This is a genomic window from Nitrospira sp. (genome assembly GCA_016788885.1).
Taxonomy (GTDB): Bacteria; Nitrospirota; Nitrospiria; order Nitrospirales; family Nitrospiraceae; genus Nitrospira_A.
This window is the reverse complement of record JAEURX010000070.1, coordinates 1-57,080: the sequence shown is the minus strand read 5'-3', so window position 1 is coordinate 57,080 and position 57,080 is coordinate 1. Positions and strand designations below refer to the sequence as shown.

Below are 57,080 nucleotides of genomic sequence, written 5' to 3'. Positions count from 1 at the left end.
GGCCGCAGCGTCCCAAACCGGGCCAGGCAGGCGGCTTCCACGGCGCGCTCGGCCTCCTTCGCCCGACTCCGCAAGGCGAACTCGTACCCAATCACTTCCCGATCATGACAATCGATCACCGCCGCCAGATGGGCCCAGCCGTCTTGCCGCAGGGAATATGCGTCACATCCATGGCCCACCGTTCGTTACTGCGACTGGCCCGACTGACCCAGCCCTGTACACGAGGACGTGGGGTAGTCACGCGTTGGTGCACGAACCACCTCTTCTGTTTCAGCACACGATAGACCGCTTTACGGTTCACGATCATCCCGCCCTGATATCGTAGCAACACCTGCAGGCGGCGATACCCGAACGTGGGATGCTGCTGGATCAGCTGGTGAAGCCGTTCGGTCCAGGGCGGCTCGGTTCTCCGCCCTCGTCGCTCCGGCCCGGCCGGCCGATGCAGCCCCGCTCGACTGACGCCGAGCACCTGACAACTTCGTCGTTCTGAGACACCCGAGACGGCGGCCGTCACGCGTCGGATGTCTTGCGGTCCAAAGGGTAGGGTTTCAAGGCCTCCCGTAAGATATCATTGTCGAGGACGAGATCCCCGATCTTCTGTTTCAGCTTCTGGATCTGCTCGTCCTTCACGGCCTCTTCGTCGCGTGGCCGACTCCGGAGCGCGTTCTCCGCGCCGAGCAGAAACTTCTCCCGCCAGTCCTCCACCTCGGCCACGGTCAACGCATGCTGGCGGGCGGCCTCGGCCACGGAGGTCTCGCCCTTCAGGATACTGACCACCAACGCCACGCGTCGCTTGGCCGTCCAGCGTTCAATGGGTTCTGAGAATTCGGATGTCATCGCCACCTCCTTGGTCCACTCAGGACCATGTCGTAGAGGTGGTCTCAAGTTCAAGGGGAGCAGGATAACGAGTCCGTGATCGTTACTGGTAGAACCTCAGATCGGTTCGTGCAAGCCTCTTATATTACGAATCCATCGTGTCACACTTTCTATTGCCCTCGGATTACTATAGCTGGCATGAAGAAAGCCGGGAGGTCGGAGCAACTGGATCTCAGCTCTATCGAATTTATGAGCTTTCATTACTTTCTCTTCCATAGAAGTCTTTTTGGAATCCTCTTCGACTTGATAAATATTCCACGATCCAGGGGGTACTGGCTCTGCGGTTACCTCTAGGAACGAATAGTATAAAGCCAGTTTAATCCCGAGAGGAAAAATCGCAAAGATCGAAGTAAAGACAAGAAAAGGGGCCAACATGATTCCTGGGATAAAAGTGATGATTCCTTCGAACACGTCAAAGATTCCTTTGCGTCCACCTATCCCGATAGATATAAGAACAGAAAGGTACGCCCACAAAAGAAGTGTCATAACTATCATCCAATCAACAATCTGAACTTGTTGCAGCGATGGGATGTTCATAGCAACGAAATAAGAGGCGGGTACCAGAGGAAAGAGAGCAATAGTTGCTACACCAGATAAGAAGGGAAGTCTAATCCAATTTATCAAGAAGAAGCCCATTCGCCGCAAGCTAGTGTCAATTCTATCGCCGAATTGAAGTAATGAAAGGTACCACCCAGATAGTAGAGCCAGAGGTCTTGTGCTAAACCAGCTCAAGAAGCTTCCACTCGCAATCAACCCCATCGCTTCATCTGCATGTGTACGTATAATAAATACCTTTTGGGGAGGGAGCTGAGGATAGGACATTAAATTTAATAGCCCTTCGGCATTCTTACTCCACATTTTAAACAGAAATAGGAGTAGGAACATCGGCCCTGTCAAAGCCACAATACACAGAACAAATGACGGCCGGTCTAATTCCCCTATTACATCGATTGGTGTAAAACAATTTAGGTAGTATCCGACGATCAAGCCGAGAGTGCAAAATAAGAGTAAAAGTCCTGTCTTCACTGACCCAGGAGGTAGGAAACCGAGCTCTCTTCGCGTCGCGTGCAAAAATGGTGTGGAGAGACAGATTACCCCACCTATTTTATCTGCCAGCCTCGTGTCCTTGAGGGCATACAACGCTACATTTCCACCATGACTGTGGCCTATGACTATGTGAACGTCCGCAGGACATTCGTCGATTACTGCATGCAGATGTTGGCGAAGCTTCTTTGCTGCTTTTTCACGAGCGTAAGGACTATTCAGCCCTGACCACCTGAAATTCAAACAGAGTCGAACACTCCCAGGAAAGCAAGATTGAAGAGATCGGCAGAGCAAGGAGTCTTTGTCTAACCATCCTGACCATCGCCCAAATGTCCCGTGCACCAGCGTTATGACTAGTCCCATACTGTCCTTACAGTTTGGTCTGTTGAGCGCTTTGAATGGTTGTTCGTTTTTCCCTACCAGCTCTGTCAAAGGAGCCTAGAATAGAATGTTACAAATCGCTTCATTAATTTGTGAAGTGGTTGTCAATCTGCCAGGCAGCGCATTGCTTGGGAGTATGGTTCCATGATTCATTCGACAGGAGAATAACTGGTGAGATAGCGATATGCAATACCACGGCCCCCCGTGCCCTGCTAGTGCCTCACATTCCCAAATGCGGTCAGGTCTCTCAATCGAACACTCCCTCAAAACGCTAGTGAAGCGCATTCCGACGAACCAGCGGACGGCATCAATGGACCAGCTGGCCATGCCATCCCTGCCAGCATGCCTGTTCCTCTTCCGCCATCATCCACGCCCTTTGCCGGCCTCAGCCGCATCATCGCATGGAGCGTCCTTAGCCACCCCAATTCTTCACTCACATCGAGCACGCTATCCCGATCATGAATATTGGTCAAGCCGGCGACAAGATCTCACGCGGGACTGCACTTGCTTCCCCTGCCCTCCCTTCCGCCTCCCCTGCGCTCTTCCTGCCGCTTCTTGATGTGTTTCGCTCCCTGTGATAGCGTCTACGTAGACGGCTATGCTCATGCGTTCCATGCACAACAGACTTCCCCGATTCGACCACATGCTTCGCGCATGGGCAGTCCTGTGGCTATTGGCCTTGCCGCTCTTCCACATCCATCCCGAGACGGATCCCCATCATGGCGAAGCCGGTCATATCCACGCGGCTGCCGTGCACACGGTCTTTTCGGCCGACCTTGAGGGCGAATTCGGGGATCATCTCAATGCCCATCACCATGCACCGGGCCAAGGATCGGGGCTGTCCCTCTCGGCGGAAACTCCACATGCTTGGCATGCTGACCCCGAACTGAGCTTCTCACTGCTCAACGATGCCACCGACCGCAAGCTCGTGAAGCCCCTGCTCACGCATCTGTTGTTCGTCGCCCAACACTTCCTGCCCCTGCCTGAGCGCCGTGACCCGGCGGTGGAACAGGACGATTCGACCGTGGTCGTCCCCCTTCTCGCTGCTGACATTCCTGCGCGCGCGCCGCCTGTGCCGCTCTTCGGCTAACTTTCATCCGTTCCGACACCCATATCCTGCTCGCAGTCGCACACCGGCTTGGGCCTCTCCCATTGACCGGTGTGGCCCGATTGCGACCGGAGGAGGCTCCCGATGATTGCTCGATTCGTCATATCCATGGTCTGCATGAGTTTGGCCATCGTCCCCTTCGCGGGCGGCCACGGCGCCTGGGCTGAAGCGCCTCGCACCGCCGCCTATTCCTTGCCGGATATTCTCGGTCTGGCCGTCCAGCACAATCCCACCTTGGCCGGTGCCGAAGGGTACGTCAAACAAAGCCAGGGGCAACAGATTGCGGCCGGTGCATACCCCAATCCTTCCATCACCGGCATTGCCGGGCGCGGTGCGATTCGAGACCCGAGTACCGGCACGCACGTAACCGAGCGAACATTTACCGTGGAACAACCTCTTGAGTGGACGGGCAAGCGCCAGGCCCGCCAGGAAGCGGCAGATGCCGGTCTGGCCGGGGCAAACGCCGCTCTGGATGACGCGCGCCTGTCGTTACTCGCCGATGTCAAAATCGCCTTCTATCACCTGCTGTTCGGTCAGCGGGATGTCGAACTGGCTGCCCAGAATGTCACCAATGTTGAAGAGGTCTTGCGAACGGTGCAGGCGCGCGTGTCGGCCGGCGAAGCGACTTCCTTCGATAGTGTAAAAGCCGGGGTCGAGGTGCAGAAGGCCAAAAAGGAGGTGGCCCGTGCAAACAATGCGTTGCTGGTCGCCAAAGCCAGGCTGAATACCCTCACCGCCGGTTCACTCGGGAAGGACTTTTCCATTCAAGGCGACTTTGACAAGCCGAGGCAGGGTCTCACCGCCGACGGACTGGTGTCTCAAGCAGTGGAGCGACATCCGGCCGTTCGGCGTGTGAGCAAACTCGCAGAACAGGCCGACCACACGTTGCGCTATGAGCGCGAGGCCCGCGTGCCCAATGTCAGCGTCATCGGAAGTTACCATCGCGAAGCGGGCGATGAATCCCTCACAGCCGGACTGGCCGTACCCTTGCCCCTCTGGTACCGGCGGCAGGGTGAAATTCAATCTGCCCTGGGCGCCAAACACCGCGCCGACGCAGAGCGGCTGCGGGCTCAGCAGGAATTGGAGCAGGCCATCACCCAACATGCCCAGGAAGTGCGCACGGCGCAGGAACAACTGGCTGTCTTCGAAACCGGGTTGCTGAAGCAGGCCGAGCAGACGCTGACAATGGCGCGCACGAGCTTCCGGCATGGCGCAGCCAGTCTCCTGGACGTGCTCGATGCGCAACGGGTGTATCGGCAAACGCAGCTCGAATATGCCCAGGTGCGGGCCGACCTCTCCATTGCGCTGGCCCGACTCGAACGCGCGTTGGGAACCTCATTGTGAACGCCGGCCATATTGCACAGATGATTGGAGCGCAGCGATGACTCGACGACGGACGACGATCGGCCTGCTGACCATACTACTGGGCCTGCTCCCAAGTTGCGGCGACCAGGGAACGCAGCCATCCAAACCTGCTCCGGCCACTGAAGCACCCGCGGCGGCCGGCAGCACCAAAGCGATTCACCCGCCGCAGGCAGTGCAGGCTCGCCTTCGTACCGAACCGGCCGCGCTCCGCGCCGTGCCCGAACTGATCACCGCACCCGGTGAAGTAGCGCTCGACCTCAAGCAGGTGGCGAAGATCACATCTCGCATCGGCGGCCAGGTGGAACAGATCCATGTGCAACTGGGAGATCGAGTCAAGAAGGGCCAAGCACTGGTGGCCATCGGCAGCCTGCAACTCGATCAGTTGATCGAAGAATACCTCGTTGGAAAAGCGCAAGCCGATGTGGCGGAGAACAGCTTTCGCCGAACCGAAAAACTGCGGGCCGACGATATCGTCACGGAGCGCAAACTGATCGAAGACAAGGGGCTCTATCTCGAAACGCAGGCGCGCTACCAGCACATCCGCGAACGACTGGCCAACATGGGGATTTCGACGGACGATTTGAAACAGGGCCCGCACGAGAAAAGCCATGTCTACACCCTGACCGCCCCGATCGCGGGCACCGTCGTCATTCAGAATGCGGTGCGCGGACAAGGAGTCGGTCCCGGTGATGAATTGTTTGAAGTCGTCGATACCAGCCGCGTCTGGGTCTTTGCCAACCTGCCGATCGAACAGGCTCGCCGATTCAAGGAAGGCGATTCCGGCACGATCACACCAAAGGGCGGCGACGCCATCGTGGCGCCACTCACCTACTTATCACCGGTCGCGGACGAAACCACCCGCACCATTCGCATCCGGTTTGAAGTTGCCAACGCCAAGGGCCAGTTGAAACCACGGGAGTATGTCGAGGTGGCTCTCGGCTGGTCGGGCCCGCCGGTGATCACCGTCCCCCTGAGCGCTATCACGACCATCGAGAAAACTCGCGGACTGTTTCTTGAAACCCCGGGCGGTTACGCGTTTGCGCCGATCGATGCAGGCCGCGAAGGCGGCGGGTGGGTGGAAATCCGGCGGGGCGTGAAGGAGGGCGACCGTATCGTCACCGACGGTGTGTTCGATCTGAAAAATGTGCTGCTGAAAGAACACATCGGATCGGGCGAATGAGGAGCGCATGCATCATCTACTGACATTTTCGCTCCGCTACCGGTTTTTTACCGTCGTGGCCATCGCCGTCGTCATTGCCTCCGGCCTCTGGTCGTTCGCGCATCTGACGATCGATGCGGTCCCCGACCTGACACCGGTACAAGTGCAAATTCTTACGCGCGCCCCGGCGCTGGGACCGGTCGAGGTGGAACAATTCGTGACGTTCCCCATCGAAGCTTCTCTGAACGGATTGCCGGCCTTACGCGAGCTGCGGTCCATCTCACGGTATGGCCTCTCTGCCGTCACGGCGATCTTCGACGATCGCACCGACATCTATCGAGCCAGGCAATTCGTCGCGGAACGGTTGGCGCAAGCCATGGAGCGTATCCCTGCTGAATATGGCCGCCCGATGATGGGGCCCCTCACGACCGGCCTGGGCGAGGTCTATCAATTCACGGTGAAAGGCGAGGGCTATAGTCCGATGGCCTTGCGGACACTCCTGCAATGGGACATCGGCATGAAATTACGCGCCGTGCCCGGCGTGGTCGAGGTCAACATCTGGGGAGGTGAGCCACAGCAATTCCACATCATCGTCGACCCCTCGAAGTTGTTATCGTTCAAATTGTCGATGAAGCAGGTGTTCGATGCCCTCCAACGCAACAATGCCATCGCCGGCGGCGGCTATATCGAACACCAGCGCGAACAATTGCTGATCCGCGGCGAGGCGCTGGCGACGCAGATCAGCGATCTGGCTCAAATCGTAGTGGCTCATGGTCCCGGCGGCGTGCCCATTTATATCGCCGACCTGGCTGAGGTGAAAGAAGGATCGGCGCTCAGGATCGGTGCCGCGACAGCCATGGGTGACGGCGAGACCGTGATCGGCATGGTGCAGATGCTCGCAGGAGAAAACGCCCAGGAGGTCGTGACTCGCGTCAAGGCACGAGTCCAGGACATTCAGGCCACGCTCCCCGCCGGGGTCACGATCGAACCTTACTACGACCGCACGATCTTCGTCTCAAAGGTCATGCAGACCGTGCGCAACAACCTGATCGAAGGTGGCCTGCTCGTCATTGCCGTGCTGTTTCTCTTTCTGGGCGACCTGCGCGCCGGCCTCATCGTGGCGTCCGCCATTCCCCTCGCCATGTTGATCGCCTTCATCGGCATGATGCAGGCCGGGCTCTCCGGGAATCTCATGAGTCTCGGGGCGATCGATTTCGGACTTCTGGTCGACGGCTCCGTGGTCATGATCGATAACATCCTCCGGCGAATGGCCGAGAAGCCGACACAGACCAAGGACGCACGCTTAGCCGAGGTGCTGGCCGCCGGTCAAGAAGTGCTGCGCCCCATGACCCTCGCGGTGACGATCATCATTCTGGTGTACGTCCCGATCCTGGCGCTGACCGGTATCGAGGGGAAAATGTTCCGCCCGATGGCCATCACAGTCATCATGGCCTTGACCGGTTCCCTGCTCCTCGCCTTAACGGTCACGCCCCTCTTGTCCTTCTGGTTTTTGCGGTCCCAACCAGGTGCAGACGCGACGGCTGTCATTCGTGGCCTGAGACGCGTCTATACGCCCTGGCTTCAACGGGCCGTGGCCCGCCCGATTTGGCCGGTATCCATAGCAGTTGGTCTGTTTGCCGTCAGCCTGCTGGCGGGAAGCCGATTAGGGATCGAATTCGTTCCACGATTGGAGGAAGGGGACCTGGCGGTGCAGGTGTGGCGCCTCCCGAGCATCTCGTTGAGCGAATCCGTCGCCACCGCATTGGATATCGAACGGGTCCTCAGGCGTTTTCCCGAAGTCACGCGCGTTGTCACACGCACCGGCAGCCCGGAAGTGGCCACCGATGTCATGGGCGTCGAAATGTCCGACGTCTTCGTCATCCTCAAGCCTCAACGCGACTGGGTCACCGCGCAGAGCCGCAACGAACTGATCGACGCGATGAAACGGCAGATCGTTGAACAGGTACCGGGGGTAGGGCTTGGATTCACCCAACCGATTGAAATGCGCTTCAATGAATTGATTGCCGGCGTGCGCTCAGATCTGGCGGTCAAAATCTTCGGCCCGGATCTCGATATCCTGAAACAGCAGGCCGAACGGGCGGCGCGCGCACTGGAACGCGTGCCAGGCGCGGCCGACGTCAAGGTCGAGCAGGTTGCCGGTCTCCCGTTGCTGCGCGTCATCGTCGACCGGGCGGAAATCGCCCGCTACGGGCTCACGGCCGACGAGGTGCTGACGCTGATTCAATCGGCCAGGGCCGGGACGGTCGTGGGAACTGTCGTGCAGGGGCCACGACGGTTCGAATTGGTTGTGCGGCTGGCGGAACGTGTCTCCCGCGATCCTGGCTCTCTGGGCAGCCTATTGATCCCGACCATGCATGGGGAACTCGTCCCGCTCTCACGTGTGACCAGCATCCTCGTCGATTCGGGACCCGCTCAGGTCAGTCGCGAACACGTGCAGCGACGAATTGTGGTCGAGACTAACATCCGCGGGCGTGATCTCGGCGGATTCGTGGCCGAGGCTCAGCGTGCCGTGGCTCAGGCGGTCACTCTGCCGCCCGGATATGAGCTGATCTGGGGCGGGCAATACGAACATCTGCAGGAAGCCGGGAAGCGGCTAGCCATGGTCGTGCCGGTGACACTCATGCTGATCCTGGGCATGTTATCCGTCATCTTCGGGACACTGCGGCCCGCCCTGCTCATTTTCCTCAATGTGCCGCTCGCCCTATCCGGCGGGATTCTGGCTTTGTGGCTGCGGGGATCGCCGCTCAGCATCTCGGCCATCATCGGGTTCATCGCCCTCTTCGGTATCGCCGTCCTGAACGCGGTCGTCCTGGTCAGCCATATCAGACGGTTGGAAGCAGAAGGCTGTTCCACGCAGGAAGCGGTCCTCCAAGGAGCAACGGATCGCTTGAGGCCGGTGTTGATGACCGCCCTGGTCGCGAGTTTGGGCTTTCTTCCCATGGCGTTGGCTACCAGCATGGGCGCGGAGGTCCAACGGCCGCTGGCTACGGTGGTCATTGGGGGACTGCTGACGTCGACAGCCCTGACCCTGCTGGTCATTCCGGCCTTGTATTCACGCCTGGTTTCGCGTGGTGAAGTCCGACCAGTTCGGGAAACGATTCCAGAAGAAGACACCCCCGTCAGGTCGTAACTCCCTGTAGCATCATGACAAATCGGCCCTGTTCCAACCGCAATGCCAGGCCGGTTCCGACTCTTTCCTGGACAGACTTTCATCCCGGCGGTAAGCTTCTTCTACGAGTCGAGGTGTCTGCACGGGAGTCCCTGCCTTGCGCGGCCCCTCCACCGAGACAGTAACCTGACATCTTCCCGAGGAGTAGTTATGGCGACCATCATGGTGATCGACGACGAACCTTCCATCCGCGGCCTGCTGCGGGAGGTCCTGGAACGATCAGGTCATACAGTTGTCGAAGCGAAGGATGGACGCGAAGCGTTGGATCTCTACCAGAAGCAGAAGGCCGATCTGCTCATCATGGACCTGCTGATGCCTGAGGTAGACGGATTGGAAGCGACCCTGCAGTTGACCCGCGAATACATGGATACCAAAATCATCGCCATGACCGGCGCCCAGGGGGATCGAAACTTCCTGGATATCGCCCGGCTCTTCGGCGCCCACCGGACGTTCGAAAAGCCTTTCGATCTGAAAGAAATGCTGAACGCCGTGGAGGCGGAACTGGCGCAGAAATAACCCTTCTCCCCGGTCTCCTCCGACGCTCCGTTCTCGGAACGTGCTCAGCGGGAAAAAATACTGGAAACCCTGTCGCCGATTCTGCCAGAATCGGCCGTGCAGCAGACCCCCACAGTCAGGCTCTCGTGCTGGTAACCCCGTCCCGCGTCAAACGTCTCTGGTATGCCTGGAGCATCTTCATCCTGCTCGTGGGTATCCTTCCCCTGCATAATTTCGTCGGCCATGCGCATTGGCAATATATCCGGTGGGTGCCGACGCCGGACCAGCTGAGTTCCCCGGCGATCCTGCTCGACCTCGGCATCGATGCCATCGCCAACATCCTGCTGTTCCTGCCCTTCGGCCTGCTCTATGCCCTTCGCGGACTGGACGGCAAACCCTTCTCTCCAGGCCACCTGATGCTCATGGCCTTCGCCCTGTCATTCAGTATCGAGTATTACCAGGTCTATTGTCACAATCGCAGCACGTCGCTCCTCGACCTGCTGGACAATGTTCTGGGTGCCTACATCGGAATGAAAGCGGGAGAGGCTTATATCAGGAGAACTATCGCTGCAGTGGCGGAACCCGCGGCCTGAGACTATTGCCAGCCTGTCGGATCGTATCCCCGGTCCCGCAAACACCGATCCACATAGTTCGTAAAGGCCGCGCTGGGAGGAGATCGTTTGAACAGCCCGCGCAGGAATCCCGCCGTTGCGCCACTGGCTGCGCCGACCATCGCGCCGCGTCCCGGGTGCCCAAGGATGGCCCCGCCCACCGCGCCGGCGGCAGAACCGACCGCGCCGCCGGCCACCGTCCCGGTCGCCGCCTGAGCCGTCTTCCCCTCGCTGGAAGAAGCCCCGGCCTCTTTCGCCAGAGCCATGCAATCCTGGATATCGGCCTGAGCCGCATCGGCACCGACCTGTTGGTAGTGTTCGTTGGGATACAGAATCGGTTTGTGCGCGGCGCAGCCGGCAAGCAAGAGACTCATGGCACAGAGACAAGAGATTTGCCTCATGGCACAGCCCTCCGATACACAGCCTACGCGAAACGAGCTGCAGCCCGGTCCGGCGGCTGCTGCGCTCAAAGCTACATCCGGCCGCCCAAGTCCTTGCGCTGCAGAGTTCGCATCATCATGGAATCGTTATAGGCCACCTCACTGAGCGCATCCATGATGTGAAGTCCTTTGGCGCCCACCAGCTCCTTGGCTTTGCTGTAGTTCTTCGCGCTGAATCGAGCGACCGCCGGTTGGCCGTTCACAATCTGGCAGGCCAGGACTTCACCGCCTGCCACATCCATAGTCCCCCCTTCTTCGACAAGCTTCTTCGCCTGCGGCACCGTAATCTGATGCAACTGCGCGAACTCCTCCAGTCCGCCGGTTTCCACCAGGCGCCCGTCGGGCATGATGCACAGCCGTTTGAAATGGGGCGACCAATCTTTCCGGAAATCGATGAACTTGATATCGCCCCCCTTGGCGACCGCGCGATCGAGCGTGCGGTAATCGAGCCCCAGATTTTTCTGCGCGAGTTTCGTTTTCAATTCCTCGGGCAGCGTCCGATAGAAGATTTCGCCGGCTGCATCCGCCAATGAGACGCCTCGCGCCCTGGCCCACTGTTCCGCCTCCGCGAACTGCATGAGATCCAGCACCCACGTCTGCTTCGGCGAGGCACCGGTTGGATCGATACGGCAGGCAAAGAGCCCGCGCGTGAGCAAGCCCCCCACCTGCGGATATACGTAGACGCCACCCTCGCTCAGCAACTGCGTCATCTGGTCCAGCGGCACATCGTAACTTTCCGACAGGATCTTCGCATGCGCCGGTATATTTTCCGGCAAGGTCATGGCGCAGGCGGTCACATTTCCCGGCGCATCGAATTCGGAGTAATCCTCGATCACGTTGTACAGAATCGGCGGCTTCGGCTTCTCGATCTTCTTTTTGATCTTGAACATAGTGAATTCGTTCCTCGTCTCCCGTCGTTCGTCTCTTGTTCAACCTGTGTTTTGTGCCGTCATCCATGCTGGAGATGGTAATAGGCCGGCAAGGTCAACAGCCGCCCGTCGTCTACGGGTCCACCGATCGTAAAATGATACAGCGATTGCAGCGCCAGGTCTTTGATCCCGACGATCTCATGCACCGGATCATCGAAAAAACAGCCGATGCCCGTCCCCCGCACACCTGCTGCTTCAGCCTCCAGGTACAGGACCTGTCCGACTAACCCTGCTTCCCAGAACAGGCGTGGATACCACCAGGATCCGCCCTTCCGCAAGCGCCCTTCGAATTCAGCCAACATGCCGAGTGAAAACGCGCTGTCGCCGGCAATGCCTTGGTGACAACTGACCTGTGCGGCCAGACGCTGCGCGTTGCCTTGCAGCAGCCAATACAAGGGAAGATCGTTCGGGCCGCCGGGCACTGGGGTCCACTCCAATTCAGGATTCATCGCCTGCTGCAGAAACGGCAGTTTTTTCGGATCGCGTGCCAGCACGTAGAGACCCGGCGTCAGACCCTCCACGCGGTGTACGAACAACAGCAGATGAATGGCCGGATCCCAGGGCAAAAGATCCCAGGGCATGGGCCGCTCCAGTTGCTGTTTCTCAGCCTCAGGCATCAACCGATGCAGGATTTGAAAAAAAGTGGCGCTGGAAATTGATGTGCGGCCGTCGAACGCCACGGCGCTGCGGCGTTGTCGGATGATCGTGGCGGCGGCGCTCGTTCGTGTGGCGTGACGCGTCCCAGATTGAACCATGGGGCTGGCGTGAAGCGAGACGATCGGGTGCTCCAGGCTGGTCTTCCAGGAGGCCTCCGCCGCCTCGTCGATGACGTCCCAGTGCACGCCATGCTCGCGGCTCAATTGATTGGCCCGGCCGTGCCATGGTCCCGCCGCCAGTTTTTTCACGGCCGTTTGATCCAAACACAGGGGTAGACTGAGAGCATCGGGCTTCACATCTGAACGAGGCCAGATCACTGCCAGACAATCGGGATGTTCCGGTTCGGCCTCGCCGAAGTCCTCCGCACGATGCGTGCCCAGAACCTGCGCGACCTGGTTTTGATCCACCCCATCCAGCAACACCATCGTCCAACCGAGCGTGGCCGCGGCCAGACGTGCGGAACCGAGGGCGTGGCCCACGTCGTGATTGCAATAACGAAAGGCCCGTTCGCCATACTTCCAGGCTTCCCGCCAATGGACGGAACTGAGGCCGAACAGAAATGCACCGGGCGGAAACGGCGCGAGCAACTGTGTGATGTGTGCGGGAGAAAAGTCTGCCCGTAGCTCCAGGCCATGCTCTTTCGCCGCGTAGTGATAGAGACCAGGGTGGAGATCTGAACCCTCGACCGGCGGCACAAGCACATACCCTTCCGTCGGATGCAGATTGCCGGACGAAGGATTGTTGCGTAGGGCCCACTCCGACTCCCCTGCCCGCTTCCAAGCCGAAAGCCCGAGCGCCAGTTCGAACAATCGTGACAGCGTCCGGGCGGTGAAGGGTTTCGGCGCCACGGCATCTGGCTGATACAGAGCATCATAAGACGGCGACCGTGGCTCGTCCTCTGGCTTGAGCAACGGCAAACGGATCAGCTGCGCCCCCTCGAAGCGCCGAAACGGATTCGGTTGGTTCGCCCAATCCAAGAACCCCAACGACTTCGCATACCGGTCGAAATGATGCTTGGTTCGAAGATGATAGGCGATCACGCGGTCGATCGGATCAGTCGAAGTCGGTTCGGCAGGCAGGCCGGAAGACGAGTGGTCGAACGTCATGCGGGCAGTCTAACGAGGCGGATGAAGGAAAGTAAACGCAGCGTTCCGTCTTAGCCCAGGAGCCGGGCGATCCCGAAGGCGGCAGCCGCGGCCAACCCGCCGACCAGCACAGTTTGGACCCCGCCACGCCAGGGCGGCACGCCGGTCAATCCGCTTTTCACGTAGCCGAAGACGAACAGTGCCACGGGAGTCACGGCCACCGACCACCACAGCGCCGTCACGATATCGTGAATCAGCATGTACGGCAGCAACGGAATCAGCCCCCCGATCACGTAGGAGAGCGCGATCGTCCAGGCACTCCACCGGGCGCGCGACGGATCCGGCTCTTCCAAGCCCAATTCAAACCGCATCATGAAATCGACCCACCGGCCGGGATTGGCTTGAAGGGAGGCGATCAGCGGCGCGATGTGTTCATCGCGCAATCCGTAACTGCGAAAAATCTCAGCCACCTCTTCGGCCTCCTTTTCGGGAATATGCTCGGTCTCCCGCAATTCCCGCGACCGTTCCGCCACATAATGTTCACTGTCGGTCTTGGCCGCAAGATAGCCGCCCAGTCCCATGGCGATCGAACCGGCGGCAATTTCCGCCAATCCCGCCGTGACGACCAGGGCGGACGAGGCCACCGCTCCGGACAATCCGGCAGCCAGGGCAAAGGGAACGGTCAACCCGTCGGCCATGCCGATCACGATATCACGCACCGTCGCCGTGGCCGTGAAATGTTTTTCCGCATGAAGCGCGTGAGGCATACCAGCTCTCCTTTTGAGTCAGGCTGCTGGTGTACGCGTCTTGCTCGCTCCGGTCAAGGAGGGACGAGTCCGCGCGTCATGAACTGCACAGGGATCCGTCGAGCTGGCTACGAACGACCGTCTGCGCTGGATGGTGAGGGATTCATAGAAACAGATACGTGGAGGGGTTCTGAAGAGACGTCTGATGGCCGGCGACGCATGCCGGAACCTGAAACGCGCCGCCGGCGGAATGCGCCGTGAGTTACGCGGCCATGGCCACGGGGCTGAACAATTTCACCGTATCCTGCAATTGGTCCAGCGCTTCCTGCAGCAACATCGGTCGATCATCGGCATTGAAACGGGTCGTCTGCAGCGCGGACGCATGAAACGAGACCTCTTGCGGAGCAACGGCCGGATGCAATTCGTTATGGTCGGCCACCACCCCGGCAAGGTGCACGATCGAGGCGTGGAGGGCATAGTCGCCCGCATCGTCGGGGCACAACTGATGACGGATGGCCTGCTCGATTTGCATCGGCATCCCCCAGGAGTGGATGAGCTCGGCGCCGACTTCCGTATAGTCGCACCCGAAATTCGACTGCTCGACTTCCGCCAACGGTTCCCCAAGGTTCCCGGCTTCGATCAAGGCCGATTGTGCCCGCTCGGGAATCGTCTGGTAGAGCACCAGGTGCCCGATGTCGCGGAGAAGGCCTTCGATGAAAAATCGTTCGCTCTCTTCAATGCCGCAGGCTTTGGCGATCTTCCCGGCCATCAAGGCGCACAGGACGCTTTTCCGCCAATAGGCGGAGAGATCCATGATCTGGACGGTCATGCCGCTGAAACTGCGGCCGACGGTCGTCGCCGTGACGAGATCGCGCACCGCCTGCATGCCGAGCAGATTCACCGCACGCGTCACCGTATCGACCTGCTTGGGAAAGCCGTAGAGGGGACTATTGACGATCTTGAGCATACGGGCCGAAATTCCCGGGTCCATTTTGAGGACTTTCGCCAGATCCTCCATGGTGGATTCAGGATTGTCGACGACATCGCGGACGCGAACATAGATCTCCGGCAGGGTAAAGACGTTGGAGCAGGATTGAACAAGTTCTTGCGCCGATGCCATGATGGACGATCCTCCTTGCGACGCGATGTGCGTGCGACCGTTGCAAAGCCCTCGGATATCTGTATCGGTTCCGGCCCATTATTTCTAAAGCCGGAGCGGAAGGATTGTAGGACGCTGACGGACGACAGGCTCCCGCAGTGGGGACATCGGGGATGGATGCGAGACGCGCAAGCAAGTGCGGATGCCGGACGGAGCCCATCAACGGATAATTCATCCGATATTCTAAGAGCTTGCGATGAGGAGCCAGAATGGGAGTGCAGGCCTGCGGAGCTGGGTCATGGCGCGTTGCCGGGCTTCCATTTGATACTACAGCCGATGCTCGGCTGTTGATCGCCTGGAACGATGGTTCCCTCCAGCACCGCATCGATTGCAGCGCGAAGGTCTCGACCGGTCACCGGCCTATTGCTGCCGGGACGGCTGTCATCCAGTCGGCCTCGATAGACGAGTCGGCGTTGCCCGTCAAACAGGTAGAAATCCGGCGTGCAGGCCGCGCGATAAGCCTTCGCGATCTCTTGCGTGGCATCGAAGCAGAACGGAAAGTGGAAGTCCACGCGCTGTGCCAGTTCTTTCAATCGATCCGGGGCGTCCTCAGGGTAGCCGGCGGGATCATTGCTGCTGATCGCGATGATGCCCAGACCGCTGCCCTCGTAATCCCGCCCCAACTGAGCCAACTGCTGTTCAATATGTTGCACGTAGGGACAATGGCGACAGATGAACATCACCAGCAAGGCAGCCTTCCCGGCGAAGGACTCCAGGCGATAGCACTGCCCGCTCGTCACATCGGGAAGCTCGAACGAAGGAGCCGTGCTCCCCAGCGGAAGCATGCACGATTCAACAGCCATCATGACCTCCCGAAGAATGAACCGGCAACACCCGGCACTACTCTACAGTCGACGTTCCCGTGACTCAAGCTTCGCCCGGCATTGACCTCCCTTCCGCGCACCCAGTATTCTGCAGCCACACGAAACAATCGACCTTCGAGAGGGATGAGGACTGCATGCGATTCGATGCCGCGCTGGCCGCTCAAGACACGTTACGGGAAGCCGAAGCTGAACTCGGTGCCGACTGGGACGAGGCCGTTGAACTGGAAGCGACATTTTCCTCCAATGCCGGCGCCACGGCGAGAGAGGCCTACGAGCAACTCCTTGCGCTGGCCGCCCGCCACCCCACCGCGCATCGCTTCCAGGCCTTCTGCATCTATATCACCTGGCAACAGGTCACGGAAGAAACCATTGCACGGCATTTTCAGACCGGCATGACACTCGCCGAAGCCTACCTTGCCTCGCCGGAGGGAAAAGACCCCCGGCACGTGAATCACGTCACGGAACTGCTGGAGTCATTTCGTACCGGATTAGGCTTAGACGAGGAAGACGACATCGTGGTGGAATTCCGAAAGGATACCCCCAAAGGCGGCGACTGACGTATGGCGTGAGACGTGAAACGTTCACCGCCTCGGATCGAAAATAACCGCATGGCTACTGTCCATACTTTCTGTCTCTTTTCACGATTCACCTTTCACGTCTAACGTTTCACGCACTCTATGGCTGAAAACGATAAACATCGCGCGCGCATTTTTCTCCACCGGGGCGATCTCGTCCAGGCACGGGCCGCCTGGGAATCCGCAGTCAAGGACGACCGCCTCACGGGCACACCACGCGAACTCTCCAACAGTCTCGGCAATCTCGGGAATACGCTGGCGCTGTCTGGTCAGTTCGACCAAGCCGACGCCTGCTATAAAGAGGTGCTGACCATTCAACGCGATGAGCGAGATCCGCACGCCATCGCGCACACCCTCGTGAATCTCGGCAACCTCTATATCGGCGCCGATCAGCCGGACAAGGCGCGTCCCTATTACCTCGAAGCACTCGACCTGTTGAAACCGTTGGACGACCATCGCGCGTTGGGCATTCTCTACCACAACCTGGCGATGGACGAAGCGCGGCAGCAGCACTGGGAGGAATCCGTTCGACTGTTCACCCAAGCCTTGGATGCCCATCGCATCGTCGGGAACGAGGAAGGGCTGGCCGGCACCTACAGCCAGATGGGAAAAATGTTCCTGGACAGTCGGCACTCAGTGGAAGCGGAACGGTGCTTCAACAATGCCACCGAACATTTCATCAAACTCGGTAATCCGGCCGGCGAGGCGGCGGTATTGCGGGAACTAGCCGACTTGTATGAGCAGCGACAGGACACCGTCGCGGCCATCCGTTGCGTGGAGCGCCTTCATCACCTGGCGCTGGGCACCGGCCGGGCACCCTCGGCTGCCGACCGCGATCGCCTCGCAAGACTGCGAGCAGCCCGTAGCTGAGCGAACAGGGGGGATGCTAGAATTCCGACCTTGTTTCTCCAGTCATCCCGACATCACAAGGAGCCTCATGGATATCAGTGCATTTCGTCAAATGGTGGAAAAGAACCCGAAGGGATTTCTCGGCCGTTATGGTTTGGGAAACAAGATCCTGCAGGAAGGCGGCAGCCTCGAAGAGGCGGCAGAGCACCTCACGGTCGCCACGCAGTTGGACCCCACGCACGTCGCCTCGCACCTCGCGCTGGGGCGCGCACTCGTGAAGCTGGGGAAAACAGAGGACGCCAAACCGGTCTTGAAGGCCGGGATCGATGCCGCGGTGTCCGGTCGATCGAATGGCGGTGTAGACCTCGTGCCGGAACTGCAACAACTCCTGCGAACGCTCGGGTAACCCGGAGTGGAGGACCTATGGATCTCGACACAGCCAGACAACGAATCGAATCCGCCATCACCCAGTACGGCCAGCACGCCGCCATGGCGATCGAATTGGTGATCAACGAAGTGCGTTCCGACATGGGGCGGGCTGCCGTAAACGAACTGATCGACGAGTTCGATTTGGAGCTCATGTACAACATCGCCCCGATGGAATCCGACTACTCAAACAGCTGATCGGCGGATGATGCTCTCGCGTACCACTCCCACGAGTAACTCCGACACGGCACCGAATAGGGTCACGGACGGTGCAGGTCCGCAGATATCTCGTCGATTGTCCAGCGAGCAGGATGCCAGATTGAGCATCACCACGGTGGCGCATGTCCATCCCCTGCCATGCCGCTGATTTGGTGTTCTATTTCAGGGCATGGCTACGGCCATGCGGCGCAGGTGGTGCCGGTCCTGAACGCCCTGGCGAAGCGAGTCCCGCACCTGAAGGCCCTCCTTCGAACATCCGTGCCTGCCACGTTCTTTGAACCCCGCCTGTCGCTGCCCTGGGAATTGAGTTCCGCCCAACAGGATGTCGGTTGTATCCAGAACGGGCCACTCACAATCGATGTTCCGGGAACGTGGGAGGCTCACCGGACACTCCACGCGGATTGGGAGCGGAAGATCGCCGCCGAGGCTGCTCTGATACGTGACGCCCGGCCAGCCGTGGTCCTCTCGGATATCTCCCATCTTGGAGTTGCCGCCGGGGCCGCGGCGAACGTCCCGACGATCGGGCTCTGTTCCCTCTCGTGGGACCTCGTGCTCGAACCATTCCTCGATCACGCACTATCTGATCAAGTCGCCATCCTGCGCCAGATCCGAGCCGCCTATGGCCAGGCTGACGCCTTCCTGCGGGTGGCTCCGGGCCTGGCCATCACGGCCTTTCGAAACCTGTATGACATCGGCCCCATCGCGGAGCCGAGCAGTCCTCAGCGCGCGCAACTGCGACGGTCCGTAGGCGCCGACGATGAAGACCGTCTGATCCTGGTCGGATTCGGCGGTATTCCACTCACCAATCCGCCGTTCGAACAGATGGACGCCATGCAATCCTGTCGCTTCCTCTTCGATGGCCCTGTTCCGAACGACTGCTCGCGAGTCGTGTCGCTCGCCGCCCTTGGCCTCCCGTTCAAACAGATCCTGGCTTCCGTGGACCTCGTGGTCACCAAGCCGGGGTACGGCACTATTGTCGAATCCGTCGCGCTCGGCATTCCCGTCGTCTACGTCCGCCGTTACAATTTCGCCGATGAGCAGTCGCTGGTGGATTATCTTCATCGATATGGACGTGGAGCGGAACTGTCGCGGGAGGATTTTCATCGTGGAGCATGGGAGCCCGCCCTCCGTCAGGCACTGGCGCAACCACCTGCGGCGCAACCACCGCCGCTGTCCGGAGCACAGGACGCCGCACAGTTTCTGGCCGGATACGTATAAGCGTCACCCCGGCGAGTCTCGACCTCTGCGCAAACTGACATCCGATTAGTCGTTTTTCCCGTACAGTGTTATAGTGGGCCCTATTCGGAATCACGGAGAGCTGCACGCATCTAGGCCCTGCATGGACGCTGCCCCGCGACACGCTGCATCATCGATCGATCCCAAGCTCCTGGCCCGCGTGGCCAAGGGCGATCAACAGGCATTCGGCCAACTCTACGACCAATCCAGCACATTGCTGTTTACGCTGGCGTATCGCATTCTCAGCAATCGCGACGAGGCGGCGGAGTTGCTCCAGGACGTGTACCTCGAAGTCTGGAGAAAAATTGCCAAGTACGATGTGGGGCGAGGCAGTCCCATCGCCTGGCTGGTCACCCTGACCCGTAGTCGCGCCATCGATCGGCTACGCGCACGCACCTCGCGTGGACAGCAGGTCGTGGCCGATTCGTTCGACCACCCCCTGGTGTCCGTCACGCCTGATGTCAGCCCGAACCCGTATGAAGCCCGTGAGGACACGGAAATCCGGCAGCTCATGGCGAAAGCGATTCTCGACCTACCGCTTCCGCAACAGCAGGCCATCGAAATGGCCTTTTACCAGGGCTTGACGCATACGGAGATCGCCGCCAAATTGAATCAACCATTGGGCACGGTGAAGACTCGAATCAAGCTGGCCATGACGAAACTCCGCGCGTCCTTGCAGGAGACGCTGCCGCAAGGTCACCACGCATGACCCACGAAGAATTGGAAGAAGCGGTTCCCCTTTACGCCATCGGCGCGTTGGAGCGTTCGGAGCGGCAGGCCATCGAAGCCCATCTGCTGTCCGGGTGCGCCGCCTGCCATGCGACCCTGAAAGACTATCAAACCGTCGCATCGCTCTTGCCGTTCGGGCTCACTCCCGCGACGCCCCCCAACACGCTCAAAGCCAAGATCATGATGGCGCCCGCGTCGACGTCGGGCCAGCCCGAAACGGAACAGCCAAGCCCACGATCCAGTCTGGAGCCGGGCGAATGGATGAACCACCTGTTTCCGCCTATCACGCCTGCCCGCTCGCTGCCCTTCCGGTTTGCCATGGGATTCGCCGCCGTAGCTTTGGTGGTGGGAGGCGGGTATGTCGCCTGGCTGTCATACACGCAAACCGCACAACGTTCGGGTGAAATCCAACAGCTGCAAGCGGCAGTACAACAGGGGTCCGCGCGAGTGGCCGCGTTACAAACGGAACTCCAACAACGCGACCAAACGCTCGGCTCCCTCAAGTCCGAACTGGGTCAACGCACTACCGAAGTGGCTGAACTGCGCGATCAGTTATTACAACGGGAAGCGGAGTTGGACGACGCGCATGCACAGTTGACGCAACACGACAGCGCGTTACAACGGCTTGCCCGCCAGAGCGAGGAGTTTGCCGGGCTGTTCAAGAATCCCGCTTCCAGAGTCGTCTCCCTGTCAGGATCCGAGATGGCGAAGTCGGCAGGCGCGTTCCTGCTGTTCGACCCGACCACTAAGAAGGCCTGGCTCTATGCGTTCAATCTGCCTGCGCTCCCGAGCGGAAAGGTTTATCAGCTCTGGGCCATCGACGACAAACCGGTGAGCGCGGGTGTGTTCGGATTGGATGCAGGCCAAAAAGCCCGCATGTTCATCAAAAACATGGGTGAGTTTCCACGCATGAAGAAATTCGCCGTCACCGTGGAGCCGGACGGCGGGCGTCCGGAGCCGACCGGGGCCATCTACTTGATCGGTCAAATCTAGCCGTCAGCCCATCCTTCCCGACAAACGTTCCACTGCGGTTTCCTGCCCCAAACATGCTAGCATGCGTTCTTGCCCCCGATGACGGGGGTTTGTACCGCCGACCAACACGTACCACGACACCATGTCCCTGCCCCAGGATCTCGATAGCCAGTTTATGCAGCAGGCCCTGGCCCTCGCTCGAGAGGCGCCGCTGATCGGCGAAGTACCGATCGCCGCCCTGCTCGTCCGCGATGGCATCGTCATCGCCCGGGCCCATAATCTCCGTGAAACTGATCAGGACCCCACCGCGCATGCGGAAATGCTTGCCATCCGGGACGCTGCCAAGCAGACGAAGAGCTGGCGCCTCATCGACTGCACGCTGTACGTCACCCTCGAACCCTGCACGATGTGCATCGGCGCGATCGTCCTGGCTCGTATTCCGCGTCTGGTCTTCGGAGCGCCGGACCCGAAAGCGGGCGCCTGCGGATCCATCATGAACATTCCCCCGGAACCCAGACTGAACCATCGTGTGGACGTCATCGGCGGGGTGTGTGCGGAAGAGAGCCAGAGTCTGCTGCAGGATTTTTTTCGCGAGCTGAGAAGAGAGGCGGTACAGAGGAAGTTGGGTCAGTAGAACGAATAGGCCGTCGACTCGTAGTGATGCAGCTCCCACGCATCGCCTTCGACGGCGACCGCGCCCGCCAGATGATCAGGAAGCGAAAGCGAACGAATCGTCCAGGGTTGGTCGATTGTTCCTGAATCCGTCCACCGCACCGTGGCGACCGGTGACATCCCGTCGAACACGACGTCAAAGCGATCCAGTCCCAACGAAAGCCCCACGCCTTTCCCTTTCAGATAGGCCTCCTTGGCCGCCCACAGTCGATAAAACATCCGCGCGCGGTCATCGCCCTCGGCGGCCGTGATCAGCTGTGATTCGCGTGGAGCAAAAAACCGCTGGGCCAGTTTGAGTGAGTCGACATCGGCCTTCCGCACCTCCACGTCTACCCCAACCGCCAGACCGCGTGCCACCGCCACCAGCGCAATGGGCCCGGAATGGGACAGACTGAATTGGATCGGCTGAGACGCCGCGCCTGCACCACTGATCGCCGGCTTCCCATGCGGGCCGGTGGCAAAGTGGATCTGCCTTGCATGCATGTGGGTGTAGCGGGATAGCAGCAGGCGCAGCAACGCATGCGAGAGGACGAATCGCTGCCGGTCCCGATCGAACGCGAACCGAGCCGCGCGCACCCGCTCATCGCCGGACAGCAGTGCGGCGAGAACCTCTTGATCAGCGGCATAGTGCAGGAGGTCGCAGAACCAGACGTGTACGTCGGAAGATCCCAGGACGGGAAAGGCTGTGGATGCGGAGGAGAAATTGGACGGATGCGACATCATTCTATCGACAAGACACACATCGCGCGCATTACCCCGATGATCGCGCGACTGGTTTGAGCACAGGAGTGGCGCGCGGCGGGACATGAACATGGCCTGGTGACGCTTCGACGATCTTTCCCTCGTCCAGTTTTAACACGCGGTCGCCCACATGAAAATAGCGGTCGTCATGCGTCACGACGATCACGCCCTTTCCTCGCGCCCGCAACTCCGGCAGCAACTCCCCGTAAAAGACTTCCTTGTATTGAGGATCCTGATCGGCAGCCCATTCATCGAAAACATAAAACGGCCGGTCTTCCAGCATGGCGGTCACCAGCGCGAGACGCTTCCGTTGCCCCTGCGAGAGGTTGATCGTGGAATATTCCCCGTCCTGAATGCTGACCTTGTGATTGATACGCAGGGTCTTCAACCATCCATCCGCCTGTGTCGCCACAAGGGAGGGATCGAGCCCAAGCAACTTTTTGAAGAGATAAAAATCCGAGAAGACCGCTGCAAAATGTTGCCGATACCAGTCTTGCGTCGCCGGCACAATGGCATCGCCGTCCAGCTTCACCTGGCCCTGTTGCGGCAGATACAACCCCGTGAGCACCTTCACCAACGTCGATTTGCCGCTGCCGTTGCCCCCGATGATGAAGACCAGTTCCCCCGAACGAATCGACACGTCCAGCGGCCCTAGATTGAAGGGACGTTCATCCTCCCCTTTGGATTCGTAGGCGAACACCGCCTGAGAAAACTCCACGCAGTGGCTGCCATGTACCACCGGCCGCTCGGCGCCACCTTCCTGACGCCCCTCATCAAGCGCCAGCCCCAAGGATTCAATTTTTTCCAAGGCGACCTGACCGCGACTCAACGTCGGGATCATCCCCAGCAAGCCCCACATCGGACCGATCATATACAGCATCGCAAAGGCATACCCCGTCAACGATTCGCCGGAAAGAGACAACATCCGCGGAAACAGAAGGAGGATGACCCCGATCAACCCGTAAAAGAGCACCTGCGTCCAGGAATCCGTCGTCAGGTATTGTTTGGTCGTGACCAGATTGTGGTGCCGGAGGGCCTCGGCCGCGTGCCGGATATCTTGCTCGACGAAGCTTTCGCGGCGACCGCGATGCAACATCAGCTCCTTCATCCCCTCCGTCAGACTACGGAAATGTTCGAACAACGCGCCCTTCGCATCACGGACCGCCAACGACGACTGCAGGACCCGGTTATAGAGCTGGCGATACCCTACCAATCCTAAAACGGCAAGGATCACGACCCCGAGAAAGGCCTGCCAGGAGAGCCACGCCAGATAGAGAGAGCACCCGGCAAGAATAGCCACATTGATGGCCAGGCCCGGCAGCCCATTGACGGCCCACGCCATCGCATTCGTATCATCCGTCAGCGTCGCGAGAATTTCATGGGAGCCCCGGCGCTCCAACGTGCGGTAGGGCGCGCGCACCACTTTCCAGCACAGATCCATGCCCAGCTTTAAAATCGTTTTCTGCGCGAAGGTCACAAGGAGCAGTTGAGACAGATAGTTCGAACTGACTTTCAAGAGCGCCAGCCCGATAAACGCGAGCGCCAACCCATCCGCGGTCGCTCCGGCTCCATTGATCAGTTTGTTGATCACCGCCAGCAGGCCCACGCTGGAGAGGCCGGCCAGGAGCCCGGTCAACACCATGAGGACCATCATGGTCCTGGCATCACGCAGCAGAAAGAGAAGGAATCGATACAGCTTGATCATGATCAACCCGAAATCGGCTAGGCGGCTTTCGACGCAGGCCCATTGCCCTGCCCGTCCGGATGTTGGCGCATCACCGCTCCGGCTTCCTCCCAAAATGCTGCGAGATGCTGCGCCAGTTCTTGCACCTGGGGAGCAATAAACAACCGCCCGGAGTCTTCAGTGGGGAGATAGATCGTCCGGCTGGTCCCCATGGCCCACTCTCCAAAGACCAATCGCGTGTCGTCACTGGAGTTCGTCAGGGGATGTTTGGATGCGATGACGTTCAAGACCTGCCCTCGGAACGGTTTCAGCTCGTACCGAGCCACGGCATGGAAGGTCGCGTACGTCACTTGGTCTTTGTACAGAAATTCGTCTTGATGCTCGACGGACTCGGTGTGATGCATCATATTCCACAGCCGGTGCAATTTTCCCTTCCAGAATGTTCCCCATTCACGAACAGGCAGCTGCCGCATGAGGCGCAGGTAGGTCGTGATTTTCATCCCCACGAAGAGCAAGGGCCAGAGGAGATACGGCGGTCGGCTCCAGTGCGTCAGATAAGATCGCGGATGCCACGACTCCATCACGGCCAGGATCACCTCTTCCCCCTGCGCCGTCAGCTGTTGTGCGATTTCATAGGCCGCCAGGCCACCGGTGCACGTCCCGCCGATCAGGTATGGCCCTTTCGGCTGAACGGAACGGATCTCCTCGATGTAATGGGCCGCCATGTCCTCGACCCGCATGAACGGTTTTTCTCTACCGTCCAGCCCGCGTGCCTGCAGGCCGTAAAACGGTTGATCGCCCCCCAACAGTTTCGCGAGGCGCGCAAACACCAGCACATTGCCTCCGACTCCCGGCACCGCAAAAAACGGCGTCTTCTTCCCTTCCGGCTGAATCGCCACCAGGGATCGCCAGCGCACGGAGCAGCCCTCGTCGGCCAACACATCTGCCAACTGCTCGATCGTCGGAGCCTGGAAGAGGACCGCCATCGGCAGGCGCTTGCCGAAGGTGTGTTCGATGGCACTGAACATCCGCAGCGCCAGCAGGGAATACCCGCCGAGCGAAAAGAAGTTGTCTCGCACGCCGATGGGCGTAATGCCCAGAACCTGCTCCCAAATGGCCACCAACTGCAATTCGAGCCGATTCCGGGGCTCGATCGCCTGGCCGCCGTCATGCTCCGGTTCAACGGAGGGCGCAGGCAAGGCGCGCCGATCGACTTTTCCATTCGGCGTCAGCGGAAACTCTACGAGAGGGACGATCGCCGTTGGAACCATGTAATCCGGCACCGCCTCCCGCAGCGCGCGACGGAGGGCTTGGGGATCGCAGACCGCGCCATCGCGTGGGAGCACATAGGCGACCAACCGTTTATCTCCCGGAACGTCTTCCCGCACGATCACGACGGCCTGTTTCACGGTCGAATCATCGGCCAACACCGATTCGATTTCCCCGAGCTCGATCCGGAACCCGCGCAATTTCACCTGATAGTCGATCCGGCCGATGTACTCCACCCGCCCGTCCGGCAACCACTTCACCTGGTCACCCGTGCGATACATCCGTTCGCCCGAACGGAACGGGTTCGAGACGAAACGCTCCGCCGTCAATTGAGGCTGCCCTCTGTAGCCCCTCGCCAACCCCATTCCACCGATATACAATTCACCCGGTATGCCGACCGGCACCGGTTCCCGGTTGGCATCCAAGACATAGACCTGGGTATTGGCAATCGGCTTGCCGAGCGCGATCAGACGGTCGGCGGTGCGAACGCGCTCGAGCGTCGACCAGATCGTGGTCTCCGTAGGACCATACACATTCCATACTGAACCAGCCCGGCTAAGCAGCTCCTGCGCCAATTCGCGAGGGAGTGCCTCTCCACCGCACAACACCTTGACGCTTCTCCCCCCATTCCACCCGAACTGCAGCACCATGCGCCAGGTCGCCGGCGTCGCCTGCATGACGGTGACCGAGCCCTGGTCCAACTCGCGTTGGAGCCACGCTCCATCCATGGCTTGCTGCCGATTGGCGAGAATGATCCGGGCGCCCGTGAGGAGGGGAAGGTACAATTCCAAACCGGCGATATCGAAGGACAACGGCGTCAGGGCCATCACCACATCACGAGCGGTCATCCCCGGCTCCTGCTGCATGGAGCGTAGGAAATTCACGAGTGCGCGATGCTCGATCTCCACGCCCTTCGGTTGGCCGGTCGAGCCTGACGTAAACAAGACGTAGACCAGATGTTCAGGACCCGCCAATGGCCGAGGGTTCCTGTCGTCGCAACGCGCGATCTGTTCCGCATCCCGATCCAGACAGACCACCGGCAGCTGATGCTGCGGGAGGCTCGAGACCAGCGTGGAATCCGTCACCAACAGGGCCGCGTGGCTGGCTTCGATCATGGCGGCCAGTCGCCGGATGGGCAGGCCTGGAACCAGCGGCAAATAGGCGCCCCCGGCCTTCATGACGGCCAGGAGCGTGATCAGGAGCTCCGGGGAACGCTCGAGAAACACCGGGACGACGAGATCCGGTCCCACGCCGCAGTTGCGCAAATGATGCGCCAGCTGGTTGGCACGCCGATTCAGCGCGCCGTACGACCATTCAACCCCTTCGAACACCAGCGCAAGGGCGTCGGGGGTTCGTGCGACCTGCAACTCGAATAGTTGTGGAACGCAGACGGCCTGATCGAACACTCTTTCCGTTGCGTTCCACTCTCGCAATATCCGATGTTGCTCTTCTGCGGTCAGCATCGCGACCCGTCCCAGCGTGTCTTCTGCATGATTCGCGACCGCTTCCATGAGCTGACGGTATTGCGAGAGCCACCGCTCGGCCGAGCTCCGGTCGAACAAGTCGGTATTAAATTCCAGATAGGCTTTGCGCGACGCGAGCGGATCGATGGACAGCCCGAGATCCAATTGGGCCGCCCCACGACTGACCTCATAGGGCGTCCAGGACAGATGCTGGAATTCCGTTCGCGCGAACGGGGTGTTGGCGAAATTGAATAACACCTGTACCAGTGGAAGCCCGCCCTGACTTCGGTCCGGCCGCAGTTCCTCCACGAGCTTCTCGAACGGCACGTCCTGATGGGCATAGGCGTCGAGCGTCAGATCGCGCACTCGCCGCAACAACTCACGGAAGGTCAGCTCGCCTGTGACCTCGGTTCGTAGGACCAACGTATTCACAAACGTCCCGATGAGGTCTTCGATTTCGAGGCGGTTGCGGTTGGCGATCGGCGTCCCGATGACGAGATCGCGTTGTTGTGTGAGCCGGTGCAGCAGGCCGAAGAAACCGGCCAGGAAGACCATGTAGAGGGTCGCGCCCTCGCGGACGCTCAACTGCTTGAGGCGATTGATCAGTGACCAGGACAGGTCGATCGACACATGATCGCCTTTGAAGGAATGCACCGGAGGCCGCGGCCGATCGGCCGGCAAGGCCAATACCGGCAGATCCGTCAACTTGGTCTTCCAATGTGCAAGCTGTTCGGCTAACACCGATCCGGTGAGCCAGCGGCGCTGCCACTGCGCGAAATCGGCGTATTGAATTACCAGGTCAGGCGCCATCCCAAACGGCTTTCTCCCGCAACACGCGTTGTAGGAGCCCACCAATTCACGGGCGATCACGCCGTACGACCATTGATCCGAAATGATGTGATGGGTGCTCACGACCAGCACGTGATCCTCATCACCGACCTGAATCAGGAGAATCCGCAACAGAGGCCCCCGCTCCAAATCGAAGGGCCGCCGGGCTTCTATCGTCGCAAGCTCCAAGGTTCGTGGTTCACGCATTTCAGCCGGCAAACGACGCACATCTTCCTCCGCCCAGAGCGGTTCCAACGAGTCATGGATGATCTGGCGCGGTTGTCCGTCGACCTGTGCAAACGTGGTCCGAAGCGCGTCATGGCGACGAACCAGTTCGCCCACCGCCCAGCGCAACGACGGTTTATTCAGCGGACCATGAAGGCGCACGCTGGCGGGAATGTTGTAGGCTGCGGCCTCAGGTGACAGTTGGTAGAGAAACCACATCCGTTCCTGCGCGAACGACAACGGGAGCGGACCACCGCGGGCGGCCCTTGTTATCTCGTATGCCTTGTTGTCCTGGATCCCTGACTGGCCTTGCTGCGCTTCCTTGACCACCTCGGCCAACGTCGCGATGGTGGGGCGTTCAAACACGCGTCGCAACGGCACCGTAATACGGAACAGCGCCTGCACTCGGGACACCAACTGCGTCGCCAACAGGGAATGTCCGCCTAGCTCGAAGAAGTTGTCGTGCACGCCGACATCTTTGAGCTGAAGAATCTCCCCCCAGATGTCGGCCAACACCTGCTCGAGCGGAGTCCGCGGAGCCAGATAGGCCGAGGTCAGGTCTACCTTGCTGGCCCGGCTATCCGCGGCGACCTGCAAGGCACGTCGATCAACCTTCCCATTGACGGTCAACGGCAGCGCTTCAAGCTCAATGAACGTTGAGGGAATCATGTGCGCGGGTAATTGTGTGCGAAGTTGTTCTCGCAACTGCAGCAGACCGAGACGATTGTTCGGCCTCGGGACCATGAATGCCACAATCCGCTTGTCACCGGGTTGATCCTCCCGCACCTCCACCACCGCCCGCTCCAAATCGGGATGGCGATTCAGCACGGCTTCGATTTCCTCCAACTCAACGCGGAATCCACGAATCTTGACCTGACGGTCGACACGCCCGCAAAAATCCAACTGTCCATCCGAACGCCACCGCACCAGATCGCCCGTGCGATACAGACGCGCGTCCGGACGGTTGGAAAAGGGGTCGGAATCGAACTTGGCCGCGGTCAGATCGGGCCGACCACGATATCCCCGCGCCACACCCACACCACCGATGTACAACTCGCCGGCCACCCCAACGGGAACCGATTGCTGCTGACGATCCAAGACATAGACCGACGCGTGGGGAATCGGACGTCCGATCGGAAGATCGCCGATGCTGTCGCCATGCGCGTTCGCATCGGTCAGGTCTGCCCAGGTCACTGCCACGGTGGTCTCGGTCGGCCCGTAGGTATTGAGCAGACGAACGCGCGTCCCGACGTGCCGGGTCCACCGTTGCACGAGTGCCGGAAGGACGCGCTCCCCGCCGATGATCACGGTCTTCACTGCTTCGGGGAAGTGCAGTTGCTCCAAATCCATGCGCGTCACGACTTCGTGCCAGTAGGCGGTCGGGAGGTCGAGCATCGTCAGGTTCCACTGGCGGCAGCGCTCCAGAAATCCCGACACCGAATCGACCATCATCGGCGTGCGCAATACCAGGGTCGCCCCGGTGGCCAGGCAGGGGAAAATTTCCTCTGCGGCGGTATCGAAACTCATCGACGCGAATTGTAGGACCCGGTCCCAAGCCGTCAGGCCGACAATACCGGTGATGCCCTGAACATAGTTGACGATCGATCGGTGCTCGATCATCACGCCTTTGGGGTGCCCCGTAGATCCTGACGTGTAGATCACATAGGCCAAATTGTCGAGGGCATCGGTGCCCTGGAGGGAATCGTCAGGGAGCCGGGCAATCTGGTCCCACTCGGAATCCAGACACACCGTATGGGGATTCGTCGCAGGAAGACGGGCCAACTGCTCCTGCTGCGTGACCAGCACGCGGACCTCGCTGTCGCGCAGCATGTACTCCAGCCGCTCGGTCGGATAATCGGCATCCAACGGGAGATACGCCCCACCCGATTTAAGAATGCCCAACATGCCCACGATCAAATTGATCGAACGTTCGAGACAGAGCCCGACGACGATCCCCGGCTCGACCCCTCGGCGGCGTAAGTAGTGGGCGAGACGGTTGGCCCGCGACTCGAGTTCTCGATAGGTCACACTCTGCCCGTCCTGCTCCACGGCAACGGCATCAGGTGTGCGCCTCGCCTGCTGTTCGATCAAGCGATGGAGGCACTGGTCCGGCTTCATGCCACCAGAAGACTGTCCCCACGACATCACCGTGTCGCGTCGTTCGATCTCGGACATGAGCGGCAAGGAACCGACCGTGCGACCGGGATTGTCTGCCAACGCCTCGAGCAGACGCACAAAATGCTCCTGCATCCGTGCGATCCGATCCGGCGACAGCAGGGCATCTTTATATTCGAAATACCCGCTCAGCCCCTGTTCCGATTCCGCCATCTCGACACACAGATCGAACTGCCCGCTCTGTTGAGGGATGACAAACGACGCCCAGGGAGAGAGGCCGGCCTCGGCAACCGCAGGCTGCGTGACATTCCTACGGATGTCGAGTTCGGCGAGGAGCGCAAACGGTTGGAGTGCGAATAACACCTGCGCCAGCGGGGCCCGATGCCCCTGGTGAATCGGACGCACATCCGATACGAGCCGCGCATAGGGATAGTCCTGATGTGCGAGGGCCTCAAGCAGGCACTGTTTCGTCTGTGTCAGCAATTCACGGCCGGTGCACCCTGATCGCAGGCTATCCCGCAGGACCAACATGTTGACAAAATCACCGATGGTCCTGGCAAATCGCGCTCGACTACGACCGAACACAGGCGTGACGACCAGCGTGTCTTCATGATCCGTATACCGATGGAGCAGGACCTGAAGGGCGGCCAGGCACACGACGTACAACGTCGTGCCCTGCTCATGGGCGAGTGTCTTGAGGCGCTCGACAAGGTGCTGGTCGAGTTGAAACGCATGCCAGGCATAGTGACTGGGCTCGATTGTCGCCGGAGGCCTGTCATAGAGGGTGTCATAGCTTGGCAATTCGCCGCTCAGCCGTGTCTTCCAATACTGAGACAGGGTTCGGCCCTCCTGGCCGGCTAACACCGTTCGATGCCACTCGACAAACTCTCGGTAGGATACGGGAGGACCTTCGACAGGTTCGTCCCCTCCCGGAACAGGCCGAGTTGCCATCGCACAGTGATGCTTGATGTCCTCGACCAGCTGCAACATCGACCAGCCATCTACCACGATATGGTGGGCGACCAACAACAACCAATTCTGTCCGGAACCGCGAAAGAAGCAGGCGTTCCACAGCGGCCCTTGCACCAGGTCGAACGGCATCGCAGCTTGGGTCATCGCCTCCTGTCGCAGGCGGTGCCACTCCCACGCCGTACTCTCGACAACGATCCAGCCAGGCAGGAGACGATCGTGCACTCGTTGGACAGGGACATCCGCCTCCGTTTCAAACGTCGTGCGCAGCATCGGATGGCGCGCGGCAACTCGCTCCAGCGCCTCCCGCACAGTCACCGGCTCGAGGGTAGGCGGTACGTGCAGCAACACCGCGACGTTTGCCGCGGCACTGTCCGGCGCGAGGCGACTTAGGAACCACAATGCCGCCTGATTCTCCGACAGCGGTCCCACGGCCTCTGCTTCGGCCTGGCTGGAGTCGACCGCCGGCGTGGTGGATTCCCCGTTGTTTAGTTCACGATCGATGGTCGCAGCGAGATCATCGATCGTCGCGCCTCCCAGAAGGACGTGCAGGGACAACGGCACCTGAAACGACTCCTCGATGCGATGCAGCACGTCTGCCGCCATCAACGAATCAAGTCCCAGGCGATGGATCGGGTGATGGGAGGGAATGGCTTCCCCGCTCCGCCCAAGGCGATCGGCGATCAGCCGCTGCACGTCATGCACAATGCGCTGTCGACGGACCTTCGACGACAAGGCACGCAGGTCGGCTAGGCCGTTCATCGTGATCGACGGCAAGACGGATGGGGCCGCCACCAGACTTTGTCCAATGACCGCCAAGCGATCTGCCAGATACAGCTCACGACAGGCCCGCCGTTGTACTTTTCCACTGGACGTTTTGGGAAGGCTTCCCGCCTTGATGAACACGATGGAGGACACGTGGAGATCATGCTGTTCCGAGACGGCCTGACGGATCGCGGCCGCGAGGGCCTCGACGTCCGGAACAACCGCCTGACGCGCTAGTTCCTGGACAACAACCACAGCTTCCTCCCCGGCGTCCTCCACGGAGAATGCGGCAGTTCCCCCTGCCCGGAGCAGTTCATGACACGACTCCACCGTGCGTTCGAGGTCCTGAGGGTAGTGATTTCTGCCTCGAACGATCAGGAGATCTTTCACGCGACCGGTGACAAAGACTTCCCCATTTTGGACAAACCCGAGGTCGCCGGTTCGGAGGAACGGCCCTTCGCCGGTATCCTCGAGTCTCGCGCCAAACGTGTGCGCGGTTTCGTCGGGTTTGTTCCAATAGCCCTCTGTGGTGCTCGCGCCGGAAAGCCAGATTTCTCCGACCTGTTGCACCGCGCAACGGGAACGCGTTTCGGGATGGGCGATCACCACCCGGGTATCGCCGACCGGCATGCCACATCCGACCACCCGTCGAACGTGCCCCCCATTCGCGCGGGCCTCAATGACCGCGCCCTGTTCCAGCGCTGCGGCATCCAGCGTCGTGACGGTGGGCGCCACCCCTTCGCGCTTCAACGAAATAAGGAGCGTGTATTCCGCCATTCCGTATGCGGGGGAAAAGGCGTCGCGCCGGAATCCGGCTGGCGCGAATGCCTCGGTAAACCGTTCGATGGTATCCGGCGCGATGGGCTCGGCCCCGCAGCTCGCGACCTGCCAACGTGACAAGTCCAGGTTGGCCCGTTCCTCAGGCGTCGTCGATTCCACGGAACGCCGATACGCAAAGTTGGGCGCGCCGCTATGCGTGATCTCATATCGTTGAATCGCTTCAAGCCATCGCAATGGGCGCTTCAGAAACGTGAGCGGCGACATCAGATACGAGGGCCGGCCGATCCACGCCGGGTGGATGATGCCTTTCACCAGTCCATAGTCATGGAAATGCGGCATCCAGGAAAGGGTGACTGATCCGGAATCGTAATGACCGGCCTCGGTGATGCACCGGCTCTGGGCGGTCATGTTCCCATGGCTGACCATCACCCCTTTCGGTGTGGAGGTCGAGCCGGACGTATATTGGAGATACGCGAGCTGTGAGGCCTGTGGACGCTGGTCAGTCCAGCAGGACGAATCGTCCGAGCGCGCGTGGTCACCGGTGATCCAATGGTCTAACGTGATTGCGCACTCTTGCGACCGGAGCGCTTCGACAATGTGAGCAGTGCTTAACGCGCCGGCGGCGCCTGCATCTTCCGCGAAGCGTTGGACGCGTGCGACACCGGCTTTTACCCGAAATGCATCCGGGGGCGGAACCGGCACGGCAATGAGACCGGCATAGAGGGCTCCCCAAAAGGCCTGCACAAATTCAAGACCCGGTGGATACACCAGGAGGAGTCGCTCCCCCAGGGAAAACCGGGTTTGCAGATAGCCGGCGATCGACTGAGCACGGGAGACCAGGTCTCGATACGTCAACACCGTGTCGGCGTTCAGTCCGTCACGCAGGTAGACGTACGCGGCCTGCTCAGGCTGGTGCTCAGCCCGCCGACGCAGCACATCAAGAATGGTATCGCCGGCTGGAATGGTGACCGGTGGATGTCTGACCACAGAATGCTCAACCCCAGTGGGCGCAGGAGGCGTATGCGGGACACCTGCGTAGACTTATTCGGATGCCCTCTCGAAAATCATAAGTCTGACGATGGTTTCCAGCCGGCTGTCCGCTGCCAGGTCCGTCTATGGCCTCATGGTGTCACCACAAAATGGAATCACGTTTCCCTTCAATTCACGGTTTTCCGTAAGGGTGAAAGAAATTCCTCTCAACCTCATGATTTCATTTGAATCTCACAGACGTCCACGGTAAGCTGCGGGTCTTTGCCTGGCCTTGCGCGGAGAGGTGCGAGAGCGGCCGAATCGGACGGTCTCGAAAACCGTTGTCCTGAAAGGGACCGTGGGTTCGAATCCCACCCTCTCCGCCATCTAGAAGTGCATGTAAGATTGGCAAAATGTGCGAGTCGAATCGCCATCGTGAACTGATGCGGTGGGATTCGAACGAGGGGGATCGCAGGGGAGACACTCCCCTGCGTGGGGAGACACGAGGGGGCAGGCCCCCTCAGTGGGAGCGCGCAGGCGCGACTTCGAATGCCCACCTTCTCCGCCATCCAGAAGTGGCGCCCCTGGAACCCGTTTTCAAGGCGGCTTGGCGGCAAATTCTTACGTTTTCGCATGCCTACGCATGGTAGAGAAATCGCTGCTTCCAACCGCCGCACCTACCGAAGATCGTGCCTCCCCCTTCCTCTAGTGGTCTGTTCGCCTCCGTCCGGCCAGGGTAGTCTCTGGTCCACACAGGAGGGCAACATGTTCGAACAAACCGACTCGGCGCTGGTGATGACGCTGTTGGCCTTGGGTGGAATCGCACTGATGGCGGATGAAAAACTCGGATCAACCTGTCTGCAGATGGTGAAATGGATTCGCACGCGGGGCAGGCACTAACCGGCTCGACGCTTCAATTCCCTCCGTAACTCGACCATGGCCAGGGTGTCACGTTCACAATATCGCAGCAGCGCCTCCTGAATCTGAGCCTTCTCGATCCAGTCCGTCACGGTAAAAATCATCCGGCTGTACTCACAAGCCGCCACGCCCCCATCCCGAATCGCCAGGTCGTCATAACTCAGAGACGGCACCACGGCCGGCAAGACGGTTTTGATCGAGTAACTGCCCTCGAAGGCCGGATGATAATAATGATCACGGATGATCACATGCAGATCCCACAACCTGGCCACCACCCGTTTCAAATCTTTGCGTAACGACGGGAAATCCTCCGCCAGCCGCTCGATGACCGACCGTTCATAACTCGAATAGACGCAGATGCTGCCCGTCTGTCCGAGCGATTCCAATAATGTGATGGCCAATTCCTCCCTGGGATCCCGCTCGTCCCGGCACAGGAACTCGGCATGCATCAGCGTACCGTCATGCTGCTCGATGTGATTGGACCATTGAGTCGGAATGACTTGGTAGGGTCTCGTATCCAGAAATTTCGGCACTGCCGGCATGAAGGTTTCAAAATCCAGATGATGCACGGGATGGACGACCGTCTCCAGGGCCGACCGCAGGCCCTCTCCGATCCATTCCCGGTTCTCTTTGACCCGCCGTTGCACGGGGGTGAGTGCAACATGATCGGGAATTTCGTCGATCGTCTCCACGCCTAACTCACGGAGCTGGACGACCGTCTTGCTGCTCCCCGGCAAATGATAGATCCAGCGAGCCGGTTTGTGTTCGGTGCAATGGTTCCAGAAGGGACACTCGTACGGGCTTTGACAATGTTCATCGGGCGTAATGCCCGGGGCCGACATGGCTTCCAGCATGGTCTGCATAGCCGCGAGTCGCGCACTGACTTCGGGCAATCGTGGCCGCACAGTCTCGGTCAATGAACGGATACCGAACAGCTGGTCGAGATCGATATGCTGCCCGTCGAATACGTACTGCGTATTCACGTGCATCAGGCAAATATCCGCCAGCACCAGTCCGAGTCCCTCGAGGACATAGCTCTGGATCGTCAGATCGTCGACATGGGTGGCCTTCACCTTGGTGGAAGACTTCACCTCGACGAGCCGCCAGGTCGGTTGCCCCAGCTCATTCACCCCGACACGTTGCAGGACATCCACACGGACCAGCACCTGGTTAAACTGAAACGCGCCTTCAAAGATTGCCGATAGGGTCGGATCCTGGAGGAACTCCGCCGTTTGCGCCAGGGCTTCTTGGGATTGTCGGTAGCCGGCCGTGACGAGCCGCCCTCCGGGAAAACGTTGACGGGCGAGTTCACCGAGATCCGTCCCCATATCCAGAATCGCCTGAGTGGCGGCATCCGGCTGGGTCGCCAACCCCGGAGCATGCACTTCCAGGTACAGACGCTTATGACATTGCAAGCCCGACAAATATCGCGATTTGGACAGCCGATACGCGGAGCGCGCGGCAGGCTCGGGTGAGATCAACATAGGCTTCTGCAGGCTACCGAAGCGCGATGGGCCTTGTCCAGTCCCGTCCGGCGAGCGAGATGTTCCACGAAGCGGACCTGGTTCTGTTAGGATGACGCCGCATGGCAAATGGCATCGCCCAAATCAGACGCTCGGTCCTCACGCTGGCGCTTCCCGTGACCGTCAGCAGTCTGCTGCAACGAGCTGAAGGCATTGTCGCCGTCTTCCTGGTCGGAGGATTAGGGGCCGTCCCGATTGCGGCTGTCGGCCTGGGCCAGCTGCTGGCCTTTATCGCCACAACCTTGGTATCAGGGCTCTCGGTCGGATCCAATGTCATCGTGGCGCAATTGTGGGGCGCCCGCCGGCACGAGGATGCGGGACAGGCGACGCGTCATTTCCTCGGACTGTCCATCCTCATTTCGCTCGGCCTCTTGAGCCTGGGCCTTCTGGTGAATCGGCTGGCGATGGATGTGCTTGGGGCGCAAGCAGACGTGATTCACCTCGCACTCCCCTACTCGAACCTGATCTTCCTGCTCATTCCATTTACGATCCTGCTGCAGGTACTCTCCTCGATCCTGCAAGGCACGGGCGACACCAAAACACCGATGTACGCGATGATCGTGGTCAACCTGCTCCACATTGCCATCGCGATTCCCCTCATTTATGGCCATTGGGGGCTGCCGGCATTGGGCATCAATGGCGCGGCCATTGCGGTCGGCATCGCGGAAGCAACCGGATGTCTGTACCTACTCACGCACTGCCGGCCCATGCTTCGCTGCTCCCACCGATTCCGGTTCGATTTGATTCGCACGATCTGGCACGTGGGGGCGCCGGTCTCGGGTGAGCGCGTCGTCCAGCAAGCCGGCATCCTGCTCTACACAAAGATTGTGTTGATGTACGGCACTGTCGCCTATGCGGCCCACCAGGTCGGGTTATCGATTGAATCCCTGTCGTTTCTTCCCGGCTACGGCTTCGCAATCGCAGCGGCCACGATGGTGGGACAGAGCATCGGCGCCGGCAAGTACACCCGGGCGAAGCTGGAAACCTGGGAAGCGAACCGGCTGGCCGTCTACATGATGTCGGCCATGGGAGTGGTCTTTTTCTTGTTCCCCTATGCTCTGCTCCGCGCCTTCACCAGCGACGAGGCCGTGATCGAGTTGGGTACGCTGTTTCTGAAAATCGTGGCCCTGCTGCAGATTCCCCTCGCCTTCACCATGGTGGTGGCCGGCTCCCTGCGCGGCGCGGGCGATACCCGATTCGTCATGATCGCGACGATGATCGGCATGTGGGGTGTGCGCATCCCCCTTGCCATCATGGCAGGCTACTGGCTTTCCATGGGAGTGTTCTACGTGTGGCTGGCGATGATCGCCGACTGGACGCTGCGCATGGCATTAATGCTGTGGCGACACCGTTCGGAGCGGTGGCGAAGCATCCAGGTGCTCCGTTCTTCACCGACCTGAGGCGCGTTCACCCCTGCCCATCAACAGCACATTCCGGCGGCCGGACGGTTGGCCGCGTATCCTTCCCCGATCCTGCGCGCACTTCGATACGTCCCACCGCCTTCACATTCGCGCAGAGATCGCCCAAGCCCGGCGTCACCAAACGATACGGACCGCCCTTGCCGTCCGAGAGGGGCTGGCCATCAAGCTCGTAGAGCAACAATCCGAAGTCACGGGCTTGTTGCAGCGTGAGGGTGGCGGCATACTTGCCGTCGACGGAGTGAAAGGTGACATGGTCGGCGTCCACCGCGAGCGCTGGAATCTCCAAGAGGCCCTTCACGCGGATGGCACGACCACGCATGGACGGCATCACCTCGCTGATATCGTCTACCCGGTGCTCCTGCGGCAATTGCCCGAGCGCTGTTCTGGTCAATGAAACCGGCTGCACGACGGCGCCGTCGATGCGCACAATGCCCGGCCCCGACAGCTCTTTCTCGGTAATCGTCTTCACCATGGCGGTCAATGCTTCGTTCACCGGTGTGGGAATGCCCAATTCCCGCCCGACCCGCACGATGTAGCCGTTCAGGTAATCGATCTCTGTCGGGCGTTTGCCCTTCCAATCGTCGTACATCGACGTGTGGATGTCGCGAAGCTCCTGCGTCCACTTCACCACTTTCTCGGCCATGTCGGGCGCCAGCGGGACCTTCACCGCCGCAGACACCGCCGCCACTTCGCCGACAATCTGCCGGATGACGCCGGCCATTTCCGGATGATCGAGCGCCTTCGCCACCTTGTCATCGATGACCACCGTGAGAGGGTTGAAGACACAATTCCAGCACATCTTCTCCCATTTGCTTTTCCGGATATCCTCGCTGAGCTGGCAAGAAATTCCCGCCTGCTTGAAAATGTCGGTGATCTGGGAGACACGCTCACTCTTATGGCCCATCAATTCTCCGATCGCCACCCCGCCGCGCTTGTAATGCTCAATGACGCCTGGTTCGACGATCTTCGAATAGATGAACGCCACCCCGCCCACCACGCAATCCCGATGCAGGCGGGATATGATGCGATCTTCTGTATCGATGCCGTTTTGCAGCGTGAGAATCACGGTGCGTTCCGTCAGCACCGGCTCCAACTGCGTCATCACCTCATCGAGGTCGTAGGCCTTCACAGCGAGGATGATAAGATCGGGGGTCGCAAGTTGCCGGGGATCGGATGCGGCCGGCGGATGGACGGTGAAATTTCCCTTGGCGCTCTTGATCGTGAGGCCGTTCCGCTTCACCGCTTCCAAGGTGCGCGGGCGAAGGAGAAATGAAACATTCGGATTATTCTTGGCAAGATGCGCACCAAAGAACCCACCGACGGAACCAGCACCGACCATCATGATCTGCTTCATGAGATGCCTCACTCATTGCGTTCAAAAGACGCGTACTATAGCATGCAGCCGCGCGCCTGAAACAGTGATCACCTGCGAGCCACCCGCGTCATGGGAACCGGATCCACGCTTGGCCTTGTTCGTCAGAAGCTCTCCTCGGCGCGGTCTGTCACCGTGCTGACCGGAGCGGGAATCTCTGCCGACAGCGGCGTGCCGACCTTTCGCGGCGCCGACGGCCTCTGGCGGCACTACCGCGCAGAGGATCTCGCCACGCCGGAAGCCTTCGCGCGTGACCCGCGTCTCGTCTGGGAATGGTACAACTGGCGCCGGGAACTCATCGCCACGAAGCGGCCGAATCCGGCACATCAAGCGGTGGCCGCAATGGAGCAACGGTTCACGCAGTTCTGGCTCATCACGCAGAATGTGGACGGGCTCCACCGCGACGCGGGGTCTCAACAACTCTCCGAGATCCACGGCAACATCTGGATGGTCCGCTGCACCCAATGCCGGGGCATCACGGAAAACCGGGACGTCCCGATCGCCATCCTGCCCCTCTGCCAGTCTTGTGGCGGGCTGCTTCGCCCGCACATCGTCTGGTTTGGGGAATCACTTGCGGAAGAGGACATCGAGAAGAGCACGGCCGCGCTGCAGCGCAGTGATATCTGTCTGATCGTCGGCACATCCGGGGTGGTCTATCCGGCGGCGGGATTCGGCGCCATCGCCAAGCAAGCCGGTGCGTTTATCGTGGAGATCAATCTCGACTCGACGCCGCATTCAAGTCTGGCCGACGCCACCCTGCAGGGACGCGCGCGAGATCTCGTGCCCTTGTTACTGGAGACGTGACAACAGTGGCAGGAGTTCGCGGAGGGTCGCGATCGTCGTTCCGCTCGATGCACCAGGCGGCATATCTCTAGCCAGCAGCACCCCGGTCAGCCCGACAGCCACTGCGCCTTTCACATCATCACGCTCGCTATCGCCCACATGCAGCGCGTCTTCTGGGTCCACCGCATGTTTGTCCAACGCCTGCTCGAAAATACGCGCGGAAGGTTTTGCGGCATGGGCGAGGCTCGAAATCGTCACCGTATCGAAGAAGTCCGCGATCTCTAGTCCTCGCAGCACGGAGAACAACCGCGAGTCAAAATTGGAAATAATCCCCAGCTCGTATCCCTGCTCTTTCAAGGTATTCAACACATCCAGCGTTTCCGGAAACAGCCGCCAGGATTCCGATTGCGCAAACCGCGCGAACACCTCTTCAAAAAACTCATCGAACCCCTCAAACATGCCGACGCGGTAAAAGACGTTGTGGACGATATCGAACCACCACAAGCGCTCCGATTGCTTGATGGCGGCAGGCTCCGTCGCGGCGAACACCGGCGGCGGCGCATCGCGAAACGAGCGCGCAAACGCCGCTTTGATCGAGGCCAGCGAGTCAGGCGTTCTGCGGAAGCCATGACGTTCCGCATGCTGAAGATAAATCTCCGCCACGGACCCTTGAATGTGAAACAGGGTATCGGCAGCGTCGAAAAAGACGACCTGAATGCGACTCTGGCTCATCCTGCGAACTCACTCCTCATCTTGGGATCCAAGCCATCACCCGGCAAGGTGGGCGGATTGTATCAGGATGCACAAAACCTCCGCCAGCGCTGTCCCCGCCCACGCTCTCGATGACCTCGTCATCACCAGTGGGATTCGGCGTTTTCTTTGACAGTTGTCAGACCCTTTGTTAGCGTCGCCTCAGAGGGTAGAGCGAGGTATTTCCGATGGGGTCCACCATTTTTGTCATCGACAGCAGTCCCGCCGTGCATCGCATGGTCGAGCAACTTTCCATGCCGGATGGCCATACGGTCAAAGGATTCCACGACGGGCCTTCGGCGCTTGAAGCCGCCCGCGCTCAGAGCCCTGCGTTGATCATCGCCGACTATCATCTGGAAAAGATCACCTTCTCGGGCTTCTGCAAGGAAATCGGGCGACAGGACAATCTGGCCGAGACGCTCATCATCTCAATGGTTGATGCGGCCGATCGCCTGGATGAAAGCAAGTTGCGCTCGCTCGGTGTCCGCGCATTCCTGAAAAAGCCGTTTCAACGCGAGCAACTCCTCGAGACAATCAACACGATCCTGACCGGCACTGCGGGACGTCCCACCGCAAAACCGGCCAAGGCGCGCACGTGGCCCCCGGTTTCCACGGGTACCGACGATGAGGATGAGCAGGAGTTGCCTCAAGACACCGCCGCCGATGAGCCCCCTCGCCATGAGAGGGAGAAGGAACAGGCCACCATGCCCCCATCATCGACACAGCCCGTCTCGGGCTCCACTCCGTCTTCGTCCAGATCCAAGGGGGAAGAGCTCCTGAAGGACCTGGTTGATCATCTGTTGCACTCGACCACGGTTCAAGCCGACAAGACCATCACCACTCTGCTTCCTGGAGCCATCGCCAAAGAAGTCGACGGACAGCTCGGAACCGCATTGAGCAAGGCCGTGCAAGCGGAAGTGCACAAACAGGTCGCAGACGCGATCGCGCCGGAACGTTTGCAGACGAGTCTGCGCGCCATGATTCAAGAGGAATTGAAACGTCAGACCGAGGCACAGCTGGCCAGTGTAGAGGCGACGACCCGCCAGGCCGTCACAGACATCGCGCCCGCACTGGTCGAGCAAGCGGCAGGCACACGACTCGGCGAGCTCACGGACAGCGGCATCCAGAAGCACCTGCCGCATGCCCTGCAGGCTCACCTGGACATGATTACCCAGTTGGTCAAAAAAGAAGTCGAGCACATGGCCGCGAACTGTGCGCGACAGGCGGCCGAGGAGATTGTGCGGGAAATGGCGAAAGACCCGATCCTGCAGGCGGTGCAACGGATCGTTCCAGACGTGGCGGAAACTCAGATCCGGGCCGAGATCACACGATTGAGCTCACCCGACTAACGCCTCGAAGCGTTACCCTCGCTTCACCTTTTTGGCCGCTGCACGGCGGGTCTTGGCCAGCGCCTTCACGCGCGCGACATTCTTCCGGTGCTTCTTCCGAACTTTCCGATCCTTCTCACGTCCCCTCGGCATAGTCTCTCCTTCAACGGTAAACCGGCGCGCTGGCCGGCGAGTTCACTCGACATCGACTGAACCGCCGGATGTATATCACAGGGCTTCACTCCGCTACAACCTTTTGCACCGGCACTGAGGTGCCATCGTTGTCTTGAGAGCCCCGGCAGCACATGTTAAGATGCGCCCGCGCCGCAACGTGCGCGCCTTATGTCCACCCCACAACTCGACAAAACCTACAGTCCGCATGACGTCGAAAACCGCTGGTACCAGCGCTGGATCGACGCCGGCCTGTTTCACGCCGACCCCGCCCATCACGGGCAGCCTTATTCCATGGTGATCCCTCCGCCGAACGTGACGGGATCTCTCCATGTCGGTCATGCCCTGAACAACACCTTGCAAGATATCCTCATCCGCTGGCGTCGCATGCAAGGACGCAATGTGCTGTGGATGCCGGGGACGGATCATGCCGGCATCGCAACGCAAAATGTGGTGGAGCGGCAACTGCAAGCGGAAGGGACGTCGCGAGAAGCACTCGGTCGAGAAGAGTTTCTCAAGCGCGTCTGGAACTGGAAGGAACAATCCGGCGGAACCATCGTCGGCCAGCTCAAGAAGCTGGGAGCCTCCTGCGATTGGCAGCGGGAACGATTTACAATGGACCCCGGTCTCTCCGAAGCGGTCCGCGAGGTCTTCGTTCGCTTGCACCAGGACGGACTCCTCTACCGCGGCGAGCGCTTGATCAACTGGTGTCCACGCTGCCTGACTGCGCTGTCGGATATCGAAGTCGAACACGAAGAGATCACCGGCAAGTTGTATACGATTCGCTATACCCTGGCCGACGATCCTACGCAGTTTCTCCTCGTCGCCACGACCCGTCCTGAAACTCTGTTCGGGGATACGGCAGTTGCCGTGCATCCGGAAGACGAGCGTTTCCGCCACCTGATTGGAAAGCATGTACGGCTGCCATTGACGAGCCGGGCGATCCCGATCGTGGGCGATTCCATCCTGGTCGATCGCGAATTCGGTACCGGTGCCGTCAAGATTACGCCCGCTCACGACTTTAACGACTTCGAAGCAGGTCTGCGCCACGACCTGAAACGGATTAAAATCCTCGATCTCCATGCCCACCTTCGATTGGCTGATTCCCTGGCCGATCCTGCCGTCTCCGAGGCGGTCGAGAATCTTCCCGTGGCAAAGGCTCGCCCGAAGATCGAACAGTTCCTCACCGAGCAGGGATACCTGGAAAAATCCGAGCCCCACAAGATGGCGCTCGGCAAATGTTATCGCTGCAAGACAGTGGTCGAACCATTCTTGTCCGATCAGTGGTTCGTGAAGATCAAGCCGCTGGCCGAACCGGCGATACAGGTGGTCGAAGACGGGCGTGTACGAATCATCCCCGAGGCCTGGAAGAACAACTATCTCGGATGGATGCGGGACATCAAAGACTGGTGCGTCTCGCGGCAGATCTGGTGGGGACACCAGATCCCCGCCTGGTACTGCGAAACCTGCTATGGCACGACATTCCTGCGTCGCAGTTCGGATGGAGCGCCGCTCATTCCTTCTGACGCCGTCGCGATCGTGGCGAAGACGCAGCCGGACGCCTGTCCACAGGGCCACCGTGATGCGCTCGTCCAGGATCCCGATGTCCTGGACACCTGGTTCTCGTCGGCCCTCTGGCCCTTCTCGACCTTGGGGTGGCCCAAGCAAACGCCGGAGTTGAAAGCCTTCTATCCGACCTCGACCCTGGTCACCGGCCTCGACATTCTGTTCTTCTGGGTCGCGCGCATGATCATGATGGGCTTGAAATTCATGGGCGAGGTGCCGTTCCGCGATGTCTACATCCACGCACTGGTCCGCGATGCCGAAGGCCAAAAGATGAGCAAGTCCAAAGGCAACGTGATCGATCCGCTGCATGTGATGGAGCAATACGGCACGGACGCGTTGCGCTTCACCCTGGCGGCTATGGCATCGCCAGGGCGCGACGTGAAACTAGCCGAAGAGCGGATTGAGGGCTACCGGAACTTCACGAATAAAATCTGGAACGCCGCCCGGTTTCTGCTCATGCACCTGGGCGGCGAACGCCGCGACGTCCCGCCGGCGCAACGGTCGTTCCCCGACCGCTGGATTCTCAGTCGCCTGAATGCCGCTATCAACACCGTCACTCAAGAGTTGGAGCAGTACCGGTTCGACCGCGCCTCCAGCGCGGTCTATCAATTCATCTGGCACGAGTACTGTGACAAGTACATCGAGATGGTGAAGCCCGCGCTCAAGGATCCGATTTCCGAACAGGCAAAGACCACGCGGCAAACCTTGGCCGAGACGTACGAAACCATGATGCGGTTGCTGCATCCCTTCATGCCGTTCATTACAGAAGAAATCTGGCAGACGCTCCCGCATGAGGGCACCAGCATCGTCCGCAGGCCCTTCCCGACTACCAGCGTGGAATGGGACTCACCTGAAATCGACCAGGAGTTCGCCCTGCTGGAAGAATGTCGAGCCCTGATGAACCAGCAGCGGGCGATTCTCGGATACCCCGCTGGCAAACGTCTCCACTTCAAGGTGCATGGCAAAACGGAAGCCATTGCCTCGGTTCTTACGAAGCATAAAGAGCTGATTGAATACATGGAGAACGTGGACAATCTCTGGATCGCCAAGACCTTCGACGTTGACAACCCCGGGGGACTCTTGATCTTGACGAGCGGCTCCATCCAAGTGCGGACCTCGATGGAGGACGCGGATCTTGGGAAGGCCGAAGAAAATGTCCAGAAACAAATGAAGCTGCTTCAAAAAGAAGTCGATCGCTCGCAGCAAAAACTCGGCAATCCTGATTTCGTGGCCAAGGCGCCACCTGAAGTATTGACCGACCACCGCGAGCGTCTCCAACGCGAAACTCACATGATTCAACTCCTTCAGCAGGCGCTGGACCAGATCAAGCTGTATACCTTGGAACGAAACCGTATTGAGCGCTCCTAACCCCCAGACGATTCTCAACGCGGTGCGACAGGCGCTCGCCGAAGATCTCTCCCATGGCGACGTCACCACCAGCGCCTTATTTCCCAGCGCGCTTCAAGCTACGGCGACCATTGTTGCCCATCAGCCGATGACGGTGGCAGGCGTGGCCGTTGCCCGCGAAGTATTCCTGGCGGTAGATCCATCCGTGCACATCACCACAGCCGTCAAGGACGGCAGCGCCATGAAGCCTGAGACCTCGGTGCTGACCGTTCTGGGCGATGTACGCTCGTTGTTGATGGCCGAGCGGGTTGCCGTGAATTTTCTCCAACAGCTTTCAGGTATCGCGACACTCACCGCGCAGTTTTGCGCCGCCGTCCGTGGATATCCAACCAGAATCCTCGATACACGCAAGACCACGCCAGGATTACGAGCCCTCGAAAAATGGGCGGTGCAGCTGGGAGGCGGGAAAAATCATCGGTTCTCGCTGGGCGACGGCGTGCTCATCAAGGACAACCACCTCGCGGTGTTACGATCAACCGGCATTGATGTCGCCGGAGCCTGCCGCCTCGCCCGCGCCAATGCTCCGCACGGCCTTCGTATTGAAGTCGAAGCGAAAACCTTGCAGGAAGTGAAAGAAGCCATAGCCGGCAAGGCCGACATCATTCTCCTCGACAATATGTCCCCCGCCCAGGTTCGACAAGCGGTGGCACTCATCAAACAACGGGCACTCGTGGAAGTCTCCGGCGGGATGACCCTGCAGACGGTCGCCGCCATGGCCCAGGCCGGCGCGGATTACATTTCGGTCGGCGCATTGACGCATTCTGCTCCCGCAGCCAACCTCAGCATGGATCTCTCAGTACAGCGAGGACGCCGTGGGCGGTCCCGCTAGCGATTCATCCGCCGATAACCAACTAGACATCGACCGTCTTCATGCCTCCCTGCACACCCGAGCTTTCGGCAGAGTGTTCCGCTATTCAGCCACTACCGCTTCTACCAACGCCGACGCCCTCACGTATGTGCAGCAAGCGGCCGTTCCATCCAATTCACACGGACTGGTGATCCTCACCGACTGTCAAACGGCCGGACGAGGACGACGCGGACGAACATGGCATTCGCCGCCGCAGGGCAATCTGTATTTCTCGGTCATCGCGGTACCTCGAACGGGCGCCACTCGCATGGTCCCTTGGCTGACATGGGTTCCGCTATTGTCTGCCCTTGCGGGGGCCGATTGCCTTTCCGATCAAGCAGGGCTTCCAGTCTCGGTGAAATGGCCGAATGATCTCTTGATCCACGACAAAAAGATCGGCGGGATCCTCTGCGAGCAAACCACCACGGCGGCTAGAACGATGGCTATCGTGATCGGCATCGGCCTCAATATTAATGCAACGCTGAACCACTTCCCCGAGGACCTTCGGCAAGGCGCCACCACCCTCGCTCAAGAAGCGGGACGACAGTTTGATCGCGTGGCACTTCTGGCCGACCTCTTGCTTCGACTCGAGCAACGAATGGATCGCCTCTTCCATGACGGCCCCGGCAGCATGGCCGAAGAATTCGCGCGGCGCTGCTCGACACTCGGCAGAACCGTCCGTGTCACCCTCGAAGAACAAGGCACGGTGGAGGGGATCGCCGAGTCGATTGGCCCGGACGGCTGCCTTCGCCTACGGGTGAGATCGAACGACTCTCCGACCCTCTCCCCGACATTGTTGGAAATCAGGAGCGCCGAGGTCGTTCATCTGCGGGGGTGAAATCCTGCTTCAGCTTGGGGTAGAGTGACGTCACGATGCTATTGGCAATCGACATCGGGAATACGAACGTAGTCTGCGGCCTCTTCAACGGCTCAACCTTGCAGGCACATTGGCGTCTGGCCACCGAGTCCCGACGCACCGACAATGAATACGGCATCCTGCTGCTGAATTTGCTCCAGAATGCGGGCTTTACTCCCGATCAAATCACCGGCTGTATCCTCTCCAGTGTCGTACCAGCGCTGACCGCAACCTTCGACTCACTGGTGCAGACCTATTTTCACAAGACCCCGGTGATCGTCGGTCCGGAGACAGATTCCGGCTTGACCCTGCGCTATGCCAATCCAAAGGAAATCGGAAGCGATCGTATCGTCAATGCTGCCGCCGCCCATGCGCGGTACCATTCCGATCTGATTATCGTGGACTTCGGCACCGCCACCACTTTCTGCGCCGTCACAAAATCGGCGGAGTACCTCGGCGGCGTCATCGCACCGGGGCTGGGGATCTCCGCGGATGCCCTTTTCGCCCGTACCGCGAAGTTACCCAAGGTTGAAATCATCCGGCCCAAAACCATTATCGGCAAGGATACGATCGGAGGCATTCAGAGCGGCCTCCTGTTCGGCTACGTGGGACTGGTCGATGGCATTGTGCGGCGCATGGAACGGGAACTCGGCCGCACGTCGAAAGTGGTGGCCACCGGCGGCCTGGCCACCGTCATTGCGCAGGAGACGGAAACGATCCAGGAGGTGCTCCCCTTCCTCACGCTCGAAGGTTTGGCGTTGTTGTACCAACGCAACCGCCTCACCTAGAGACAGCTCCACCGTCCGCCGCTGTAACCTCGATCAAACCCCTAGGGATCTGAAAAAACAAAGTTTTCTTTTTTGTGCCCGTTGACTTCCCCTCACGTGTGGCTATCTCACTCCCAATCAAAGGTGGAATCAATGGCTGAAGATCAGAAGAACATGCACAGTATCGACAACTTAGACGATTCAGACGAGGCCTCATCGAGCACGAATGACGGGGCGGGAGAGCTACAGCAGGCGCTGGACGCCAAGGCCGACGAATGCAAAGCCCTCAATGAAAAGTATCTTCGGCTGGCCGCGGAGTTCGACAATTACAAGCGACTCGCACAGCGCGATCAGCGAGAACAGATCAAGTTCGGCAACGAACAGATTCTCAAGGAACTGCTCCCGGTGGTCGACAACCTCGAGCGAGCCATCAAGTCGGCCAAGGGAACTGGAACCGTTGATGCCCTGACAGAGGGAGTGGAACTGACCTTGAAACAACTGGCCGGCGCCCTCACCAAATTCGGTGTCAAAGCCGTCGAGAGCGTCGGACAGGCCTTCGACCCGGCGACACAACAGGCGGTCGCGCAGGTTCCATCGGACACCGTTCCTGAAAATCATGTCGTGGAAGAGTATCAAAAGGGCTATCTCCTCCAGGACCGCATCCTTCGGGCAGCCATGGTGACCGTCTCCACCGGAGCGGCGAATTAAGGCAGCCAGGCGGATGTCTTGGGCATTTCACGAGAGACACTGGCACAATCGTTCATGTATTGATATTTTTTGCGAAGGAGCCAACCCATGGGCAAAGTTATCGGAATCGACCTCGGCACGACAAACTCTTGCGTGGCCATTATGAGCGGTGGAGACCCGGTCGTCATCGCCAACGCAGAGGGCAGTCGCACGACCCCTTCTGTAGTCGGCATCACGGACAAGAACGAGCGCTTGGTCGGACAGATTGCCAAGCGGCAAGCCATCACCAATCCCGAAAACACCATCTTCTCCGTGAAGCGCTTGATGGGCCGAAAATTCAAGAGCAAAGAAGTCCAGGAAGCCATGAAGCGGCTCCCCTACAAGGTGGTGGAAGCGGACAACGGCGACGCACACGTGGAATTGCGCGGCAAGCGCTACAGCCCGCCGGAAGTCTCTGCCATGATTCTGCAGAAGATGCGGCAGACGGCCGAAGACTATCTCGGAGAAAAGGTCACGGAAGCCGTGGTCACAGTGCCGGCCTACTTCGATGACAGCCAACGCCAGGCCACGAAGGATGCCGGGCAGATCGCCGGACTCAACGTGCTACGTATCATCAATGAACCGACAGCGGCTTCGTTGGCCTACGGCCTCGACAAGAAAAAAGATGAGCGCATCGTGGTGTACGATCTTGGCGGCGGTACCTTCGACGTGTCCGTCCTCGAGATCGGCGACGGCGTGTTCGAAGTGAAGTCCACGAACGGCGACACCTATCTCGGTGGCGACGACTTCGATGAGCGGGTGATGGATTGGCTGGTCGAAGAGTTCAAAAAGGATCAAGGCATCGACCTGCGCAAGGACCGTATGGCCTTGCAGCGCCTGAAGGAAGCGGCCGAACGGGCAAAGATCGAACTCTCATCTTCTCAGGAGAGCGAAATCAATCTGCCGTTCATCACGGCTGACGCCAGCGGACCAAAGCACCTAGTCACGAAGCTGACCCGTGCCAAACTGGAACAGTTGGTGGGTGATCTCATTCAGAAAACCATTGAGCCCTGCCGGAAGGCCTTGGCCGATGCCGGCGTGAGCGCCAAGGACATTCAGGAAGTCGTCCTGGTCGGCGGCATGACCCGTATGCCGAAAGTCATCCAGGTCGTGAAGGAATTCTTCGGGAAAGAACCGCATCGCGGCGTGAACCCCGACGAAGTCGTCGCGATCGGCGCCGGCGTCCAGGGCGGCGTCCTCAAAGGCGAGGTCAAGGACGTGCTGTTGCTCGACGTAACCCCGCTGTCCCTGGGCATCGAGACATTGGGCGGTGTGTTCACGAAACTGATTGAACGCAACACGACGATCCCGACGAAGAAGAGCCAGGTGTTCTCCACGGCTGCCGACAACCAGACCGCCGTCACCATCCGAGTCTTCCAGGGCGAACGTGAAATGGCGAACGACAACAAGCTTCTGGGACAGTTTGATCTCGTCGGCATTCCCCCCGCCCCGCGCGGCATGCCGCAGGTGGAAGTGTCCTTCGACATCGATGCCAATGGTATCGTCCACGTCGCCGCGAAAGATCTGGCGACGCAGAAGGAACAGTCCATCAAGATCACGGCGTCCAGCGGACTCAGCAAAGAGGAAGTGGACAAGCTGGTCAAGGACGCACAGTCTCATACGGAAGATGACAAGAAGCGCCGCCGGGTGGCTGAAGCCCGCAATCAGGCCGACTCTCTGCTGTACAGCACCGAGAAGAATCTGAGCGAGCATGGCGATAAGATCGGCGAAGACGACAAGACCAAGATCACCGAAGCGATCGCCGGGCTCCGCAAGGCGATGGAGGGAGATGATCCCGCCGCCATCGAGACAGCGACGCAGACGTTGACCACGGCTTCCCATAAACTGGCTGAGGAGATGTACAAGAAGGCCTCAGCAGCGGCCGGTGCCGGTGCAGCCGAAGCAGGAGCTTCGACCGGGGATGCCGGCGCACAGGCCAAGACCGACGAGAAGGTCGTGGACGCGGAATTCGAAGAAGTCGACAAGGACAAGAAATAAGCTTCTCACTGTATGCAGGACCGAGCTTCACCAGAGAGTGCGGCTCGGTCCTGTTGCACCTTAGAACGGGTAACCCTCTTCCGTGGCTAAACGCGATTATTACGAAACGCTCGGCATCGAACGGAACGCGACCGACGACGAAGTCAAAAAGGCCTTTAGGAAACTCGCTCGCCAACATCACCCCGACCTCCATACGTCTCCCGAACACAAAAAGTCCGCTGAAGAAAAGTTCAAAGAACTGAACGAAGCCTACGAAGTCATCAGCGACCAGGAGAAACGGCGCCGGTACGATACGTTCGGCCATGCCGGCGGACCACAGGGCGCTGAGGGATTCGACTTCGGTGGACAGGGCGGCTTCGGCGATATCTTCAACGATATCTTCGAAGACTTTTTCGGTCAGCCCCGCGGCCGCGCGCGGGCCGAGCGCGGCAACGACCTCCAATACAATCTCGAACTCACCTTCGAAGAATCGGTTTTCGGGAAAGAAGCGAAGCTCAAGATTCCTCGCTGGGAAACTTGTGCAGACTGCAAGGGAACCGGCGCCAAGTCCGCCACCGCCATCAAGATGTGCCCGGCCTGTAAGGGCCAGGGTCAGATGCGCTTCCAGCAGGGGTTCTTCAGCGTCAGTCGCCCCTGCGGTCAGTGCGAAGGCGCGGGACAAATCATCACCGAACCCTGCCAGACCTGCAGCGGCCGTCAGCGCATCCGTAAGGAGCGTATGCTCTCCGTTCAAATTCCCGGCGGCATCGAAACCGGAATGCGTCTACGTCTCGCCAACGAGGGTGAGCACGGCGTACAAGGTGGCCCCCCCGGAGATCTGTATGTCGTGGTCAATGTGAAACCACACCCCCACTTCCGACGAGAAGGCCAGGACATTGCCGCGGATTTACCCATCAACCTCGTGACCGCAATTCTGGGCGGTCGCGTGGAAGTGCCCACACTCAAGGGCAACACCTTCATGAAAATTCCTGCCGGCACACAGCCTGACAAGATCCTGAAGCTCAAGGGACTCGGTTTTCCGAACCTCAAGGGCGGCCATACCGGCGACCAGTTATTCAATGTCAAAATTGAGATCCCCACGAAGCTCAGTGCCAGACAGAAAGAACTCTTGGAAGAATTCGCGAAGGAAAGCGGCTACACGAAAGACAGCGAGGGCGAAGGTTTCCTGGACAAGATGAAAACATTCTTCGAATAGTCGACTGCACTCCCCCGCCTGACAGGCCGACCACCATGCCGGCTTTTTTTATCGAGTCGTCCCAGATCCGCGGACAAACACTTACCCTCAGCGGTGAGCTTTGTCATCATCTGCGCGCCAGCTTGCGCGTCAAGCCAGGAGAAGTGCTCCGGCTGACTGATGGGCAGCGTCGTCGCTATCAGGCACGCGTCACCGCGGTGACCCCGCAGACGTTGACAGCAGAGATTCTCGACTGTCGGCTAGGACAGACCGACACAGCACCGGGTGTGCTCCTCGCGCAAGCCCTGCTCAAAGGCGACCATATGGATTGGGTGGTGCAGAAAGCGAGCGAGTTGGGCGTGCGCACAATTCTGCCGCTCATCGCTCGGCACGGGGTTGTGCGCCCACAACCGGAACGGGTCTCCGCCCAGGTCGCTCGCTGGCAGCGCATTGCCACCGAAGCCGCGCAACAATCGGAACAATGGCAGCCGCCGCGGGTACTTGATCCGCTAGACATGCGCCGATTTTTCACTACCCACTCGGCAAACTGCGCACTGCTGTTGGCCGAGCGACAGGAGACCATGGGCCTTGCTCACGTGCCGCTGCCGACGCGACCAACCGACACGCTGGCGCTACTCGTCGGACCTGAAGGGGGATGGGCGGAAGAAGAAATCTCCCTGGCCATGGAGGGACAGTGCCGCGCAGTAAGTCTGGGCGAGCATATTCTGCGAGCGGATACCGCGGCAGTGACGGCACTCAGTATCGTGCAGAGTCGATTGGGACGATTGGGGTAGAGACGCGGAGGCGCTGCGAGCGGTTACTTCTTTGCTGCATTAATCGAAATGATCGTGCCCCCTTCGCCACCGGCCCATCCCGCTGTCGCGCGAGGGAAACTGAGAGACATCAGAGAACGTTTCACTGGGCTGGTCTCTTCCACCCAATTATACCCTGCATCGCTGGTTCGCAGGATCTGCCCGTGCTCTCCCACAATCCACCCCTGTTGCGGATCCGTGAACCGCACACGAATGAGATCCGTGAGTTTGTTACAGGTCCTCCCACAAGGCAAGGTACGATCGATCCAATGGGTTCCGCCGTCAGTTGTTTGAAACAACGCTCCGGCGTTACCGACCGCCCAGCCGTTGGCCTCATCCGCGAAGGCCACATCAAAGAACGTGGCTGAACTTTGGCTGACCTGCGTCGCCCAATTTTTCCCGCCGTCTGCAGTCGTCAAAATCGTGCCTAACGCCCCCACGACGATGCCCTGCTGTTCGCTGGTCAGAGCAATGGCATAGAGGGCTGCGCTGGTGCCGCTGGCTTGATCCGCCCAATTCTCCCCGCCGTCGGTGGTTTGCAAAATGGTGCCGTTCCCGCCAACCATCCATCCCTTCATTGGAGATGCAAAAGCGATCCCATAGAGCGGCGCCTGAGTCGACACGATAAGGACGGTCCAGGTCTCTCCCCCATCCTTGCTCATTCTCACCGTACCATTCGCCCCGACCACCCAGCCGCGCTGCGCATCACGAAAATACACGGCCGTCAGAAGAGAGGTGGTGCCGCTGGAGACTTTCTTCCACTTGTGGCCGCCGTCGGTCGTTTTCAGGATCGTTCCACCAGACCCGACCGCCCAACCAAGCTGATGGTCGTGAAAAAACATCCCCAACAGCGTGGCCTCGGACCCGCTTTTTTGCATGGCCACGGTGACCGACGCATCGGGAGCAGCAGCCTCAACCGTACCAACGGACAGCAGGGTCACGAGCGAACAGAACAGGACAGCCAACGTACGCAAGATAGAATGCCTCAATGAAAGTGAGAGTTGTCGGGGTTAGGGTTTCGCCAATAGCTTGCATCGGGCAACCCGGACGGTTGGATCGTAAAGGTGCCGGCTTCCAGGGTCAGCCACTTTTTGGGCGTGCAGCAGGATCCATCCGGCAGCAAGTCCCACGATCCACGCCGCACGACGAGCGGCCCGGAGGTCAGGTCCGGATTGAATTCACCAAGTTTCCCCACTCCGTACGAGTGGCGATGAGGAATTTTGACCTTGATTTCCGTATCCGTCCAGGATTGGACGATCGCCCCGACGCCGTTGAACAGGACTTCGGTACGCGACACATTCTCGCCCAACTCCGGAGCCACTCGGGCATAAACGCTGTCCGTGATGACCTTGCTCGGCTCTGCGGTCTTTAAAAACTTGCCGAACCCGCTCCCCTTGATGGTCACCAACTCGTCGAGCCCCCCGGTATTGGGGCTGTACGAATCGATCTTCGGCGTAACGAGCGTAAAGTTCCCGACCGGCGTCTCCAGCACCTGTTTATCGGCACAACAGGTGCCGTCCGGCTTCGGCATATTGGCGGCGCGTTTCACGACCACCGGACCACTCTTCGCGCTGAACGGGACCCAGATATCGATGCGGTCATGCCCCCATCGATAGACGATCGCCTGCACCCCGCCGATTTCGACGGTGTTCTCGCTCAACGAAAAATCGATATAGTTAAAGGGCGTAGACCCGGCCTCCGAATAAAACCCAAAATTCTCCCCGGTAATTTTCAACAACGTGCCGATAGGCGCCTCGGCCGGAGTCAGCGCCGTGGCCTTCGGTGTCTGTACGGTGTAGGTCCCGATGGCCCGCTCCTGCCCGTTCCGCTTCATTACGACAGGACCGGTTTGGGCATCCAGCGGCACATGCACCACAATGGTCGTATCCGTCCACTGCGACACCGTGGCCAGATGGCCGCCAAAGAGCACGCCATCCTCAGGGTTCCTGCTCGTCCCGAACCCTTTGCCGAACAGCACCACTTTCGTGCCGACCGGTCCGCTCGTGGGATCGACCCGCACCGACGCCAGCACCTTCATCGGCATTGAATTGCTCACCACCTGCTTGACCGGCGCACAGCAAGACCCGTCCGGCAAGGGATCGGACGACGCCATGCGAATCACCACATCTCCCGACTGCACATTGCCCGGCAGTTCCACTTCAATCTTCTCGTCGCGCCACTTGCGGACACGCACTGTCACATCGCCCACGGCCACGCTATTGACGCCGAAAATCGTGTTCGGGTCGCGCGGGCCAGGCGTATTGCCGAAATGCTCTCCGGTAATTTCCAGAATCGAGCCCGGTTCGGCTTCAGCCGGGGACACCGAGTGAATCGCAGGTTGCAGCCGGGTGAACGAGCCGGCCTGCACATGCTTCTTCCCGATGATGACCTCGACGGGTCCATTCGCAGCTTGTGACGGCACACGCACCTCGATGAGATCCGCATCCCACCGCTGAATCAGCGCGGGCACGCCCTGGAACATCACCTGATTGAACCGGGTCGATTTGAACGGACCGAACCCTTTGCCGGTGATCGACAGCGTGGCGCCAGGGACGGCGGCAGCGGGATGCAACGCCGGTGGTTCTGCTTTGGCGGCCAGGGAATCGACGGAATTCGCCACGAGGGCCAAGCCGATGAGGGCACAAGTCATATATTTCATGGGAGTCACTCCCTACCGATACCCTTGAATGGGCCTGTCGAACAGGCCGGGTGAGGATGAAATGATGATACACCAGATAAAACGCCCCGCACGTGGCACACAAACCCCACGCAACTGAGGCAACGAAGCCGGATGGGGGTGTCGTATCAAACCAGGGGACTTCCGGACTATAACAAGCGGTTTTTTTTGATGTCAAGGCAAGCGCCGGCGGCAGGAAGGCAACCGAAAACAGGAGAGTCAGGCTCGCACGTGCACCAATACTTCCAGTTCGATGGCGGCATGCAGGGGCAGCTCAGCCGCGCCCAACGCGACTCGTGCATGCCGTCCCGCCTCGCCGAAAATCTGCACCAGCAAATCGGACGCGCCATTGATCACCGCGGGCTGCTGCACAAATCCGGTGGCCGAGGCCACATGGCCCACGACCCGCACGATACGTTGCACACGATCCAATGAACCAAGCTCGTGTTTCACGACCGCCAAGGCGTTGAGCAGAGCCAATCTCGCCGCTTCGGCGCCACGTTCCACCGTCACCTCCTGCCCCAGCTTGCCCGTGATCGCCACCTGTCCGTCACGAAATGGCAAGATACCGCTCAAAAAGAGCAGGTCACCGACAAGCACCGCCGGAACGTAACTGGCCACCGGTTTCGGCGGAGCCGGGAGTGTGAGACCGAGACTCTTCAATTTCTCGTCAATCGACACGATAAATCCTTTCTTCTTCACGCACTCCAGCGACGATCAGGCACGCGAGAGTCGACCGTCTGATTTCCAAGCCTATAGCAAACCTCGGACAATGAGCTGTACGTATACGTCATCCAGGGGCCACCAGGCAAGATAAGCCGGTCCGGCATGCATCAAAGAAACAGGCGAGGAAATGGGCGCATCGACAGCAAATCCGATCCTATGCTATATATTGCCTATATATCCACTCCGAGGGAGGCCACCATGCCGTCCACGATGGTCCAAGTCCCCATCCTCATGAGCCCCGGCCAAAAACGCCGGCTGGCACAAAAAGCGAAAGCCGCCAATCTCACCATGGCAGAACTGCTTCGCGAAGGGGGCGAGCGGTACGTTCCAGCCGATGATCCGGCGCTCCTGGATCACATGGCCAAGCAAGTCATCCGGGAGACAAAGAAAACCATTCGCGCCATCGACAAAACCCTCGCCCTCGTGGCGGAGTCGGAAGCGCGCATGCTGGCGCTCTCCAAGACCCGCAAGAAGGGGTGACGATGGGACTCACCGAACGCGTGTGGGATGCCTTCGCCAACACCATCAAGCTGAACGACAAGGTGGAGCAACTCAACACCACGGTCGCCAAACAGCAGTCGCACATTGAAGACCTGAACGCCCGCGTGATTCGACTCGAAGCCGCGCTGGAATTTGCGCTCCACGCGCAACGCTCCCGGCGCCTGCCCCCATCAAGCCGTTAGCCCTCATCCAAATCACACAGGCCCACTGGAGATGCTGCGGCGAGACGTGTCGTTGGTGTCCGTCTTTCTGGTGAGATTCCCGTTGTCGTCGTGCTCATACACGAAGTTGGCATCGGCGGTTAGCTGATTGCCTGGGTTGACCACACTCCCGCCCGTCGTTCGGTTGCCGACCGCGTCATAGGCAAACGCCTGCGGATCGAGCAGCAGCGGGACTGGCACTGGTGAGCAGATCCAATTGATCGTACCCGGAGGCCTAGCGCCTCGGCGGTCCGTCAGACTGATCTGACTCCTCACGCCGTTGTAGAGATAGTCCGCTTTGTTGATCTGCGTACTTGTGGCCATGAGCTGATGCAGGATGTTGGTGACCTGACTGGAGGGATCGTAGGATAAGCCCATTATAATTTTGAGCAGTCTAGCCCTGCCACTTCCCGTAGAAGCTGATCTTGTCAATGAGTTCTCGATGAGTGGTGGCGGCCCTGATTTCCCTTGAGAACTCCGAGGCTGACTGATCGCTTTGGGTGTACCATTCGTTCGCTGTTACTAGTTTGACAATTAGGTCTTTCGCTTCATGTAGAGGCAATGAAGAAGGGAATCCTACTCTGACATCGACAATAGTCTCCCGAGAGGGCCGGAACCATCTGAAGGGATTCCAGCTGTGCCTTACCCTCGTAACATCCAATAACGGGTAGCGATTCCCCGATGAATCGATAATGAAGGCCTCTCGCCGGAAATCGCCATCATCAAAATACTTTTGGGACATCAGGCGCAGTTCTTTTTCAGAAGAAAACTTTCTAATATGGCAGCGATTGACTCTCAGAATTGGATATTCCACAGCTCGTCCTTATTCGCAACCACACTTACTCGCAGCCTGATCCGCAGTGGCCTGCTGCCGGTTTCAAAGACACCGAGTTAGGTGTATGAAGGAACCTGGAGGTGGGCATGGCGCGACGCACGTTTACGCGAGAGTTTAAGCTGGAGGCCGTGAACCTGGTTCGAGAGCGGGGGGTGACCATGGCGCAG

At 59.6% G+C, this 57,080-nt stretch carries 46 protein-coding genes and 1 tRNA gene; 28 read left to right on the top strand and 19 right to left on the bottom strand.

Going from position 1 to position 57,080, the window contains the following annotated elements:
- Positions 1–115 precede the first annotated feature (115 nt).
- From JNL86_17345 to JNL86_17335, 3 genes are all read right to left on the bottom strand, one after another.
- Positions 116–469: an IS3 family transposase gene (locus tag JNL86_17345; protein MBL8044676.1), complete on the bottom strand. Its 354-nt coding sequence runs from the start codon at positions 467–469 to the stop codon at positions 116–118.
- 41 nt (positions 470–510) lie between these two features.
- Positions 511–837, bottom strand: a complete 327-nt coding sequence (locus tag JNL86_17340; GenBank protein MBL8044675.1) for a DUF1153 domain-containing protein — start codon at positions 835–837, stop codon at positions 511–513.
- Positions 838–933: 96 nt separating this feature from the next.
- Positions 934–1,635, bottom strand: coding sequence for a hypothetical protein (locus JNL86_17335; GenBank protein ID MBL8044674.1), 702 nt, complete (start codon positions 1,633–1,635; stop codon positions 934–936).
- Positions 1,636–2,944: 1,309 nt separating this feature from the next.
- Here JNL86_17335 and JNL86_17330 point away from each other — a divergent pair.
- The 6 genes from JNL86_17330 to JNL86_17305 all read left to right on the top strand — a co-directional run bounded on the left by JNL86_17330 (position 2,945) and on the right by JNL86_17305 (position 10,211).
- Positions 2,945–3,391, top strand: a complete 447-nt coding sequence (locus JNL86_17330) for a hypothetical protein (GenBank protein ID MBL8044673.1) — start codon at positions 2,945–2,947, stop codon at positions 3,389–3,391.
- Between the two features lie 102 nt (positions 3,392–3,493).
- Positions 3,494–4,753, top strand: a complete 1,260-nt coding sequence (locus tag JNL86_17325) for a TolC family protein (protein MBL8044672.1) — start codon at positions 3,494–3,496, stop codon at positions 4,751–4,753.
- A gap of 37 nt (positions 4,754–4,790) precedes the next feature.
- Positions 4,791–5,954, top strand: coding sequence for an efflux RND transporter periplasmic adaptor subunit (locus JNL86_17320; GenBank protein MBL8044671.1), 1,164 nt, complete (start codon positions 4,791–4,793; stop codon positions 5,952–5,954).
- 7 nt (positions 5,955–5,961) lie between these two features.
- Positions 5,962–9,084, top strand: a complete 3,123-nt coding sequence (locus JNL86_17315) for an efflux RND transporter permease subunit (GenBank protein ID MBL8044670.1) — start codon at positions 5,962–5,964, stop codon at positions 9,082–9,084.
- 189 nt (positions 9,085–9,273) lie between these two features.
- The gene (locus JNL86_17310) at positions 9,274–9,639 is read left to right on the top strand and encodes a response regulator (GenBank protein ID MBL8044669.1); all 366 of its coding nucleotides are present in this window, start codon (positions 9,274–9,276) and stop codon (positions 9,637–9,639) included.
- A gap of 125 nt (positions 9,640–9,764) precedes the next feature.
- Complete coding sequence (locus tag JNL86_17305; GenBank protein MBL8044668.1) at positions 9,765–10,211, top strand: VanZ family protein; 447 nt, start codon at positions 9,765–9,767, stop codon at positions 10,209–10,211.
- 2 nt (positions 10,212–10,213) lie between these two features.
- On the opposite strand, the gene JNL86_17300 is transcribed toward JNL86_17305, so the two are convergent.
- The 6 genes from JNL86_17300 to JNL86_17275 all read right to left on the bottom strand — a co-directional run bounded on the left by JNL86_17300 (position 10,214) and on the right by JNL86_17275 (position 16,048).
- A complete protein-coding gene (locus tag JNL86_17300; protein ID MBL8044667.1) occupies positions 10,214–10,630 on the bottom strand; it encodes a hypothetical protein in 417 nt (138 codons plus the stop codon).
- A 71-nt stretch (positions 10,631–10,701) separates the two neighbouring features.
- Positions 10,702–11,559 carry a hypothetical protein gene (locus JNL86_17295; protein ID MBL8044666.1) on the bottom strand — a complete coding sequence of 286 codons (858 nt, stop codon included), beginning with the start codon at positions 11,557–11,559 and terminating at the stop codon, positions 10,702–10,704.
- Positions 11,560–11,618: 59 nt separating this feature from the next.
- Positions 11,619–13,361 carry a SagB/ThcOx family dehydrogenase gene (locus tag JNL86_17290; protein MBL8044665.1) on the bottom strand — a complete coding sequence of 581 codons (1,743 nt, stop codon included), beginning with the start codon at positions 13,359–13,361 and terminating at the stop codon, positions 11,619–11,621.
- 50 nt (positions 13,362–13,411) lie between these two features.
- Complete coding sequence (locus tag JNL86_17285; protein ID MBL8044664.1) at positions 13,412–14,107, bottom strand: VIT1/CCC1 transporter family protein; 696 nt, start codon at positions 14,105–14,107, stop codon at positions 13,412–13,414.
- Between the two features lie 241 nt (positions 14,108–14,348).
- A complete protein-coding gene (locus JNL86_17280; GenBank protein MBL8044663.1) occupies positions 14,349–15,206 on the bottom strand; it encodes an HDOD domain-containing protein in 858 nt (285 codons plus the stop codon).
- Positions 15,207–15,481: 275 nt separating this feature from the next.
- Positions 15,482–16,048, bottom strand: a complete 567-nt coding sequence (locus JNL86_17275) for a thioredoxin family protein (protein MBL8044662.1) — start codon at positions 16,046–16,048, stop codon at positions 15,482–15,484.
- A 155-nt stretch (positions 16,049–16,203) separates the two neighbouring features.
- Here JNL86_17275 and JNL86_17270 point away from each other — a divergent pair, with 155 nt between their 5' ends.
- From JNL86_17270 to JNL86_17235, 8 genes are all read left to right on the top strand, one after another.
- Positions 16,204–16,626 (top strand): hypothetical protein, encoded by a 423-nt coding sequence (locus JNL86_17270; GenBank protein MBL8044661.1) that lies wholly within the window; start codon positions 16,204–16,206, stop codon positions 16,624–16,626.
- 120 nt (positions 16,627–16,746) lie between these two features.
- Positions 16,747–17,514, top strand: coding sequence for a tetratricopeptide repeat protein (locus JNL86_17265; protein ID MBL8044660.1), 768 nt, complete (start codon positions 16,747–16,749; stop codon positions 17,512–17,514).
- 67 nt (positions 17,515–17,581) lie between these two features.
- Positions 17,582–17,899, top strand: coding sequence for a tetratricopeptide repeat protein (locus JNL86_17260; GenBank protein ID MBL8044659.1), 318 nt, complete (start codon positions 17,582–17,584; stop codon positions 17,897–17,899).
- 17 nt (positions 17,900–17,916) lie between these two features.
- Complete coding sequence (locus JNL86_17255; GenBank protein ID MBL8044658.1) at positions 17,917–18,117, top strand: hypothetical protein; 201 nt, start codon at positions 17,917–17,919, stop codon at positions 18,115–18,117.
- A 159-nt stretch (positions 18,118–18,276) separates the two neighbouring features.
- Entirely contained in the window at positions 18,277–19,356 is a 1,080-nt protein-coding gene (locus JNL86_17250) for a hypothetical protein (GenBank protein ID MBL8044657.1), read from the top strand.
- A 121-nt stretch (positions 19,357–19,477) separates the two neighbouring features.
- Entirely contained in the window at positions 19,478–20,083 is a 606-nt protein-coding gene (locus tag JNL86_17245; protein MBL8044656.1) for a sigma-70 family RNA polymerase sigma factor, read from the top strand.
- Positions 20,080–21,096 carry an anti-sigma factor gene (locus JNL86_17240; GenBank protein MBL8044655.1) on the top strand — a complete coding sequence of 339 codons (1,017 nt, stop codon included), beginning with the start codon at positions 20,080–20,082 and terminating at the stop codon, positions 21,094–21,096. Before JNL86_17245 ends, JNL86_17240 begins: the two co-directional genes overlap by 4 nt.
- A 154-nt stretch (positions 21,097–21,250) precedes the next feature.
- Positions 21,251–21,709 carry a nucleoside deaminase gene (locus JNL86_17235; protein ID MBL8044654.1) on the top strand — a complete coding sequence of 153 codons (459 nt, stop codon included), beginning with the start codon at positions 21,251–21,253 and terminating at the stop codon, positions 21,707–21,709.
- Here the strand turns inward: JNL86_17235 and JNL86_17230 are convergent.
- Genes JNL86_17230 through JNL86_17220 form a run of 3 tightly spaced genes read right to left on the bottom strand, consistent with a single transcriptional unit; the run spans position 21,703 to position 33,573 of the window.
- The gene (locus JNL86_17230) at positions 21,703–22,470 is read right to left on the bottom strand and encodes a 4'-phosphopantetheinyl transferase superfamily protein (GenBank protein ID MBL8044653.1); all 768 of its coding nucleotides are present in this window, start codon (positions 22,468–22,470) and stop codon (positions 21,703–21,705) included. The two genes, JNL86_17235 and JNL86_17230, sit on opposite strands and share 7 nt — an antisense overlap.
- A gap of 28 nt (positions 22,471–22,498) precedes the next feature.
- Positions 22,499–24,193, bottom strand: a complete 1,695-nt coding sequence (locus JNL86_17225; protein MBL8044652.1) for a cyclic peptide export ABC transporter — start codon at positions 24,191–24,193, stop codon at positions 22,499–22,501.
- 17 nt (positions 24,194–24,210) lie between these two features.
- Positions 24,211–33,573 carry an amino acid adenylation domain-containing protein gene (locus JNL86_17220; GenBank protein ID MBL8044651.1) on the bottom strand — a complete coding sequence of 3,121 codons (9,363 nt, stop codon included), beginning with the start codon at positions 33,571–33,573 and terminating at the stop codon, positions 24,211–24,213.
- Between the two features lie 280 nt (positions 33,574–33,853).
- On the opposite strand from JNL86_17220, the gene JNL86_17215 reads away from it, so the two are divergent.
- Positions 33,854–33,941 (top strand) — tRNA-Ser (locus JNL86_17215).
- A 510-nt stretch (positions 33,942–34,451) separates the two neighbouring features.
- On the opposite strand, the gene JNL86_17210 is transcribed toward JNL86_17215, so the two are convergent.
- On the bottom strand, positions 34,452–35,957 hold the full coding sequence (locus JNL86_17210; protein MBL8044650.1) for a DUF2779 domain-containing protein: 1,506 nt from the start codon (positions 35,955–35,957) through the stop codon (positions 34,452–34,454).
- Between the two features lie 101 nt (positions 35,958–36,058).
- Between JNL86_17210 and JNL86_17205 the strand changes: the two genes are divergently transcribed.
- Entirely contained in the window at positions 36,059–37,396 is a 1,338-nt protein-coding gene (locus JNL86_17205) for an MATE family efflux transporter (GenBank protein MBL8044649.1), read from the top strand.
- Between the two features lie 7 nt (positions 37,397–37,403).
- Here JNL86_17205 and JNL86_17200 read toward each other — a convergent pair whose 3' ends face one another.
- Positions 37,404–38,771, bottom strand: coding sequence for a 2-dehydropantoate 2-reductase (locus JNL86_17200; GenBank protein MBL8044648.1), 1,368 nt, complete (start codon positions 38,769–38,771; stop codon positions 37,404–37,406).
- Between the two features lie 90 nt (positions 38,772–38,861).
- Here JNL86_17200 and JNL86_17195 point away from each other — a divergent pair, with 90 nt between their 5' ends.
- The gene (locus JNL86_17195) at positions 38,862–39,593 is read left to right on the top strand and encodes an NAD-dependent deacylase (GenBank protein ID MBL8044647.1); all 732 of its coding nucleotides are present in this window, start codon (positions 38,862–38,864) and stop codon (positions 39,591–39,593) included.
- Here JNL86_17195 and JNL86_17190 read toward each other — a convergent pair.
- Positions 39,579–40,304: an HAD-IA family hydrolase gene (locus JNL86_17190; GenBank protein ID MBL8044646.1), complete on the bottom strand. Its 726-nt coding sequence runs from the start codon at positions 40,302–40,304 to the stop codon at positions 39,579–39,581. The two genes, JNL86_17195 and JNL86_17190, sit on opposite strands and share 15 nt — an antisense overlap.
- 206 nt (positions 40,305–40,510) lie before the next feature.
- On the opposite strand from JNL86_17190, the gene JNL86_17185 reads away from it, so the two are divergent.
- The 9 genes from JNL86_17185 (at position 40,511) to JNL86_17145 (ending at position 51,956) form a co-directional block, all read left to right on the top strand.
- Positions 40,511–41,671 (top strand): response regulator, encoded by a 1,161-nt coding sequence (locus JNL86_17185; protein MBL8044645.1) that lies wholly within the window; start codon positions 40,511–40,513, stop codon positions 41,669–41,671.
- Between the two features lie 321 nt (positions 41,672–41,992).
- Positions 41,993–44,755, top strand: a complete 2,763-nt coding sequence (locus tag JNL86_17180) for a valine--tRNA ligase (GenBank protein MBL8044644.1) — start codon at positions 41,993–41,995, stop codon at positions 44,753–44,755.
- Complete coding sequence (gene nadC, locus JNL86_17175) at positions 44,742–45,623, top strand: carboxylating nicotinate-nucleotide diphosphorylase (protein ID MBL8044643.1); 882 nt, start codon at positions 44,742–44,744, stop codon at positions 45,621–45,623. Before JNL86_17180 ends, nadC begins: the two co-directional genes overlap by 14 nt.
- Positions 45,607–46,479 carry a biotin--[acetyl-CoA-carboxylase] ligase gene (locus tag JNL86_17170; GenBank protein MBL8044642.1) on the top strand — a complete coding sequence of 291 codons (873 nt, stop codon included), beginning with the start codon at positions 45,607–45,609 and terminating at the stop codon, positions 46,477–46,479. Before nadC ends, JNL86_17170 begins: the two co-directional genes overlap by 17 nt.
- A 35-nt stretch (positions 46,480–46,514) precedes the next feature.
- Entirely contained in the window at positions 46,515–47,285 is a 771-nt protein-coding gene (locus JNL86_17165; GenBank protein MBL8044641.1) for a type III pantothenate kinase, read from the top strand.
- Positions 47,286–47,417: 132 nt separating this feature from the next.
- Positions 47,418–47,972: a nucleotide exchange factor GrpE gene (gene grpE / locus JNL86_17160; protein ID MBL8044640.1), complete on the top strand. Its 555-nt coding sequence runs from the start codon at positions 47,418–47,420 to the stop codon at positions 47,970–47,972.
- An 87-nt stretch (positions 47,973–48,059) separates the two neighbouring features.
- Entirely contained in the window at positions 48,060–49,988 is a 1,929-nt protein-coding gene (gene dnaK / locus JNL86_17155; GenBank protein ID MBL8044639.1) for a molecular chaperone DnaK, read from the top strand.
- Between the two features lie 82 nt (positions 49,989–50,070).
- On the top strand, positions 50,071–51,183 hold the full coding sequence (dnaJ, locus tag JNL86_17150; GenBank protein MBL8044638.1) for a molecular chaperone DnaJ: 1,113 nt from the start codon (positions 50,071–50,073) through the stop codon (positions 51,181–51,183).
- Between the two features lie 35 nt (positions 51,184–51,218).
- Positions 51,219–51,956: a 16S rRNA (uracil(1498)-N(3))-methyltransferase gene (locus tag JNL86_17145; protein MBL8044637.1), complete on the top strand. Its 738-nt coding sequence runs from the start codon at positions 51,219–51,221 to the stop codon at positions 51,954–51,956.
- A gap of 23 nt (positions 51,957–51,979) precedes the next feature.
- On the opposite strand, the gene JNL86_17140 is transcribed toward JNL86_17145, so the two are convergent.
- The 3 genes from JNL86_17140 to JNL86_17130 all read right to left on the bottom strand — a co-directional run bounded on the left by JNL86_17140 (position 51,980) and on the right by JNL86_17130 (position 55,332).
- On the bottom strand, positions 51,980–52,948 hold the full coding sequence (locus JNL86_17140; protein ID MBL8044636.1) for a hypothetical protein: 969 nt from the start codon (positions 52,946–52,948) through the stop codon (positions 51,980–51,982).
- A gap of 11 nt (positions 52,949–52,959) precedes the next feature.
- The gene (locus JNL86_17135; protein MBL8044635.1) at positions 52,960–54,633 is read right to left on the bottom strand and encodes an IPT/TIG domain-containing protein; all 1,674 of its coding nucleotides are present in this window, start codon (positions 54,631–54,633) and stop codon (positions 52,960–52,962) included.
- Between the two features lie 237 nt (positions 54,634–54,870).
- Complete coding sequence (locus tag JNL86_17130) at positions 54,871–55,332, bottom strand: RidA family protein (protein ID MBL8044634.1); 462 nt, start codon at positions 55,330–55,332, stop codon at positions 54,871–54,873.
- 243 nt (positions 55,333–55,575) lie between these two features.
- Here JNL86_17130 and JNL86_17125 point away from each other — a divergent pair, with 243 nt between their 5' ends.
- Both JNL86_17125 and JNL86_17120 read left to right on the top strand, forming a co-directional pair.
- Complete coding sequence (locus JNL86_17125) at positions 55,576–55,857, top strand: hypothetical protein (protein MBL8044633.1); 282 nt, start codon at positions 55,576–55,578, stop codon at positions 55,855–55,857.
- A 2-nt stretch (positions 55,858–55,859) separates the two neighbouring features.
- Complete coding sequence (locus tag JNL86_17120) at positions 55,860–56,060, top strand: hypothetical protein (GenBank protein ID MBL8044632.1); 201 nt, start codon at positions 55,860–55,862, stop codon at positions 56,058–56,060.
- A gap of 12 nt (positions 56,061–56,072) precedes the next feature.
- Here JNL86_17120 and JNL86_17115 read toward each other — a convergent pair whose 3' ends face one another.
- Positions 56,073–56,402: a hypothetical protein gene (locus JNL86_17115; protein MBL8044631.1), complete on the bottom strand. Its 330-nt coding sequence runs from the start codon at positions 56,400–56,402 to the stop codon at positions 56,073–56,075.
- Between the last annotated feature and the right edge of the window lie 678 nt (positions 56,403–57,080).

Coding starts and splice junctions, on each gene's coding strand:
- JNL86_17340 (MBL8044675.1), bottom strand. CDS start 837: ATGACATCCGAATTCTCAGAACCCATTGAACGCTGGACGGCCAAGCGA.
- JNL86_17335 (MBL8044674.1), bottom strand. CDS start 1,635: ATGGGGTTGATTGCGAGTGGAAGCTTCTTGAGCTGGTTTAGCACAAGA.
- JNL86_17330 (MBL8044673.1), top strand. CDS start 2,945: ATGCTTCGCGCATGGGCAGTCCTGTGGCTATTGGCCTTGCCGCTCTTC.
- JNL86_17325 (MBL8044672.1), top strand. CDS start 3,494: ATGATTGCTCGATTCGTCATATCCATGGTCTGCATGAGTTTGGCCATC.
- JNL86_17320 (MBL8044671.1), top strand. CDS start 4,791: ATGACTCGACGACGGACGACGATCGGCCTGCTGACCATACTACTGGGC.
- JNL86_17315 (MBL8044670.1), top strand. CDS start 5,962: ATGCATCATCTACTGACATTTTCGCTCCGCTACCGGTTTTTTACCGTC.
- JNL86_17310 (MBL8044669.1), top strand. CDS start 9,274: ATGGCGACCATCATGGTGATCGACGACGAACCTTCCATCCGCGGCCTG.
- JNL86_17300 (MBL8044667.1), bottom strand. CDS start 10,630: ATGAGGCAAATCTCTTGTCTCTGTGCCATGAGTCTCTTGCTTGCCGGC.
- JNL86_17295 (MBL8044666.1), bottom strand. CDS start 11,559: ATGTTCAAGATCAAAAAGAAGATCGAGAAGCCGAAGCCGCCGATTCTG.
- JNL86_17290 (MBL8044665.1), bottom strand. CDS start 13,361: ATGACGTTCGACCACTCGTCTTCCGGCCTGCCTGCCGAACCGACTTCG.
- JNL86_17285 (MBL8044664.1), bottom strand. CDS start 14,107: ATGCCTCACGCGCTTCATGCGGAAAAACATTTCACGGCCACGGCGACG.
- JNL86_17280 (MBL8044663.1), bottom strand. CDS start 15,206: ATGGCATCGGCGCAAGAACTTGTTCAATCCTGCTCCAACGTCTTTACC.
- JNL86_17275 (MBL8044662.1), bottom strand. CDS start 16,048: ATGGCTGTTGAATCGTGCATGCTTCCGCTGGGGAGCACGGCTCCTTCG.
- JNL86_17270 (MBL8044661.1), top strand. CDS start 16,204: ATGCGATTCGATGCCGCGCTGGCCGCTCAAGACACGTTACGGGAAGCC.
- JNL86_17265 (MBL8044660.1), top strand. CDS start 16,747: ATGGCTGAAAACGATAAACATCGCGCGCGCATTTTTCTCCACCGGGGC.
- JNL86_17260 (MBL8044659.1), top strand. CDS start 17,582: ATGGATATCAGTGCATTTCGTCAAATGGTGGAAAAGAACCCGAAGGGA.
- JNL86_17255 (MBL8044658.1), top strand. CDS start 17,917: ATGGATCTCGACACAGCCAGACAACGAATCGAATCCGCCATCACCCAG.
- JNL86_17250 (MBL8044657.1), top strand. CDS start 18,277: ATGCCGCTGATTTGGTGTTCTATTTCAGGGCATGGCTACGGCCATGCG.
- JNL86_17245 (MBL8044656.1), top strand. CDS start 19,478: ATGGACGCTGCCCCGCGACACGCTGCATCATCGATCGATCCCAAGCTC.
- JNL86_17240 (MBL8044655.1), top strand. CDS start 20,080: ATGACCCACGAAGAATTGGAAGAAGCGGTTCCCCTTTACGCCATCGGC.
- JNL86_17235 (MBL8044654.1), top strand. CDS start 21,251: ATGCAGCAGGCCCTGGCCCTCGCTCGAGAGGCGCCGCTGATCGGCGAA.
- JNL86_17230 (MBL8044653.1), bottom strand. CDS start 22,470: ATGATGTCGCATCCGTCCAATTTCTCCTCCGCATCCACAGCCTTTCCC.
- JNL86_17225 (MBL8044652.1), bottom strand. CDS start 24,193: ATGATCAAGCTGTATCGATTCCTTCTCTTTCTGCTGCGTGATGCCAGG.
- JNL86_17210 (MBL8044650.1), bottom strand. CDS start 35,957: ATGTTGATCTCACCCGAGCCTGCCGCGCGCTCCGCGTATCGGCTGTCC.
- JNL86_17205 (MBL8044649.1), top strand. CDS start 36,059: ATGGCAAATGGCATCGCCCAAATCAGACGCTCGGTCCTCACGCTGGCG.
- JNL86_17200 (MBL8044648.1), bottom strand. CDS start 38,771: ATGAAGCAGATCATGATGGTCGGTGCTGGTTCCGTCGGTGGGTTCTTT.
- JNL86_17195 (MBL8044647.1), top strand. CDS start 38,862: ATGGGAACCGGATCCACGCTTGGCCTTGTTCGTCAGAAGCTCTCCTCG.
- JNL86_17190 (MBL8044646.1), bottom strand. CDS start 40,304: ATGAGCCAGAGTCGCATTCAGGTCGTCTTTTTCGACGCTGCCGATACC.
- JNL86_17185 (MBL8044645.1), top strand. CDS start 40,511: ATGGGGTCCACCATTTTTGTCATCGACAGCAGTCCCGCCGTGCATCGC.
- JNL86_17180 (MBL8044644.1), top strand. CDS start 41,993: ATGTCCACCCCACAACTCGACAAAACCTACAGTCCGCATGACGTCGAA.
- JNL86_17165 (MBL8044641.1), top strand. CDS start 46,515: ATGCTATTGGCAATCGACATCGGGAATACGAACGTAGTCTGCGGCCTC.
- grpE (MBL8044640.1), top strand. CDS start 47,418: ATGGCTGAAGATCAGAAGAACATGCACAGTATCGACAACTTAGACGAT.
- dnaK (MBL8044639.1), top strand. CDS start 48,060: ATGGGCAAAGTTATCGGAATCGACCTCGGCACGACAAACTCTTGCGTG.
- JNL86_17145 (MBL8044637.1), top strand. CDS start 51,219: ATGCCGGCTTTTTTTATCGAGTCGTCCCAGATCCGCGGACAAACACTT.
- JNL86_17135 (MBL8044635.1), bottom strand. CDS start 54,633: ATGAAATATATGACTTGTGCCCTCATCGGCTTGGCCCTCGTGGCGAAT.
- JNL86_17125 (MBL8044633.1), top strand. CDS start 55,576: ATGCCGTCCACGATGGTCCAAGTCCCCATCCTCATGAGCCCCGGCCAA.
- JNL86_17120 (MBL8044632.1), top strand. CDS start 55,860: ATGGGACTCACCGAACGCGTGTGGGATGCCTTCGCCAACACCATCAAG.
- JNL86_17115 (MBL8044631.1), bottom strand. CDS start 56,402: ATGGCCACAAGTACGCAGATCAACAAAGCGGACTATCTCTACAACGGC.